General features: G+C 61.6%; 54 protein-coding genes and 1 pseudogene (2 of these 55 only partly in view). 33 read left to right on the top strand and 22 right to left on the bottom strand.

The window, feature by feature from the left end; all coding sequences use genetic code 11:
* Window positions 1-774, top strand: partial view of a DNA-processing protein DprA gene (gene dprA / locus PLAV_RS14385; protein WP_012111755.1) — the 3' portion only. 345 nt of this gene lie to the left of the window's left edge; 774 of the gene's 1,119 nt are visible here — the last part of the coding sequence; its start codon lies beyond the left edge, outside the window; the stop codon is at window positions 772-774.
* 6 nt (window positions 775-780) lie between these two features.
* Here the strand turns inward: dprA and PLAV_RS14380 are convergent, their stop codons facing one another.
* Complete coding sequence (locus PLAV_RS14380) at window positions 781-966, bottom strand: hypothetical protein (protein WP_041536034.1); 186 nt, start codon at window positions 964-966, stop codon at window positions 781-783.
* Between the two features lie 443 nt (window positions 967-1,409).
* Between PLAV_RS14380 and topA the strand changes: the two genes are divergently transcribed.
* The 8 genes from topA (at window position 1,410) to PLAV_RS14340 (ending at window position 11,332) form a co-directional block, all read left to right on the top strand.
* Window positions 1,410-4,094, top strand: a complete 2,685-nt coding sequence (gene topA, locus PLAV_RS14375) for a type I DNA topoisomerase (protein WP_012111753.1) — start codon at window positions 1,410-1,412, stop codon at window positions 4,092-4,094.
* Between the two features lie 3 nt (window positions 4,095-4,097).
* Window positions 4,098-6,446 (top strand): ribonuclease R, encoded by a 2,349-nt coding sequence (gene rnr / locus PLAV_RS14370; protein WP_012111752.1) that lies wholly within the window; start codon window positions 4,098-4,100, stop codon window positions 6,444-6,446.
* Between the two features lie 99 nt (window positions 6,447-6,545).
* A complete protein-coding gene (locus PLAV_RS14365) occupies window positions 6,546-6,971 on the top strand; it encodes a DUF983 domain-containing protein (RefSeq protein ID WP_012111751.1) in 426 nt (141 codons plus the stop codon).
* A gap of 95 nt (window positions 6,972-7,066) precedes the next feature.
* Window positions 7,067-7,834, top strand: a complete 768-nt coding sequence (locus PLAV_RS14360) for an NUDIX hydrolase (protein ID WP_012111750.1) — start codon at window positions 7,067-7,069, stop codon at window positions 7,832-7,834.
* Window positions 7,835-7,838: 4 nt separating this feature from the next.
* On the top strand, window positions 7,839-8,516 hold the full coding sequence (locus tag PLAV_RS14355) for an NUDIX hydrolase (protein WP_012111749.1): 678 nt from the start codon (window positions 7,839-7,841) through the stop codon (window positions 8,514-8,516).
* A 76-nt stretch (window positions 8,517-8,592) separates the two neighbouring features.
* Entirely contained in the window at window positions 8,593-9,231 is a 639-nt protein-coding gene (locus PLAV_RS14350; protein ID WP_012111748.1) for a hypothetical protein, read from the top strand.
* 218 nt (window positions 9,232-9,449) lie between these two features.
* On the top strand, window positions 9,450-10,637 hold the full coding sequence (locus tag PLAV_RS14345; RefSeq protein WP_041536033.1) for an MFS transporter: 1,188 nt from the start codon (window positions 9,450-9,452) through the stop codon (window positions 10,635-10,637).
* A 44-nt stretch (window positions 10,638-10,681) separates the two neighbouring features.
* Window positions 10,682-11,332, top strand: a complete 651-nt coding sequence (locus PLAV_RS14340; RefSeq protein ID WP_012111746.1) for a glutathione S-transferase family protein — start codon at window positions 10,682-10,684, stop codon at window positions 11,330-11,332.
* A 14-nt stretch (window positions 11,333-11,346) separates the two neighbouring features.
* Here the strand turns inward: PLAV_RS14340 and PLAV_RS14335 are convergent, their stop codons facing one another.
* The gene (locus tag PLAV_RS14335; RefSeq protein ID WP_012111745.1) at window positions 11,347-12,150 is read right to left on the bottom strand and encodes an alpha/beta fold hydrolase; all 804 of its coding nucleotides are present in this window, start codon (window positions 12,148-12,150) and stop codon (window positions 11,347-11,349) included.
* A 143-nt stretch (window positions 12,151-12,293) separates the two neighbouring features.
* Between PLAV_RS14335 and PLAV_RS14330 the strand changes: the two genes are divergently transcribed.
* Window positions 12,294-12,770: an Lrp/AsnC family transcriptional regulator gene (locus PLAV_RS14330; protein WP_012111744.1), complete on the top strand. Its 477-nt coding sequence runs from the start codon at window positions 12,294-12,296 to the stop codon at window positions 12,768-12,770.
* A 161-nt stretch (window positions 12,771-12,931) separates the two neighbouring features.
* Here the strand turns inward: PLAV_RS14330 and PLAV_RS14325 are convergent.
* Window positions 12,932-14,304: pseudogene (locus PLAV_RS14325) on the bottom strand (L-serine ammonia-lyase).
* 10 nt (window positions 14,305-14,314) lie between these two features.
* Complete coding sequence (locus tag PLAV_RS14320) at window positions 14,315-14,983, bottom strand: TetR/AcrR family transcriptional regulator (protein ID WP_143710232.1); 669 nt, start codon at window positions 14,981-14,983, stop codon at window positions 14,315-14,317.
* Window positions 14,984-15,052: 69 nt separating this feature from the next.
* Between PLAV_RS14320 and PLAV_RS14315 the strand changes: the two genes are divergently transcribed.
* The 4 genes from PLAV_RS14315 (at window position 15,053) to rpmG (ending at window position 17,807) form a co-directional block, all read left to right on the top strand.
* Entirely contained in the window at window positions 15,053-16,102 is a 1,050-nt protein-coding gene (locus tag PLAV_RS14315) for a threonine aldolase family protein (RefSeq protein ID WP_012111742.1), read from the top strand.
* A 285-nt stretch (window positions 16,103-16,387) separates the two neighbouring features.
* Window positions 16,388-17,068 (top strand): MFS transporter, encoded by a 681-nt coding sequence (locus PLAV_RS14310; protein ID WP_012111741.1) that lies wholly within the window; start codon window positions 16,388-16,390, stop codon window positions 17,066-17,068.
* Between the two features lie 176 nt (window positions 17,069-17,244).
* Window positions 17,245-17,547, top strand: coding sequence for a hypothetical protein (locus PLAV_RS14305; protein WP_012111740.1), 303 nt, complete (start codon window positions 17,245-17,247; stop codon window positions 17,545-17,547).
* Window positions 17,548-17,639: 92 nt separating this feature from the next.
* On the top strand, window positions 17,640-17,807 hold the full coding sequence (gene rpmG, locus PLAV_RS14300) for a 50S ribosomal protein L33 (protein ID WP_012111739.1): 168 nt from the start codon (window positions 17,640-17,642) through the stop codon (window positions 17,805-17,807).
* 468 nt (window positions 17,808-18,275) lie between these two features.
* Here rpmG and PLAV_RS14295 read toward each other — a convergent pair whose 3' ends face one another.
* Both PLAV_RS14295 and PLAV_RS14290 read right to left on the bottom strand, forming a co-directional pair.
* Window positions 18,276-19,649 carry a PleD family two-component system response regulator gene (locus PLAV_RS14295; RefSeq protein ID WP_012111738.1) on the bottom strand — a complete coding sequence of 458 codons (1,374 nt, stop codon included), beginning with the start codon at window positions 19,647-19,649 and terminating at the stop codon, window positions 18,276-18,278.
* A gap of 43 nt (window positions 19,650-19,692) precedes the next feature.
* The gene (locus PLAV_RS14290) at window positions 19,693-20,058 is read right to left on the bottom strand and encodes a response regulator (protein ID WP_041536031.1); all 366 of its coding nucleotides are present in this window, start codon (window positions 20,056-20,058) and stop codon (window positions 19,693-19,695) included.
* A 263-nt stretch (window positions 20,059-20,321) separates the two neighbouring features.
* On the opposite strand from PLAV_RS14290, the gene PLAV_RS14285 reads away from it, so the two are divergent.
* The 3 genes from PLAV_RS14285 (at window position 20,322) to PLAV_RS14275 (ending at window position 22,664) form a co-directional block, all read left to right on the top strand.
* Window positions 20,322-20,600, top strand: a complete 279-nt coding sequence (locus PLAV_RS14285; protein ID WP_041536030.1) for a DUF3572 domain-containing protein — start codon at window positions 20,322-20,324, stop codon at window positions 20,598-20,600.
* Window positions 20,597-21,355 (top strand): hypothetical protein, encoded by a 759-nt coding sequence (locus tag PLAV_RS14280; protein WP_012111735.1) that lies wholly within the window; start codon window positions 20,597-20,599, stop codon window positions 21,353-21,355. The genes PLAV_RS14285 and PLAV_RS14280 overlap by 4 nt, the downstream gene beginning before the upstream one ends.
* A 409-nt stretch (window positions 21,356-21,764) precedes the next feature.
* The gene (locus PLAV_RS14275) at window positions 21,765-22,664 is read left to right on the top strand and encodes an ROK family protein (RefSeq protein ID WP_012111734.1); all 900 of its coding nucleotides are present in this window, start codon (window positions 21,765-21,767) and stop codon (window positions 22,662-22,664) included.
* Window positions 22,665-22,924: 260 nt separating this feature from the next.
* On the opposite strand, the gene PLAV_RS14270 is transcribed toward PLAV_RS14275, so the two are convergent.
* A complete protein-coding gene (locus PLAV_RS14270; protein WP_143710231.1) occupies window positions 22,925-23,830 on the bottom strand; it encodes a hypothetical protein in 906 nt (301 codons plus the stop codon).
* 165 nt (window positions 23,831-23,995) lie between these two features.
* On the opposite strand from PLAV_RS14270, the gene PLAV_RS14265 reads away from it, so the two are divergent.
* Window positions 23,996-25,267, top strand: a complete 1,272-nt coding sequence (locus tag PLAV_RS14265) for a DNA polymerase IV (RefSeq protein WP_012111732.1) — start codon at window positions 23,996-23,998, stop codon at window positions 25,265-25,267.
* A gap of 136 nt (window positions 25,268-25,403) precedes the next feature.
* Here the strand turns inward: PLAV_RS14265 and PLAV_RS14260 are convergent, their stop codons facing one another.
* Window positions 25,404-26,225, bottom strand: a complete 822-nt coding sequence (locus PLAV_RS14260) for a cell envelope integrity EipB family protein (protein ID WP_012111731.1) — start codon at window positions 26,223-26,225, stop codon at window positions 25,404-25,406.
* A gap of 86 nt (window positions 26,226-26,311) precedes the next feature.
* Between PLAV_RS14260 and PLAV_RS14255 the strand changes: the two genes are divergently transcribed.
* The 3 genes from PLAV_RS14255 (at window position 26,312) to PLAV_RS14245 (ending at window position 29,057) form a co-directional block, all read left to right on the top strand.
* Entirely contained in the window at window positions 26,312-27,277 is a 966-nt protein-coding gene (locus PLAV_RS14255) for a 2-hydroxyacid dehydrogenase (protein WP_012111730.1), read from the top strand.
* Window positions 27,274-28,152, top strand: coding sequence for a formylglycine-generating enzyme family protein (locus PLAV_RS14250; RefSeq protein ID WP_012111729.1), 879 nt, complete (start codon window positions 27,274-27,276; stop codon window positions 28,150-28,152). The genes PLAV_RS14255 and PLAV_RS14250 overlap by 4 nt, the downstream gene beginning before the upstream one ends.
* Window positions 28,153-28,325: 173 nt before the next feature.
* Complete coding sequence (locus PLAV_RS14245; RefSeq protein WP_168713205.1) at window positions 28,326-29,057, top strand: GGDEF domain-containing protein; 732 nt, start codon at window positions 28,326-28,328, stop codon at window positions 29,055-29,057.
* Window positions 29,058-29,061: 4 nt separating this feature from the next.
* Here the strand turns inward: PLAV_RS14245 and PLAV_RS14240 are convergent, their stop codons facing one another.
* Window positions 29,062-30,102, bottom strand: coding sequence for an agmatine deiminase family protein (locus PLAV_RS14240; protein ID WP_012111727.1), 1,041 nt, complete (start codon window positions 30,100-30,102; stop codon window positions 29,062-29,064).
* Between the two features lie 93 nt (window positions 30,103-30,195).
* Between PLAV_RS14240 and PLAV_RS14235 the strand changes: the two genes are divergently transcribed.
* From PLAV_RS14235 to PLAV_RS14220, 4 genes are read left to right on the top strand one after another with little or no spacing between them, the layout of a single operon-like run.
* On the top strand, window positions 30,196-30,663 hold the full coding sequence (locus PLAV_RS14235; RefSeq protein ID WP_012111726.1) for a RidA family protein: 468 nt from the start codon (window positions 30,196-30,198) through the stop codon (window positions 30,661-30,663).
* 27 nt (window positions 30,664-30,690) lie between these two features.
* The gene (locus PLAV_RS14230) at window positions 30,691-31,887 is read left to right on the top strand and encodes a GNAT family N-acetyltransferase (protein ID WP_012111725.1); all 1,197 of its coding nucleotides are present in this window, start codon (window positions 30,691-30,693) and stop codon (window positions 31,885-31,887) included.
* Window positions 31,888-31,889: 2 nt separating this feature from the next.
* Entirely contained in the window at window positions 31,890-32,309 is a 420-nt protein-coding gene (locus PLAV_RS14225) for an HIT family protein (protein WP_012111724.1), read from the top strand.
* Window positions 32,310-32,333: 24 nt separating this feature from the next.
* Entirely contained in the window at window positions 32,334-33,950 is a 1,617-nt protein-coding gene (locus tag PLAV_RS14220; protein ID WP_012111723.1) for an outer membrane protein assembly factor BamB family protein, read from the top strand.
* Between the two features lie 79 nt (window positions 33,951-34,029).
* Here the strand turns inward: PLAV_RS14220 and PLAV_RS14215 are convergent, their stop codons facing one another.
* The 3 genes from PLAV_RS14215 to clpS form a co-directional block, all read right to left on the bottom strand.
* Window positions 34,030-34,395 (bottom strand): VOC family protein, encoded by a 366-nt coding sequence (locus PLAV_RS14215; protein WP_012111722.1) that lies wholly within the window; start codon window positions 34,393-34,395, stop codon window positions 34,030-34,032.
* A 109-nt stretch (window positions 34,396-34,504) separates the two neighbouring features.
* The gene (gene clpA / locus PLAV_RS14210) at window positions 34,505-36,889 is read right to left on the bottom strand and encodes an ATP-dependent Clp protease ATP-binding subunit ClpA (protein ID WP_012111721.1); all 2,385 of its coding nucleotides are present in this window, start codon (window positions 36,887-36,889) and stop codon (window positions 34,505-34,507) included.
* A 48-nt stretch (window positions 36,890-36,937) separates the two neighbouring features.
* Entirely contained in the window at window positions 36,938-37,270 is a 333-nt protein-coding gene (gene clpS, locus PLAV_RS14205; RefSeq protein ID WP_012111720.1) for an ATP-dependent Clp protease adapter ClpS, read from the bottom strand.
* A gap of 543 nt (window positions 37,271-37,813) precedes the next feature.
* Between clpS and PLAV_RS14200 the strand changes: the two genes are divergently transcribed.
* Window positions 37,814-39,490, top strand: coding sequence for a serine hydrolase (locus PLAV_RS14200; protein WP_012111719.1), 1,677 nt, complete (start codon window positions 37,814-37,816; stop codon window positions 39,488-39,490).
* On the opposite strand, the gene PLAV_RS14195 is transcribed toward PLAV_RS14200, so the two are convergent.
* Window positions 39,487-40,341 (bottom strand): division plane positioning ATPase MipZ, encoded by an 855-nt coding sequence (locus tag PLAV_RS14195; protein ID WP_012111718.1) that lies wholly within the window; start codon window positions 40,339-40,341, stop codon window positions 39,487-39,489. The two genes, PLAV_RS14200 and PLAV_RS14195, sit on opposite strands and share 4 nt — an antisense overlap.
* Window positions 40,342-40,561: 220 nt before the next feature.
* On the opposite strand from PLAV_RS14195, the gene PLAV_RS14190 reads away from it, so the two are divergent.
* From PLAV_RS14190 to panC, 4 genes are all read left to right on the top strand, one after another.
* Entirely contained in the window at window positions 40,562-41,929 is a 1,368-nt protein-coding gene (locus PLAV_RS14190) for a glutamine synthetase family protein (protein ID WP_012111717.1), read from the top strand.
* A complete protein-coding gene (locus PLAV_RS14185; RefSeq protein ID WP_012111716.1) occupies window positions 41,926-43,320 on the top strand; it encodes an aldehyde dehydrogenase family protein in 1,395 nt (464 codons plus the stop codon). The genes PLAV_RS14190 and PLAV_RS14185 overlap by 4 nt, the downstream gene beginning before the upstream one ends.
* Window positions 43,317-44,495 carry an iron-containing alcohol dehydrogenase gene (locus tag PLAV_RS14180; protein WP_012111715.1) on the top strand — a complete coding sequence of 393 codons (1,179 nt, stop codon included), beginning with the start codon at window positions 43,317-43,319 and terminating at the stop codon, window positions 44,493-44,495. The genes PLAV_RS14185 and PLAV_RS14180 overlap by 4 nt, the downstream gene beginning before the upstream one ends.
* Window positions 44,496-44,893: 398 nt before the next feature.
* Window positions 44,894-45,760: a pantoate--beta-alanine ligase gene (gene panC, locus PLAV_RS14170; RefSeq protein WP_012111714.1), complete on the top strand. Its 867-nt coding sequence runs from the start codon at window positions 44,894-44,896 to the stop codon at window positions 45,758-45,760.
* 8 nt (window positions 45,761-45,768) lie between these two features.
* Here the strand turns inward: panC and PLAV_RS14165 are convergent, their stop codons facing one another.
* The 5 genes from PLAV_RS14165 to PLAV_RS14145 form a co-directional block, all read right to left on the bottom strand.
* Window positions 45,769-46,662: an alpha/beta hydrolase gene (locus tag PLAV_RS14165; protein WP_012111713.1), complete on the bottom strand. Its 894-nt coding sequence runs from the start codon at window positions 46,660-46,662 to the stop codon at window positions 45,769-45,771.
* 71 nt (window positions 46,663-46,733) lie between these two features.
* Window positions 46,734-47,168: a DUF1489 family protein gene (locus tag PLAV_RS14160; protein ID WP_012111712.1), complete on the bottom strand. Its 435-nt coding sequence runs from the start codon at window positions 47,166-47,168 to the stop codon at window positions 46,734-46,736.
* A complete protein-coding gene (locus PLAV_RS14155) occupies window positions 47,165-49,186 on the bottom strand; it encodes an acetyl-CoA carboxylase biotin carboxylase subunit (RefSeq protein WP_012111711.1) in 2,022 nt (673 codons plus the stop codon). Before PLAV_RS14155 ends, PLAV_RS14160 begins: the two co-directional genes overlap by 4 nt.
* 2 nt (window positions 49,187-49,188) lie before the next feature.
* Window positions 49,189-49,995 (bottom strand): hypothetical protein, encoded by an 807-nt coding sequence (locus PLAV_RS14150; RefSeq protein ID WP_012111710.1) that lies wholly within the window; start codon window positions 49,993-49,995, stop codon window positions 49,189-49,191.
* A 7-nt stretch (window positions 49,996-50,002) separates the two neighbouring features.
* The gene (locus PLAV_RS14145; protein ID WP_012111709.1) at window positions 50,003-51,619 is read right to left on the bottom strand and encodes a carboxyl transferase domain-containing protein; all 1,617 of its coding nucleotides are present in this window, start codon (window positions 51,617-51,619) and stop codon (window positions 50,003-50,005) included.
* A gap of 78 nt (window positions 51,620-51,697) precedes the next feature.
* Here PLAV_RS14145 and PLAV_RS14140 point away from each other — a divergent pair, with 78 nt between their 5' ends.
* Together PLAV_RS14140 and PLAV_RS14135 are read left to right on the top strand one after the other, a co-directional pair.
* The gene (locus PLAV_RS14140; RefSeq protein ID WP_012111708.1) at window positions 51,698-52,288 is read left to right on the top strand and encodes a TetR/AcrR family transcriptional regulator; all 591 of its coding nucleotides are present in this window, start codon (window positions 51,698-51,700) and stop codon (window positions 52,286-52,288) included.
* Between the two features lie 16 nt (window positions 52,289-52,304).
* Window positions 52,305-52,700 carry a nuclear transport factor 2 family protein gene (locus tag PLAV_RS14135; RefSeq protein WP_012111707.1) on the top strand — a complete coding sequence of 132 codons (396 nt, stop codon included), beginning with the start codon at window positions 52,305-52,307 and terminating at the stop codon, window positions 52,698-52,700.
* Here the strand turns inward: PLAV_RS14135 and PLAV_RS14130 are convergent.
* On the bottom strand, window positions 52,697-53,896 hold the full coding sequence (locus PLAV_RS14130) for an acetyl-CoA C-acyltransferase (protein WP_012111706.1): 1,200 nt from the start codon (window positions 53,894-53,896) through the stop codon (window positions 52,697-52,699). The genes PLAV_RS14135 and PLAV_RS14130 overlap by 4 nt on opposite strands.
* Before the next feature lie 95 nt (window positions 53,897-53,991).
* Between PLAV_RS14130 and PLAV_RS19070 the strand changes: the two genes are divergently transcribed.
* Window positions 53,992-54,876, top strand: a complete 885-nt coding sequence (locus tag PLAV_RS19070; protein WP_012111705.1) for a phosphatase PAP2 family protein — start codon at window positions 53,992-53,994, stop codon at window positions 54,874-54,876.
* Between the two features lie 3 nt (window positions 54,877-54,879).
* Here the strand turns inward: PLAV_RS19070 and PLAV_RS14120 are convergent, their stop codons facing one another.
* The 3 genes in view from PLAV_RS14120 to PLAV_RS14110 are tightly spaced (at most 18 nt apart) and all read right to left on the bottom strand, a layout consistent with a single transcriptional unit that may run on beyond the window.
* Window positions 54,880-55,476 carry a hypothetical protein gene (locus tag PLAV_RS14120; protein WP_143710229.1) on the bottom strand — a complete coding sequence of 199 codons (597 nt, stop codon included), beginning with the start codon at window positions 55,474-55,476 and terminating at the stop codon, window positions 54,880-54,882.
* 18 nt (window positions 55,477-55,494) lie between these two features.
* Window positions 55,495-56,574 carry a glutathione S-transferase family protein gene (locus tag PLAV_RS14115; protein WP_012111704.1) on the bottom strand — a complete coding sequence of 360 codons (1,080 nt, stop codon included), beginning with the start codon at window positions 56,572-56,574 and terminating at the stop codon, window positions 55,495-55,497.
* Window positions 56,574-56,895 carry the 3' end of an isovaleryl-CoA dehydrogenase gene (locus PLAV_RS14110; RefSeq protein WP_012111703.1) on the bottom strand. The gene runs 851 nt beyond the window's last position, so only the last 322 of its 1,173 coding nucleotides appear in the window; the start codon falls outside the window, past its right edge; it ends in the stop codon at window positions 56,574-56,576. The genes PLAV_RS14115 and PLAV_RS14110 overlap by 1 nt, the downstream gene beginning before the upstream one ends.

The following is a 56,895-nucleotide window of genomic DNA, read 5'->3' as shown; positions in this document are numbered from 1 at the left end:
GCCATCGTCGGCTCGCGAAACGCCTCCGCCGCCGGGCGCCGCATTGCCGCCACCATGGCCGAGACGCTCGGCGCGGAGGGCTATGCCGTCGTCTCCGGTCTCGCGCGCGGCATCGACACATCGGCCCATCGCGCCTCGCTGGCAAGCGGCACCATCGCCGTCCTCGCCGGCGGCCTCGATATCGTCTACCCGGAAGAAAATCGCGAACTGCAAACCGCCATCGCCTCGCAGGGCGCGCTCGTCAGCGAAATGCCGCCCGGCACCAGCCCGCAGGCGCGTCACTTCCCGCGCCGCAACCGGCTCATCTCCGGCCTCTCGCTCGCGGTCGTCGTCGTGGAAGCCGCGCTGCGCTCCGGCTCGCTCATCACCGCGCGTTTCGCGCTGGAGCAGGGTCGCGATGTCTTCGCCGTGCCCGGCTCCCCGCTCGACCCGCGCGCACAGGGCGCCAACCGCCTCATCAAGGACGGCGCACCGCTCGTTGAAAATGCGCAAGATGTGATTGCCGCCTTGGCCGAACCGCTCGGCCGCCGCTTCGGAGAGCCGGACCCGCCCTCTTATGCGCCGCGCGACGCCTCCGCCATTGCCGCCGACTCCGATGCCCGTACGCGCATTCTCTCCGCGCTCGGCCCGACACCAACGCCCCTCGATGAAATCGTCCGCCAGGCATCCGCCTCGGTGCCGCTGGTGCGCGCCGTCCTCCTGGAGCTGGAGCTTGCCGGCCGCCTGCACCGCGATCCGGGAGACCGCGTCAGCCTCCTCCCGGAAGAAGCATGAAGGACGTCAGTATTTCCCGTCTCGGCCCTTCTGGCTCGCCGAACGGCCCAGCGTCAGCAGCCGCGATTCTTCCGCCGCCACGCCGACCAGATAGGCGAGAAAGCTGAAGCCCCGATTGGCCGCAACCCTCCTTGCCGCGATCATCAGGTCGAGCAGATAGGCGGCGACTGCTTCGTCATCGGCCTCGCTCATCGGATCGAACGGCTTCTGGGAATTTCGCAACCGGGGCGGGGAAAGTGGCATGTCCCCGACTTGCGGCACTGTTTCGGCTCTCAATAGCGTTTTCCGCATCTCTACGATCCCGTGTTGGCCTCGGACCAAAGGACTAGATCGTAAGTCTATAGTTAGTTTCGCCAATAGGGCCAGCGATACGCGCCCCCATATTGGTTCACTGCGGACCGAAACCGGCCCGGACCGGAAAACCGCGCATTTCCGCGGAATCCGGGGCGGATTTGACAGGACTTGCCCTTTTCACCATGTTCAGCCGGCGGCTCAGGACGGCCGGACGCGGCGGCGCCTCTTGGCTTTTCCCGGTTTTTCGGCGACAAGCGCGCTCGGCTACTCCGGGCGGCACCGTCATCCGCGTATCGTCGCGGCCGCGCGCAGGCCACATTATAAGAGAGTCAAGCGGTCCGATGGACGTCGTTATTGTCGAGTCGCCGGCCAAGGCGAAAACCATCAACAAATATCTCGGCAAGGGCTTCAAGGTCCTGGCCTCCTACGGCCATGTCCGTGACCTGCCCTCGAAGGATGGCTCCGTCCTCCCCGATCAGGACTTCGCCATGGCCTGGGATGTCGATGCCAAGTCCCAGAAGCGGCTGAACGAAATCGCCACCGCCGTAAAGGGCGCCGATCGTCTGATCCTCGCAACCGACCCGGATCGCGAAGGCGAGGCCATTTCCTGGCATGTGCTCGAGGTCCTGAATAAAAAGAAGGTGCTGAAGGACGTCGAGGTCCAGCGCGTCGTCTTCAACGCCATCACCAAGAAATCCGTCACCGAGGCGATGGAGCATCCGCGCGGCCTCGACAAGGAACTGATCGACGCCTATCTCGCGCGCCGCGCCCTCGACTACCTCGTCGGCTTCACCCTTTCGCCCGTTCTCTGGCGCAAGCTTCCGGGCTCGCGCTCGGCAGGCCGTGTGCAGTCCGTCGCGCTCCGCCTCATCTGCGACCGCGAACTCGAAATCGAAGCCTTCCGCAGCCAGGAATACTGGACCGTCGAAGCAGACATGAAGACTGGCGGCGGTTCTCCTTTCGTCGCCCGCCTCACCGTGCTCGACGGCAAGAAGCTCGACAAGTTCGACATCCCGGACAAGAAATCCGCCGACGACATCGAAGCGCGCATCAAGGCCTCGCGCTTCTCCGTTAAGTCGGTCGAGAGCAAGCCGACGCGGCGCAATCCGAATCCGCCCTTCACCACCTCCACCATCCAGCAGGAAGCCTCGCGCAAGCTCGGCTTCTCGGCGAGCCGCACCATGCAGGTCGCCCAGCGCCTCTATGAGGGCGTGGAGATCGACGGCGAAACGACAGGCCTCATCACCTATATGCGAACCGACGGCGTGCAGATCGCCCCTGAGGCCATCGCGCAGGCACGCACCGTCATCAACAACGAGTTCGGCGAGGCCTATCTGCCGGATGCGCCCCGCGTCTACACCACCAAGGCGAAGAACGCGCAGGAAGCGCATGAGGCGATCCGTCCGACCGATCTCTCGCGTTTGCCGAAACATGCCGCGAAATATCTCGACGACGACCAGCGCCGCCTCTACGAACTCGTCTGGAACCGCACCATCGCCAGCCAGATGGAAAGCGTGCAGCTTGAGCGCACCACCATCGAGATCGAGGCGGACGACGCGCCCATCGGCCTTCGCGCCACCGGTTCCGTCATCGTCTTCGACGGTTTCCTGCGCCTCTACCAGGAAGGCCGCGACGAGCCGGATGATGGCGAGGATGGCGGCCGCCTGCCGAAGGTCGCCCGCGGCGACAAGCTCGGCCTCGAGAAGGTCCGTCCCGAACAGCATTTCACGGAGCCGCCGCCCCGCTTCACCGAGGCGAGCATCGTCAAGCGGATGGAAGAACTCGGCATCGGCCGTCCTTCTACCTACGCCTCGACTCTGCAAACGCTGCGCGACCGCGACTATGTCCACATGGACAAGAACCGCCTCGTGCCGCAGGACAAGGGCCGCCTCGTCACCGCCTTCCTCGAAAACTTCTTCACCCGCTATGTCGAATACGACTTCACGGCGGAACTGGAAGAAAAGCTCGACAAGGTGTCGGCCGGCGAGCTCGACTGGAAAGACCTGCTGCGCGAATTCTGGAAGGAATTCACGGTCAACGTCGCCGAGGCGCTGGAGCTGCGCATCACCGAGGTGCTCGACCGTCTCAATGAGGTTCTTGGCCCGCACGTCTTCCCCGAAAAGGAAGACGGTTCCAACCCGCGTGCCTGCCCGTCATGCGGCAACGGCATCCTCTCGCTCAAGGTCGGCCGCTTCGGCGCCTTTGTCGGCTGCTCGAATTATCCGGACTGCAAATTCACGCGCCAGCTCACTGTCGGCGCCGAAGGCGAAGAACAGGCGGGCGACCGCGTTCTCGGCACCGATCCCGAGACCGGCGCCGAAGTCTCGCTGAAGACCGGCCGCTTCGGTCCCTATGTCGAGCGCGCGCCGCTCGGCGACGATGAAAAGCCGAAGCGCAGCGGCCTGCCCGCGAAAATGTCCGCCGCAGATGTCGATCTCGACACCGCGCTGCGCCTGCTGACGCTGCCGCGGGAAATCGGCATCCATCCCGAAACCGGCAAGAAGATCACCGCCGGCCTCGGCCGCTTCGGTCCCTTCGTGCTGCATGACGGCACCTATGCGAACCTGAAAGACCCGGAAGAGCTTTTCGACATCGGGCTCAATCGCGCCATAGCCGTCCTCGCCGAAAAAGTCATCCGCGCCGAGGAGCGCGCCGGCAAGGTGCTGAAGGAACTGGGCGACCATCCCGACACCGGCAAGCCCGTGCAGGTCCGCGAAGGCAAATACGGCCCCTACATCAAGCACGGCACCACCAACGCGACGCTGCCGAAATCCGCCGATCCTGCCGCCGTGACGCTGGAAGAGGCCCTCGCTCTCGTCGCCGAAAAAGATGCGAAGAGCGGCAAGAAGAAACCTGCCGCAAAGAAGGCGGCGAAAAAGCCTGCCGCCGAAAAGAAACCGGCAGCAAAGAAAGCGCCCGCGAAAAAGCCCGAAAAAAAGAAAGCACCTGCGAAGAAGAAAGCGCCTGCGAAAAAACCCGCGGCGAAAGCAAGGAAGACCGACAAAGCCTCCGAACTGGCGGATTGACCTTTGCCCTCACGCAAGCCCCCGAAAAAGACCGGCGCCGCGAAAAAAGACACCGGCTCGAAAAAGAAAGCCCGGGGCCTTCCCTCGCGTGAGGAGGTGCTTGCCTTCCTCGCCGACAATCCCGGCAAGACCGGCAAGCGCGAGATCGGCCGCGCCTTCGGCGTGAAGGGCGACGACCGCATCGGCCTGAAGCAGATGCTGAAGGCCATGTCGGACGAAGGTCTGATCGCGAAGGATGAGACGAAGAGCCTCCGCCGCGTCGGCGAAATGCCGCCGGTAACGGTCATCGAAATCACCCACACCGATACCGATGGCGAATTGATCGCCCGCCCCGTCTCCTGGCCCGGCGAAGACCTGCCCCCTCTCATCGTCGTCACGCCCGATACGCGGCGCGGCAAGCGCGATGTCGACGAGCCGCCTGCCGGTGTCGGCGACCGCGTCCTCGCTCGCGTCGCGAAGTCGGAAGACGAAACCTACCCCTATGAAGCGCAGGTCATCCGCCGCGTCGGCAAAGGCGCGGAGCGTGTGCTCGGCCTCTTCCGTCTCACGCCCAAAGCCAAAACCGCACGCCTCATCCCCGTCGACAAGAAGATGCGCGTCGAATTCGAGATCGCCATCGAAGATATTGGCGACGCGGAAGACGGCAGCCTCGTCCTCGCCGAAACCATTCCCGGCAAGCGTTACGGCGTCCCCCGCGCCCGTGTCCGCGAAGTCTTCGGCGATATCGCAGACCCGCGCTCGATCAGCCTCATCGCCATCCACACCCACGGCATCCCGGATTCCTTTCCGGATGCCGTCATCGCCGAAGCCGAAGCCGCCAGGCATCAGGGCCTCAAGGGCCGCACGGATCTCCGCGACATCCCCCTCATCACCATCGACCCCGCCGATGCGCGCGACCATGACGACGCGGTCTGGGCCGCCCCCGACACCGATCCGAAAAACGAAGGCGGCATCGTCGCCATCGTCGCCATCGCCGATGTCGCGGCCTATGTCCGTCCCAATTCCGCGATGGACCGCGAGGCGCTGAAGCGCGGCAACTCCACCTACTTCCCGGACCGCGTCGTGCCGATGTTGCCCGAGCGCATCTCGAACGACCTCTGCTCGCTGATCGAAAAGGAAGACCGCGCCTGCCTCGCCGTCCGCATGGTCTTCGACCGCAACGGCAACAAGCGCGGTCATGAGTTCATCCGTGGCCTGATGAAATCCGCCGCCAGCCTCAGCTACCGCCAGGTCCAGCAGGCAATCGACGGAAACCCGGACGATGCCACCGGCCCCCTTCTCGAACCCGTGCTGAAACCTCTATGGGACGCCTACCGCATCCTCGCGAAGGCCCGCGAGGCGCGCGGCCCGCTCGATCTCGATCTCCCCGAATACAAGATCGACATCGACGAGAAAGGCGGCGTCGGCGGCATCCGTATCGGCGAGAAATTCGAATCCATGAAACTCATCGAGGAGTTCATGATTCAGGCGAACGTCTGCGCCGCCGAAACCGCCGAGGCGCAGCATCGTCCCGTCATCTATCGCATCCACGACGCCCCCTCGCGCGAGAAGCTCGTGGCGCTGGCCGAATTCCTTGCCACGCTGAACCTGAGCTTCGCCAAGGGCGAGAACATCCGCCCGGCAAACTTCAACCGCATCCTGAAAGCCGTGGACGGCACCGAGCATGATCAGATGGTGTCGGATGTCGTGCTGCGCTCTCAGGCGCAGGCCGTCTATGCGCCGGACAATATCGGCCATTTCGGCCTCAATCTTCGCCGCTACGCGCATTTCACCTCGCCCATCCGCCGCTATGCCGACCTCACGGTCCACCGTGCGCTGATCGCCGGCCTCGGCCTCGGAAAAGACGGCCAGACGGAGGACGAAACATCCTCCCTCACCGAAATCGCCGAACACATCTCGACAACCGAGCGCCGCTCCATGCTCGCCGAACGCGACTCGAAGGACCGCTTCATCGCCGCATTCCTTGAGGCCCGCATCGGCGCCGAGTTCCGCGGCCGCATCGCCGGCGTCACGCGCTTCGGCCTCTTCGTGAAGCTGAACGACACCGGCGCCGATGGTTTCGTCCCGATCTCGACGCTTGGCGGCGATTTCTACCACCACGACGAAATCCTCCACGCCCTCACCGGCGAGCGCACCGGCAAGACCTACCGCCTCGGTGATGGCGTCCTCGTCCGCCTGGAAGAATGCGTCCCCGTCACCGGCGGCATGCGCTTCACGCTCCTCGAAGGTGGCAGCGAGGGCAAACCCGCCGGGCCCCGCCCCCGTTCCGGCCGCCGCCCCACTGGCAAGGGCGGCTCCCGCCAGGGCGAGAAGAACCGGAAGCCGAAATCCTCCCCTCGAAAGCGCCGCTGACCCGGGACAAACCTGCCGCGCGGCAACCTGCCACATTTCATCCGCCGGCGATTCCAACCATTTTACTCGGACATCACCACATCGCCCGAAGTGATTGCCATGAGTATCCCGATGGACATGTCCGAGCCTCACATCTACGAGACGGCCGAGATCTCTCCCCGCCCGGCCTTCCCGGCGATCCTTCGCGGCTTCGGCGGCCATTGCCCGGCCTGTGGCACCGGCAGCCTCTTCCGCCGTTTCCTGAAAGTGACGGACAGCTGCGCCCATTGCGGCGAGGAACTCCATCACCACGAAGCGGACGACGCCCCGCCCTATTTCACCATCATGATCGTCGGCCACATCGTCGTGCCGCTCATGCTCTGGGTGGAGCTGGCCTATCTCCCGCCGCTCTGGATTCACGCCCTGGTCTGGCCCGCGCTCACCCTCGTCCTTTCGCTCTGGCTCCTGCCCCGCGTCAAGGGCTCCGTCGTCGGCTGGCAATGGGCGCTCCGCATGCACGGCTTCGACGGCGTGACCCGCGACTGACGCTGCGTCCGCCCCGCTTTCCCCTCCGCGCTGGACTTCCCCTCCCGCCAGCGTGCATCCTGTCCCCAACAGAAATTCAAGAACCGGGACAGGAAATGGCTGAGGAACAACGCGCGGCGTTTGACCCGAAGAAATCGCGCGAGCAGGAATATCGCGAGACGACGCAAGGGAAAGCCGTCCGCCCGCGCGATGCTTCCACGCTCATCATCGTCCGCCGCGACGGCGCGCGCCCGCAGGTGCTGATGGGCCAGCGCCACGCCGATCACAAATTCATGCCGAACAAATTCGTCTTCCCCGGCGGCCGCGTCGACCGCGCCGACAGCCGCATCCGTCCCGTCGAGGATCTGCGCGATCCCGTCGCCCGCCGCCTCCTCGCCCGCATGAGCGGCAAGCCGTCGGAGCTGCGCGCCCGCGCGCTTGCCATGGCCGCCATCCGCGAAACCTTCGAGGAGACGGGCCTCATCATCGGCCGTCCCGCCACCGCGCCGCAAAAGAGCAAGCACGCCGACTGGAACGATTACTTCTCGCAAGGCTTCGCGCCCGCGCTCGGCACGCTCGATTTCGTTGCCCGCGCCATCACGCCCCCCTATCGCACGCGCCGCTTCGACACGCGCTTCTTCATCGCCGATGCGGAAACGATCCAGGGCGATCCCGCGAAGGTCGCGGGCTCCGGCGAATTGCAGGGCCTCCACTGGCTCACCATCGCCGATGCGCGCGATCTTGACCTGCCCAATATCACCCGCGTCGTCCTCGACGAACTGGACGAGCGCCTCGCTCTCGCCACCGCCGCGCAGGCCAGCCGTCACGTCCCCTTCATCTATTTCCGCAATGGCAACGCCATCCGCGATGCCATCAAGGATTGACGCAGTGACCGTTCAGCCTCCGGTCGCGCGCGGCATCCGTCCGCGCGACGCCGCCAGCCTCGTCCTGATCGACACCGCGCAGCAAGGCGAGCCTCGCATCCTCATGGGCCGCCGCCACTCGCGCATGAAGTTCATCCCCGACGCTTTCGTCTTCCCGGGCGGCAAGCTCGATGCGGGCGACCTCCTCGCGAAACCCGCCACGCCCTTCACCGGCGAAACCGCAAGGCGGATGGAGCGCGCCGCTTCCGCCCGCGTGAAAGCGCAGGCGCTCGCTATGGCCGCCATCCGCGAAACCTTCGAGGAGACGGGCCTCATCATCGCCGGCCCCGGCCATGTCGGCGCGCAAGCCGGCGCCGGCTGGCAGCCCTTCCTCGAACGCGGCCTCGCGCCCCGTCTCGACCTGCTGGAAATCATCGCCCGCGCCATCACGCCCGCCTCGAGCCCGATCCGCTTCCACGCCCGCTTCTTCGCCGCCGACGCCGCCGCCGCAACCGGCGAGCTGCAAGGCAGCGGCGAACTCGAAGACCTCGGCTGGTACACGCTCACGGAAGCCCTGAAACTTCCCGTGATAGACGTCACCGAATTCGTCCTCAACGAAATCGCCCGCCGCCACACCGGCGAAACCCGCCCCCGCATCCCCCTCTACTGCTACCGCAACGACAAACCCGTCGTGCGGGGATAAGGTTTACACACGTGTTGACATGAGAATTGCAAGATCATGCAATCAGCTAAATGTCTTACTCACGGTGATTTAAAACATGGATGACTCGGCAACCCTTGTTGAGATTCCCGCACTCGCGGCTGAACGAATAAAAGCAATAGAAAGCTACACTCAACTTGAATACGCGCTTTCAATGCTAATTGCGACAACCCTCAATATCGACCACCGTCAAGCCTTCACCATCATTTCTCGAATGGTCAATGCGAGGTCGCGTTGCGCGTTAGTCAGCGATATGATTGCTCTGTCTGACATAGCCGAATGCAGGCCATTCTGGCGGGGAATTGAAAAGATAATTACCGAGATAGATGGTGTTCGAAATAAAATTGTTCATTGGATACAGGCGAGCACTAACGGCCCACTCGATAGCGACGGGAAACAGACCGTAGCAAGCTACTATTTGATGCCGTGGAAAACATTCAACTCAGCTGGTTCAGACAAGCTGACAATTGAGGACATTAGAGAATATTGCGTCAAGGTAGGCACAGCGTCTAACTGGGTTTCAATGCTGTCGGGATATGCGCTTGCAAACTCCGAGATACGCGCCGCCGAACGTGCCGTTTTTACAAAAGCTCCGACGCCTGAAAGTTCGGAGGAACTCCAGAAGATTATTCATAATTTGATTGAGAAGCAGAATGAGAGTCTCCGGAAAAGCGACTCATCTTCTTCTAATTCTTGAGAAACGCTCAAAACCACTGCCCCGCTCTGGATACCCAGACTAAGTCCAGACCTGATTTTTTAGGTTTGGCGATCCCTCCGCACCTCCACATACAAAATCTTCCCACCCTCCCCTGGGGGGAGGGTCGAAAAATTCGCAGAATTTTTCGGGGCGGGGGCGCCGAAGTGCGGCATATTCCAAACGCACGGCAGATTCCACCCCCCAAAAAAGAAGAAACGATGCAAGCCCCCGACGCCCCCCTCACCCCCGCGGAACGCAGACGCAGCCTCGTCGCCGTCATCGCCTGCATCTCCGTCGTCGGCATGGGCCTTGGCGTGTCGATCCCGCTCCTCGCCCTGATGATGGAGCGCAATGGCGTCCCCGCTTCCATCATCGGCCTCAACACGGCCATGCCCGCGCTCGCCACCTTCCTGTTCACGCCCTTCATCGCGGGACTGCTCCGCCGCACCTCGGCCATCTCGTTTCTGCTCGCCTGCATCCTCCTCTCTGCGCTCGCGATGCCCGCTTACTATCTCTTCCCCAATGTCTGGCTCTGGTTCCCGATCCGCTTCCTGAACGGCCTCGCCTTCACCGGCCTCTTCGTCGTCAGCGAATTCTGGATCAACACGCTGGCGGAGGAAAAAAACCGCGGCCGCCTCATCGGCATCTACGGCACCGTCCTCTCTTGCGGTTTCGCGTCGGGGCCCGTCATGCTTTTCCTCGTCGGCACGGAGGGCCTCGCGCCCTTCGCCACCACCGGCGCCCTCATCGCCGCCGCCGCGCTGCCTCTTCTCCTTTTCGGCCGCGGCCTCGCGCCCAGCATCACCGAAAAGCCGAGCCACGCTTTCACGACCTTCCTCGTCGCCGCCCCCGCCGCCACCATGGCGGGCTTCGTCTACGGCGCGACGGAGACCAACATCTTCAACCTGCTGCCGATCTACAGCGTCCGCATCGGCATGACAGAGCAGACCGCCGCCTTCGTGCTGTCGATCTTCGCCGCCGGCAACATCCTCTGCCAGATCCCGATCGGCCTCTGGGCCGACCGTGTGAACCGCCGCTTCGTTCTTCTCTTCTGCGCCACGGTCGGCCTCCTCGGCAGTCTGGCCATCCCTTTCGCCGCCGGCTCGCTCTGGCTCTTCGCGCCGACGCTTTTCATCTTCGGCGGCGTCGTCGCCGGTCTCTACACGGTCGGCCTCACCCTGCTGGGCGAGCGTTTCCGGGGCGCCAACCTCGCCTCCGCCAATGCCGCCTTCGTGATGATGTATTCGACCGGCGCCCTCATCGCCCCGCCGCTCTCCGGCGCCGCCATGGACCTGTGGGACCCTCACGGCCTCATCCTCGCCATGGCCGCCATCTGCGCCCTCTATGTCGCGGTGGCAGGCTGGCGCTATGTCACGGCTCCCCGTCCGGTCCTGCCGGAGGACTAGCGCCCCGGCGCGCCGCCATGCTTGCATGGAGCAGGAGGTATCCAATGACGCCAACCATCACAGCATTCGAAGCGTCGCCGGATCGCGGCCGGGGCCTCGCGCGCGACACGCGCATTCGCTGGGCGCTCGAAGAAGTGGGCCAGCCCTATGAGGTCCGCCTTCTCTCCTTCGCCGCCATGAAGGAGCCCGCGCATCTCGCGCTCCATCCTTTCGGACAGATCCCGACCTACGAGGAAGACGGGCTCGTCCTCTTCGAATCCGGCGCCATCATCCTCCACATCGCAGAGAACCATGCGGGCCTGCTGCCGGAAGACGCACATGCAAGGGCCCGCGCCATCGCATGGATGTTCGCCGCGCTCAACACGGTCGAGCCGCCGATCGTCGAGCGCGAAGCCACCGGCTATGCCGAGCGCGACAAGAGCTGGTACGAAGCGCGCCTCCCCCTCCTCGACGCCCGCATCCATACAAGGCTCGGCGAACTCGCCGCCCGCCTCGGCGATGCGTCCTGGCTCGACGGCCCCTTCAGTGCCGGCGACCTCATGATGGTCTCGGTGCTGCAAAGGCTGAAATCCTCACCCCTCCTCGACAAACACCCCGCCCTCAAATCCTATGTCGCCCGCGCCGAAGCCCGCCCCGCCTTCCAGCGCGCCTTCGCCGCCCAACTGGCGGTGTTCGAGGGACGGAAGGAGGGGTGAGGGGGCAACTCCCGTCAGCGCACTGCGGCTGTGGCCGTAGCCGTGGCGCCTTGGGCGGCCTTGTCTATCGTGTCGGCGACGATCTTCGGCTGGGTCATGAAGACCGCGTGACTGGCTTCAACCTCGGTGACATCGGCGCCGATCCTTTTGGCCATCGTGCGCAGCATGCGCTGGTCGAACGCCTTGTCCTCCGTGGCGATGACGGCCCAGCTCGGCTTCGTCCGCCACGCAGCGTTCTCCAGCCTGCTTTCAAAGGCCGACAAGGCGATGGGAACCTGGGAGTCGCGCAAGAACGCGGCGTCTGCGTCGCTGGCATCGGCGGCGAAGCCGGCTTTGAACAGCTCGAGGTTCAGGAACCCGAATCCATCGCCATGGGCGTCGATGACGAATTCCGGCGGCGTGGTGAAGCCTTCATATTGCTGCGCCGTCGTCTCGCCGGCATCGGGCGACAAGGCCGAGACATAGACCAGCCCCGCGACATTCGAGTGGACGCCCGCTTCCGTGATGACGGTTCCGCCCCAGCTGTGGCCCACCAGAATCGTCGGACCGTCCTGCCGGTCCAGCACACGGACCGTCGCCGCAACATCGTCGGCAAGCGATGTCAGAGGATTCTGCACGATGGAGACGCGATATCCCCGCGCGGTCAGATCGTCATAGACGCCGCGCCATCCCGAGCCATCGGCGAAAGCGCCGTGCACCAGCACGACGTTTCGGACCGTCTGGGCGTCGGGAATGGGCTGCGAAGGCGCTGCCTGTACGTTGCTCATGAGACTGGCGGCGATCGCCAAAGCGGCGGTGGTGCGGATGGTGTTGGCCATGGTGTTGGTCCCTTTGAACTTGCTAAGGAGCCAATTGTAGAAAATTTCGCTCGAAAGGTGCTTTCGAGTTGTTCTTTTGAATTTACATATGAAATTATTTTCCGGAAAAATTTGACCGAAACCGTCTAAAATAGAGTGACTATATGAAAGATTCTTCCAAGGGCGGTCTGGACCGGATCGATATGAAGATTCTGCGCGCTCTCCATGCGGATGGACGGCTGACGAATGCGGAGCTCGCAGCGCGCGTGGACGTCAGCCCCGCCACATGTCACCGGCGGACGCGCCGCCTCTTCGATGAAGGCCACATCACCGGGGTGCGGGCGGAGGTCGCGCCCGCTTCGGTCGGCCTGGGCGCCCTCGTGATGGTCGGCGTCATGCTCGACCTTTCCACGCCTGACAGCCGCTCCGCCTTTGAAAAGGCCGTGCTGAAGATGAAGGAGGTCCTCGATTGCATCCTGGTGGCGGGTGAGTTCGACTATTTCCTGAAAATCCGCGCTCGCGACATGGCCGATTTCAACAAGCTGCAGGGCCAGACCCTGATCGCCCTCCCGGGCGTCCGGAACACCCGGACCTTCTTCGTCATGAGGGAGGTCAAGGAAAACGCCCCACTCCCCTTCTGACCAGCCTGCCCGGCTCCGGCACGCAGACGCGGATGAAACATCCGCTCACCCGTTCGGGTGGGCTGTCGTCCATCGTCCCGGCGCTCGAACCTCACCGACAAACACAGCGTAAGACGTAAACCGAATAAGCCATCCTCAGTTTCGCGAATGGCCGTGCTTCGTCAGCACGCCGGAAGATTGACAGCCAAACCGCCGAGCGATGTCTCCTTGTAGATCTCGTTCATGTCTCGCCCGGTGCGGTTCATGGTGGCGATCACCTTGTCGAGCGAGACCGAGTGCTGGCCGTCGCCGAGAAGCGCGAGACGCGCCGCGTCGATGGCCTTGATCGCGCCCATGGCGTTCCGCTCAATGCAGGGAATCTGCACCAGCCCGCCGATTGGATCGCAGGTGAGGCCAAGATTGTGTTCCATGCCGATCTCGGCTGCGTTTTCGATCTGACAGGGCGTGGCGGCCAGCACGGCCGCCAGGCCCGCCGCCGCCATCGAGCAGGCCACGCCCACTTCGCCCTGACACCCGACTTCGGCACCCGAAATGGAGGCGTTGCGCTTGTAAAGCGCGCCGATGGCGGTGGCCGTGAGAAGAAAGCGTCGCCGGCCTTCCTCCGTTCCCTGGTGGAAGCGGTCATAGTAGCGCAGGACCGCGGGAATGATGCCGGCCGCGCCATTGGTAGGCGCCGTGACGACCTTTCTGCCGCATTCTCTTCATTGACCGCCAGCGCCCAAAGGTTGACCCAGTCCATCGCCGCGAGCGGATCGGTCACGTTATGCTCCGCTCTCGCCGCAATGGCGGCATGCACCTGGCTCGCGCGGCGCTTCACCTTGAGGCCGCCCGGCAGCTCGCCGCTCTCCAAAACGCCGCGATCGATGCAGGCATTCATCGCCGCGAGTATCTGGTCGAGGCCAGCATCGATCTCACTGTCAATTCGCCAGACACGCTCGTTCGCACGGGTCAGCTCGGCAATATCGAGCCCGGTGCGTGAACAAAGGCTGAGCAATTCCGCCGCGCTCGTGAAGGCGTAAGGCATTTCGATGAGCGGGGTGTCGTTGCCCCGGGCATTGCTGCATATCTGGTCCTCGTCGCTGACGAACCCGCCGCCGACCGAGAAATAAGTCCGTGTACATATCACTTCTCCTTCCTCGTCGAAGGCCGAGAATGTCAAGGCATTGGGATGCTGGGGAAGACGCTCGCGTCCGCTCCAGATCAAATCGCGGCGCTCGTCATAGGCGATCTCATATTCGCCGCCGAGTCTGAGTTTGCCGAGCGCCCGCACGTTCGACACGAGCGTGCCTGCCTGATCCGGATCGAAAGTCGCGGGATTGAATCCGGCAAGCCCAAGAAGAACGGCCGTATCCGTGGCGTGACCGCGGCCGGTCAGGGCGAGCGATGCATAAAGCCGCACCTCTACCCGCCGGGTCCTCGGCAAGGCGGGCCCCAGAAACTCCACAAAACGCCCCGCCGCAGTCATCGGCCCCATCGTGTGGGAACTCGACGGACCGACACCCGGTTTGAAGAGATCGAAAACACTGATGTTCATGATCCCGATTTCAGCCCTTCTCAACCGGCCGCGACATCGCGTCGTTGCGGGAAAGACATTCGAAAAGACGGGCCGTCAGAGCCGGCCGGGCGGCATCGGTCGCACAGGCCGCAAGCGGTGCGAGTATCGCGATCTCGGCGGCGCGCAGAAAATCTGCGTCGCCGGAATCGCCGCAGGCCCATTCATAGAGAGCGCCGAGATAGCCCGCATATATCGCCCTTCCGAGCCGCTCCGGATCGACGCCTGCCGAAATCTCGCCGTCAGCCTGGGCCTGGGTCATCGCCAGGATCGGAATCTCGGCAATGTCGCGCCCGAGATGCGTGCCGTCGAACAATACGCGCGGAATCCGCACCAGCAACTGACGGTAGAGTTTCGCGTCCCCCGTATAAAGCTCGGCCGATATACGCGCCGACTCGAGCGCGAGTTCGATGCCGGTGGCCGCGCGCGCATTGAGCGCCTCATCGAGCTGCACCAACGCCCGCTTGATCACCGCGAAGCCGACCGCCTCGAGACCGCCGATCAGGTTGTAGATGGTCTGGGGCGCCACTTCGGCGGCGGCGGCAATCTGGTTCAGCGAGACGTTCTCGATTCCGTGTTCGCGCCAAAGGTCGGCGGCGGCCGCGACGATCTCCGCCTGCCGGCGCGCCTTGCCCCGATCTCGCAGCGCCGTACTTGACATTAGAATTGATTCCATCTTTTTATATGAACCTATTTTTATATTCTACTCTAATATTAGAGCTGGGCAAGCATGACAAGAACCGGGATCGACCTCCGCAGCGACCTGATGACTCCGGGCTCTGCGAAGGTCGCCGCCGCGATGCAAGCTGCCGCCCTGCGGCCGCCGGCGATGGGACATGGAGAAGACCCCGACGAGCGGGCGCTCATGGAGTTGATGGCGGCAGAACTGGGCGTCGAGGCCGTGCTTTTGGTGCCAACCTGCACGATGGCCAACCAGATTGCGATCCGGCTGCACCTGCCCGAAGGCGGCCGGCTTGCCTCCTCGGCGCTCGCCCATGTCGTGACGGTCGAGGATCGCGCCACCGCGCTGACCGGGGTCGCGAGGCAGGTTCTGCCCGACGAGAACGGTCATCCCTCGCCCGCCGCCGTCGCCGGCTTCCTCGCGGAACGCGCACCCGGCGAGGCCACGCTCGTCTGGCTCGAAAACACGCATATGCTGGCGGCGGGCTCGGTCATGCCGACGGGCTGGCAAAGCGACATCGGCGCGACATGCCGCGCGGCGGGCAGCACCCTCCATCTCGACGGATCGCGACTCTGGAATGCGGCCGTAGCGCAGAACGCGCCGCTATCCGTCTTGATGGCTGGCTGCGATACGGCGGCGATCAGCCTCAACAAGGCGATCGGCGCGCCTGTGGGCTCGGTGCTCGCGGGATCGCGCAGCGAGATCGACGAGGCGCTACGCTGGCGGGATGCCATGGGCGGCGGATGGCGTCCGATCGGCGCTATCGCGGCCGCAGCGCGAGCAGCACTCGAAGGCTGGCGTGACCGGCTCGAAACGGACGCGGCCATGGCCAGCACGCTTGCGCGCGCGATCGCCGGCCGGCTTGGCGATCTTGCCGTCCAGCCCGCGCAAACCAACCTCGTCTTCCTGAACAGACCCAGCGGCGACGCAGCGCAATTCGTCGACAGTCTGGCGCGTCACGGCGTGCAGGTGCTCAAGTTGACGCCGGCATTGGTGCGGCTGGCGATCCATGGCGGCGTGCGCGTCCACGAGGTCGAAACAATCGCGACGGCTGTTGCAACGGCCGACACAGAGCTGGCGGCGACGCGCGGCGCGTGAAGCTGAGGGCTCAACACTGATCGGCGTATGAGCTGATCGCCATTGTCCGCTTGGCGCTAAGCGGACCTCCCCCAGCCGATACGACCAGAGACCCGCAAGCGTGATTGAACACCAATCGGGAACCGGCTAGATTTCACCGTCTCCAGCGGAGGATTTCGCGTGATGCCCGGATTTATCGACTGAATTGAGGCCCGTCCGGCCTTGTCAGGAAAGCGTGCCGTCCCGAACGGGATGAGCCGCGGGACAGTCGATTCTTCCGATCCATCCTTCGCGGGGGCTCACCCGATGGCGTATTTCCGCAATCGCACCGTCAACCTTCTCAATCTTCACTACTGGATTCACGCCGTCGCCGCCACCGGCGGCAGTGCTTTCTTCGTCACCTATCTGTTGAAGGCGGGCGTCCCCGCTCCGACGGCGCTCTCCTCCTTCGCGCTCATCCTGCTCGGGCGCTTTCTCATCCGTCCACTGATCGTCCCCCTCACTATGCGCTGGGGCATGCGCACCATGGTCATCGTGGGCACGCTGCTGACCGCCTTCCAGTTTCCCCTCCTCGCCGAGGTCGATGGCGTCGGTTACATGCTCGTGGCGCTCATCGTCGTCTCCTCCGTCGGCGACACGGTCTACTGGTCGACCTACCACGCCTACTTCGCCACCCTTGGCGACGACGAGCGTCGCGGCCACCAGATCGGTGTCCGCGAGGCGGTCACCGCCCTTGTCGGCGTCGTGAGCCCGCTCATGACCGGCCTCCTCCTCGTCACCTGGGGCCCCCGCGCCGCTTTCAGCCTCGCCACGATCTTCTGTATCGCCTCCGCCCTGCCGCTCCTGCGCACGCCGGAAGTTCGCGTCGCGTCCGCCGTCTCCGGTGCCTTCAGGGCATCGATCCCCGGCATGCTGCTCTTCGTCGCCGACGGCTGGATCATGGCGGTTACGTCTTCGTCTGGCAGATCGCGCTCTTCACCTCGCTGAACGAAGACTTCCTTGCCTATGGAGGCGCGCTCGCGCTCGCCGCCATTATCGGCGGCATCGGCAGTCTGACGCTCGGCCGCCACATTGACGCCGGCTACGGCCGTCACGCCGTCATCTACGCCTTCGGCACCTTCGCCCTCATCATCGTCCTGCGCGCTGTCGCCACCGGCGACGCCATGGTCGCCGTGCTGGCGAATGCGCTCGGCGCGCTCGGCGCCTGCCTCTATGTCCCGACGCTGATGACGGCCGTCTATACGCAGGCGAAGCGCGCGCCCTGCCCGCTCCGCTTCCACGTCGCCACCGAGGGTGGCTGGGACATCGGCGGCGCGAGCGGCCTTCTCACCGCCGCGCTCTGCGCCCACATGGGCCTCCCCATCTGGGTAGGTATCCTCATGTCGCTCCTGGGGGTGGCAGCCATGGTGGTCCTGTTGCAGCGCTATTATGCGCCCCGGCCGGGCTTGACTTACCCGTCCCCGTGAGTACTCTCCGCGCCAAATCGCTCGGGCATCCCGCGCGAACCGAATTTCGCGAGCCCTGCCAAGTGCTTGCCTAACCTCAAGGATTTCGCGCTATGGCGAAGCCAGCCTCCATCAAGATCAAGCTCGAGAGCACCGCCGACACGGGCTACTTCTACGTCACGAAGAAGAACAGCCGCACCATGACCGAAAAGATGGTCATCAAGAAATACGATCCCATCGCGCGCAAGCATGTCGAGTTCAAGGAAACCAAGATCAAATAAGGATCTTCGGTCCCGTCGCACATGCGGCCCTGGATACGAAAAGAGCCGGTCCCCTGAATGGAGACCGGCTCTTTTGCGTTCGCCCTCGAATAGTGGCCGGCCAGGGAATCGCGGCTTATCAGAGGAGGCCACTCCACAACCACGGACCCGGCCGGCCGTGCCCCGCGGACTCAGGAGATGCGGCGGACCTGAGCGCCCCACGAGGACACGCTTCGTTGCCCGAATACCGGTTCCAACTTGCCCCCCAGCAAGAAGCGGAACGGCCCAATGGCAACGAAACAAAGTAACCCATTAAATATAGCACGTGTTGCTGTCCCAATAAAGGAATAGCAAAGCCAATACGTGCCCGCCGCCGCGTTCAACTTCGTTAACCATGAATAAACAAGGTTAACGCACACATCGCTCCCAAAAACCAGCGCGAGAACTTTCCTGAAACTTTGGTTTTAGCGCCGGATTATTGGTACGGCCTCAGGCCGCCTCGGCGACCACGCGGTTTCGCCCGTCGCGTTTGGCGCGATAGAGCCCCTGGTCGGCGCGGCCGAGCAGCTTCGCCGCCGTGTCGTTCGGCCCTTCCGTCACCGCGATACCGATGCTCACCGTCACATCGAGCGTCCGCCCCGTCTCGTCGAGCTTGAACGGCCGGAGCGCCACGCCCTGACGCAGGCGTTCGGCCACCGTCATCGCATAAGTGAGGTCCGTATCCGGCATCACCACGACGAATTCCTCGCCGCCCAGCCGGCAGGCAAGGTCGATGCCGCGCACATTGGCCGAAATGCGGTCCGCGAATTCCTTCAGCACCTCGTCGCCCGCCTGGTGGCCATGCGTATCGTTCACGGCCTTGAAGTAATCGATGTCGAAAATCAGCAGCGCCACGGGCTTGCCGGTATTCGCCGCATCGTCGACCAGCGTCGCGAGATGGCCTTCCATGTAGCGCCGGTTATAGAGCCCGGTCAGCCCGTCGGTGATCGCGAGTTCGAGCCCCTGCTGGAACTTGTCGCGCAGATAATCCTGATAGCGTTTGCGGCGAAGCTGGCTGCGCGCCCGCGCGACGAGTTCGTTGCGCTCCACCGGCCGCACCAGATAATCGTTCACACCCATGTCGAGCGCGCGCACCAGGCGCCCCGTATCGCCCTCTTCCACGATCGCGAGAATGGGCGTCTGCCGCGTCGCTTCCAGCGAGCGCAGCTGCGAGCAGAGCCGCAGCCCGTCGAATTCCTGCAGCGTCAGGCTCACGATATGAAGATCGAAATTGCCGCTATTGGCGAGCTGCAGCAGCTCTTCCTGCGTCTCGGCAACCGTCACATTGTGTTCGCTCGCCAGCGTCTCGGTAATGCGCTTCAGCGATGTCGGCCGGTCGTCGATCGCAAGAATGCGCCCCGGCTCCGTCATCAGGAAATCGCCAGTCGTCCCCGCGCCCAGCGCGCCGATGCGCTGCCCCGTCGCCTCGCGCATGCGCAGCTCGTCTGTCACCATTTTCAGGCGGACAAGGCTGCGGACGCGCGCGAACAGCGCCAGATCGTTGAGCGGCTTTGTAAGAAAATCGTCGGCGCCGGCTTCCAGCCCCTGCACCCGGTCTTTCGGCTGGTCGAGCGCCGTCACCATCACGACGGGAATATGTTCCGTCTCCGGCATCGCCTTCAGCCGGCGACAGACCTCGAACCCGTCCATGCCCGGCATCATCACATCGAGAAGAATGATGTCCGGCTGCTGTTCCTTCGCCGCCTCCAGCGCCTCCGGCCCCGACGCGGCCTTGAACACGTCGAAATACTCGGCGGTGAGTTTCGCGTCGAGCAGCTTCAGATTGGCCGGAACGTCGTCGACGATAAGTACGCGCGCAGTCACAGGTTCTCTTTCCTTGTCGAAGAGAGAGCGGTCCGTGCCGGTATCAGCGCAGGAAGCGCTGAACCGTTTCCAGGAACTGTGTCACGGAGATCGGCTTGGAAATGTAGGCCTCGCAGCCACCTTCGCGGATCTTCTCCTCGTCGCCCTTCATGGCGAACGCGGTCACGGCGACAACCGGGATAGAGCGCAGGCTGTCGTCTTCCTTGATCCACTTCGTGACTTCGAGCCCGGAAACTTCCGGCAGTTGGATGTCCATGAGGATGAGGTCGGGCCGGTTCGTCCGCGCGATCTCGAGCGCCTCGATGCCGTCCCGCGTCTGCAGCGTTTCGTATCCATGCGCGTCCAAAAGATCGTGAAAGAGCTTCATGTTAAGCTCATTGTCTTCGACGATCAGGACCTTCTTAGACATTGCGTCCATAGCTCCAGAACTCCACTGCGGGCTAGCCCGTACTCGAAACCGCGAAACCCCGGTTTCTGGGGCCGACTCTCATATCTCTCTGATGGGTCATCTGACCCGAATATCGTTAACTAAGTCTTTAACCCCGGATCGCGGACCTCCCGCTTTCCTTCGGTTTTTCATTAAACTCCGCCTATGATTAAGTTTCTGTGTCCCCCGGCCCCGTTTCGCGCTCCATGTGTGTCGCGTTGCGGGAAAATGACGGAAAATCTCCCATGGAAAGAGACCAGGCCGAGCTTCTGGCCATCCGCGCCCTCGGGCATATCGCGGCCGACGAAGACCTGCTCGGCGATTTCCTCGCCCTGAGCGGCCTCGCGCCGGATGAATTGCGCGCCCGCGCCGGCGATGCCGATTTTCTCGGCGGCGTCCTCGATTACATGCTGGCGGACGAAGCGCGCCTTCTCGCCTTTTGCGAGGCCGAGGAGGTGAAGCCGCAATGGCCCGCCGCCGCCCGCCGCGCCCTTCCCGGCGGCGAGGAGGTCCATTGGGCATGAGCACGACAGACGATCCCGGCGCCACCGCCAGCGAAATCCCCGGCCCCCGCCCGGACATGCGCACCACCGCATCCGCGATGCGCGACCCGCTCGCCATCGACGAAACCGTCATCCCCCAGATCGACGCGCTCGATCTCGTGCGCGGCCGCCCGCTCATCGTCTCGGATGCGGATGAGGTGCTGATCCAGTTCGTCGTCGGCCTGGAGCGTTACCTCGAAACGCAAAAACTCTGGCTCGACCTCAAAAGCTTCGCCCTCACCGGCAATATCCGCCATGTCGGCACCAACGAGCCCTATGACGCTGCCGCCATGCCGGCCCTCCTCGAAGCCTTCTTCGAGGCCAGCACCCACGCCCTCGACATCGTGCCCGGCGCCGCCGAGGCGCTCGCCGCCCTGTCGGAGCGCGCGCAGATCGTCGTCTTGACCAACGTGCCGCTGGAATCCCGCGCCGCCCGCGCCGCCAGCCTCGCCGCGCAAGGCATCGACTATCCGGTCATCGCCAACAAGGGCCTCAAAGGCGGCGCCGTCCGCCGCATGGCCGAGCGCGTCGAGGCCCCCGTCCTCTTCCTCGACGACATCCCGCATAATCTCGCCTCTGTCGCCAAGGCCCACGCCCCCACCCACCTCATCCACTTCATCGCCGACCCCCGCCTCGCCAAACTCCTCGGCCCCGCCAAGGACAGCCACTTCCACACCGGCCACTGGCCGGACGCGCGGGCATTCATCGAGCAAAAGCTGACGGAAGAAGGTTTCTGACGAATAGCTTCTGAGCAAACCCAAAATAAAAGTGTCACCCCGGCGAAAGCCGGGGCCCATGGGCTTGTCCGCGTTCTCGAATTCTCGTTTCCCCTCTCCCCCATCCCGTCATTGCCGGGCTTGACCCGGCAATCCAGAAGCCGCGAAGCGGCGTCAGAAAAAGACTCTTCCACTTGAGGCACAACAAAACCCAAAAATAAAACTGTCATCCCAACTTCCCACCCTCCCCCTGCGGGAGTGTCAAACGGTCGAAGACCGTTTGGGGAGGGGTCGCGAAAGAATCCCGATCCACCCGCGAAAACCGGAATGACACCGCGTCTTTGATTTCCCCTCTCTTCGCCTCTGTGCCTCTGCGTGCCATCCCTCCCTTCAAACCTGCTATCCTCCGCGCAAAAAAGAGAGTCCCCCCATGCGCATCGGCATAGACCTCGGCGGCACAAAAATAGAAGCCCTCGCCCTCGACCACGCGGGCCATGAGCTTGCCCGCCGCCGCATCCCCGCCCCGCGCGGCGACTACGCCGCCACTATCGCCGCCATCCGCGATCTCGTCGCCGCCCTCGAATCCGAAACGGGAAAGACAGGCACCATCGGCATCGGTATGCCCGGCGCAATATCCCCCGCCACCGGCCTCGTGAAAAACGCCAACAGCACCTGGCTCATCGGCCATCCCTTCGGCTCCGATCTCGAAGCCGCCCTCGCCCGCCCCGTCCGCCTCGCGAATGACGCCGACTGCTTCGCCCTCTCCGAAGCCTCGGATGGCGCGGGGGCCGGCGCGCGCTCCGTTTTCGGCGTCATCCTCGGCACAGGCGTCGGCGGCGGCATCGTCATCAACGGCGCGCTTCTCTCAGGGCCAAATGCTATCGCCGGCGAATGGGGCCACAATCCGCTCCCCTGGATGCTCCCCGATGAATATCCGGGTACGGATTGTTATTGCGGCAAGAAGGGCTGCATCGAAACATGGGTGTCCGGCCCCGCCTTCGCCCGCGAATACGCGGCCGAAAATACCGACGCCCTGACACCGGAAGAAATCGCCGCCGCCGCGCTCGAAGGCGCCCGCCCCGCCCGCCTCGCCATCCGCCGCTATTCGGACCGCCTCGCCCGCACGCTGGCGCATATCGTCAACATCCTCGACCCTGAAGTCGTGGTCCTCGGCGGCGGCATGTCCAACATCGCCGCCCTCTACGAAGAAATCCCCGCCCGCTGGGGCGCCTACGTCTTCTCCGACAAGGTCGCCACAAACCTGCGCCCCCACCGCCACGGCGACAGCAGCGGCGTCCGCGGCGCCGCCTGGCTCTGGCCGGCAGACTGAAGAAACGGATACACGGAAGTTACCAAAAAGAAATTGTCATCCCGGCGAAAGCCGGGACCCATTGGTTCCCTCAGCAAGCGCGGCTACGCCCGGCCTCAACCGCGAAAAAGACAAACTTCCTTCAGCAACTCTCAAACTCGGCACCGCGAGTGGGTCCCGGCTTTCGCCGGGATGACACTGTTTATTTCTACACAGAATAAATATCCGTCATTGTGAGGAGCGAAGCGACGAAGCAATCCAGAAGCGGTAATCACCACCCCTCACTTCGGATCGAAAAAGATCGCCCTCTCCTTCACGCGCTTCACCTGCACGCGCTCCTCCGGCACCACGCGGATGCCCGTCGTCTCGTCGTCGAGCCAGATCGCAAGCCGCTCATTCGCCACCCCCGGAATGGAGCCTGAATCCGCGACGAAGCCGACCTTGTAGGTATGTCCCGCCTCCAAATTCACCAGCACCGGAAATTCCGCCACATCGCCGCTCCGATAGGTGAGAAGCAGCGCCCGCAATCCCGGCGCTACCTTGATCGGCGTTCCGGCCCGCCGCACGTCCTTGTCCGTATAGGCCCCGTCGATGGCCGAAACATGCGCCGTCGCCACGTCGAAGCCGAGTTCCGCTTCCGATCCCTTGATGAAAGCCGCCGCACTGTCCGGCAGCGATGGCGCTTCATATGGGGCGACAACCATGTCCGCGCCCCAAAGATGCCGCTTCGGCATCGCGATCTCGCCGCTCGCCTCATCCTCGATCCACGCGACAAGCATTCCCTGATGATCGCTCTCCGCCGGCAGGCGCTCCCACTTCGCCACGTAATGCGCGCCGTCCTTCGCCTCGAGCCGCGTATGCAGCGTCGTATAGCCCGTGATGCTGAAACCGATCAGCACCGAGTGAGGCCCGGGCGCAATCGGAATGGGCACATCGTAAAGCCGCGTCGACTGGCGGATCATCTCTCCGTCGAGCCCGGACACATATATGCCGTAGCTCGCAAGGCCGATCTTGTCGCGCCCGCCGCGAATGGATGCCGTCAGCGTCTCCGGCGCGGGCGCCGCCCGCTCCGGCGCGGCAGCGGCCGCGACAGGCGGCTGTGGCGGCGCCTTTGCCTGACATGCGGAAAGAAGCAGCGCGCCCGCCACAAGCGCGACACCGGAAAACCCGACCGAAAAAACTTTCAAGAAACCCCCCAACACCAAATCACCAACCCGCACCAATCCTAGCGGGAAAATCCTGCGCAGACACCCTTTCCACCCTCAACTTGGTGGAGGGTTGGAAGAGAGTCGTCCGCCCCGCCAACGCCACAAGTGATATACTGAAAACAATCAGTCCAACCCGGCGCCCGAATGACCACCACCACCCCCCAAGGCTTCTGCCGCGACTGCTTCGCCTCTGTGCCGCCGGAAGCGACCCGCTGCCCTGCCTGCAAGCGCCCGCGCCTGAAATTCCATCCCGAGCTTCACACCCTCACCATCGCGCACATGGATTGCGACGCCTTCTACGCCGCCGTCGAAAAGCGCGACAACCCGGAGCTGCGCGACAAGCCGCTCATCATCGGCGGCGGCACGCGCGGCGTCGTCTCCACCTGCTGCTACATCGCGCGAATTCGCGGCGTCCGCTCCGCCATGCCCATGTTCAAGGCGCTCGCCGCCTGCCCCGAAGCCGTCGTGATAAAGCCCGACATGACGAAATATGCGCGCGTCGCCCGCGACGTCCGCGCCCTGATGCGCGACCTGACGCCGCTCGTCGAGCCCGTCTCCATTGACGAGGCTTTTCTCGACCTCTCCGGCACCGAGCGCCTGCATCACGCGAGCGCGGCGATCAGCATGGCGCGCCTCGCCAAACGCATCGAGGACGAAATCGGTATCACCGTTTCCGTCGGCCTCAGCCACAACAAGTTCCTGGCGAAAATCGCCTCCGATCTCGACAAGCCGCGCGGCTTCGCCATCATCGGCCGCGAGGAAACATTGTCCTTCCTCGCCGAAAAACCCGTTTCCATGATCTGGGGCGTCGGCAAGGCGCTCGAAACCAAACTCGCCCGCGACGGCATCACGCGCATCGCCCATCTCCAGCGTATGGAGGAAAACGATCTCATGGCGCGCTACGGCTCGATGGGCCGCCGCCTTTCGCGTCTCTCGCGCGGCCTCGATACGCGCGGCGTCGAACCCGTCCATGAGGCAAAGAGCATTTCGTCCGAAACCACCTTCATGCGCGACATCGCGGATGCAGCCGAGCTCGACCGCAAGCTCTGGCCGCTCTGCGAAAAAGTCTCCGCCCGCGCCAAGGCCGCCGGCCTTTCCGGTTCGACCATCGTCCTGAAACTGAAGACCGCCGACTTCAAGACCCGCACCCGCAACCAGACGCTGCCGGATCCGACTCAGCTCGCGGAAGTCATCTACCGCATTGCCGCGCCCATGCTCGCGCGCGAGGCCACGGGGACAAGTTTTCGTCTTCTCGGGGTGGGGATTTCCGGTCTCGCCGATGGCGACCTCGCCGACCCGAACGACCTGCTCGACCCCGCCGCAACACGCCGCGCCGCCGCCGAGCGCGCCATGGACAAGCTGCGCGCAAAATTCGGGGATAAGTCCATCGTCAAGGGTCGCGGCCTGCGCCGGTGACGGCCGGGGATAAATCCGTCGCCGGGAATATAATCAGTACACGGATATTATTTGTGACGGTATGATGACGGTTCGATGACAGTCGAAAGCCGCTTGCGGAAAATGGCCGGAAACCGCCGGAAACGAATTGTGACAGTCAGCAGGAATCCGGCGCGAAATAAGTCAGCTCGCTGAGCCGGCCCTTGAGCTGCACATCGAGGTAATCAAGCGTCAGCTCGGCGGCTATCCCATTGGGAAACAAGACATATCCCATCTCGAAGCTCGGCACGCCTTCCCGGTCCGCCGGGTCGAAATAGCTGATGCGCACCGGCCAGGGCCGCATTGCCGAAAGCGATTTCCCTTCGCCTTCCACCTCCACACCCTCGCCAACCCATTGTTTCGACAAGGGTTTCCCGATGAAAGCCGTGGTCGGATTCTCTCCCGGCTCTGTCCCGTCAAACAGCGCCCTGCTGAAAACACGCTGTCCTGCTTGCGCTTTTTCGATCAGCGCGAGGTTGTAGGCGATGGGGAAGAGGACATCGCCCGGCATCGCCAGCGGCTCATCTCCCTCACGGAAAACCCGCACGCTTCCGCCATTTTTGTCGCGTTCGGCGCTTCCCTCTTCCTGTCCGGTCAGTTGCCCGTTGGTATATTCCGTCCGCGTGAACGTGAACTGGTCGCCATCCGCTGCCTCCCAGTAACTCAGCCGCACGTCATTGCTGACGCTGTCATCATCGACACCCGTTACATGCGTGACCACGCGCTGCAGCGACGTATAGCCCCCACATTTGGGGCCGCCGCGCCATTCGACCACCATCCGTCCACGGATGCCGGTAATATCGCTCACCGGCTGTGTCCGTCCGAGCGTGAGGTCATAGACCGCGCGATGCATCTGCAATGTCGGCGCCGCCTCCGCCGCCATGCTGCCGGCAATGATAAAAATGGCGGAAAACCGGGCTATTCTCAGGCTTCGCGTCAATTCAACCTCTTCCATACCTGCCCATGGGGCTTCTACGAGCTTACACCATCGGATAAACCATTGAGCCCACTCAAGGAAAGCCTTCCATGCCACGCCCGCGCATTCTCGTCACCCGCAAGCTTCCCCCGGCCGTCGAAGCCCGCGCCCAGCGGGACTACGAAGCCCTGCTAAATACCGATGATTGCTTGCTGAATCGCGATGAGCTCGTCGCCCGCGCGCAAGGGGCCGAGGGGCTTCTGGCTACGGTGACGGACCGTCTCGACGCAGCCCTCGTCGCGGCGCTACCCGTCAGTATACGGATCATTTCCACTTTCTCCGTCGGCTACGACCACATAGATATCCCCGCCGCTACCGCTCGTGGCATCGCCGTCACCAACACACCCGATGTACTCACGGACGCCACCGCCGAGATCGCCTTGCTGCTGATGCTCGGCGCCGCGCGCGGCGCAACACCCGCCATTTCCGCGCTCCGCGAAGGCCGCTGGAACAACTGGGCACCCACTGGAATGCTGGGGATCGAACTCGCGGGCAAGCGCCTAGGCATTCTCGGCCTCGGCCGCATCGGCCGCGCAACAGCGGCCCGCGCCCGCGCCTTCGGCATGGAAATCCACTATCACAGCCGCCGCCGCGTCTCGCCGGAACTGGAGGCGGGCGCGACCTATCACGCTGATCCCGCTGCGCTTTTTCGTGTTTCCGATGTCCTGTCCATCCATTGCGCCTCGACGCCGGAGACGCGCTGCCTCGTCAATCGCGACACCCTCGCCCTCCTCCCGCCGAACGCGATCGTCGTCAATACGGCGCGCGGCGACATCGTGAATGACGACGCCCTGATCGAAGCCCTGTCGTCCGGACGCATTGCAGCAGCGGGGCTCGACGTCTTCAACAACGAGCCGAACTTCCATCCCGGATATCTGGCTCTTTCCAACGCTTTTCTGCTTCCCCATCTCGGCAGCGCCACGCTCGAAACGCGCAACGCCATGGGCTTCCGCGCACTCGACAACCTCGATGCCTTCTTCGCCGGCCGTCCTCCATCGGACCTGGTGGCCGGATGATCCGCATCGCGCTGGCCGCCGCTCTTTTTGCGCTTTCCGCCTGCGATTCCAAGCCCTTGCGCGATTGCGAAGACTGCCCGGCGCTCGTTTTGCTTAAGCCCGGAAGCTTCATGCGCGGCAGCCTCGAAAGCGATCCGGCTGCGGACGAAGCCGAGTTCCCGCGCCATGAAGTCCGCATCCTCCGTCCTTTCGCCATGGCCGCCACCGCCGTAACCGTCGCCGAATTCGCGGCCTTCATCGCCGCGACGAGCCACACCCCGGAAAACGGCTGTCACACCCTCACCGCCGACGGCTGGCGCCTCGATCCCGAGGCAAACTGGCGCAATCCGGGCTTTCCTCAAGGCCCGTCGCACCCCGTCGTCTGCCTCTCCTGGCACGACGCCACGGCCTACGCCGCCTGGATGTCTGAAAAAACCGGGAAAAACTACCGCCTGCCAAACGAAGCCGAATGGGAATACGCCGCCCGCGGCGGCACCGCCGGCACGAATTTCTGGGGCGAAGACGACCGCCTCGCTTGCGACTACGCCAACGTCAACGACCTCACCGCCAAGAACAAGGTCGCAAAAGTCGCGGAGCCCTGCACCGACGGCTTCCTGCACACGAGCCCCGTCGCAAGTTTCCGGCCCAATCCTGCGGGCCTTTACGACATGGTGGGCAACGCTTGGGTATGGCTTTCCGATTGCTGGCTCGGCGACTACAAGCTCGGTCCGCGCGACGGCACGCCGGCCACCGCCGTAAACTGCCAGATCCGCGCCCTTCGCGGCGGTTCATGGACAGATACGCCAGGGCCGGTCCGCATCGCGGCTCGCGAAAGCCGGCTTGCGGGGGAGCGTCTGGCGATAGCCGGTTTCCGCCTCGCCAGAGATGCCGACTAGGCCTCAACTTGCCCGGCCAGCACCGCTCACCCGGCATATTTTACCCAGTTATCAGGCGAGCCTTCCGGCACAACCCATTGATTTATAATGGTTTCCAGTGTGGCCAAGCCCTTGCATCGCACAGGCTGATACACACGGCTTTGAAGGGGTCGCAGTCAGCTGCGAATGGAGCAATGGCCTACGTGAAAAGAGCGATGGGAACAGGAACCGGCGATGGCGCGGGATCATCCGCCTTCAACGACGCCAGATTTCCCTCCGATCCGCAGACGGAACGTTTCCGCCAGAGTCTCGCCGCCGCACAGCGCAACCCGACCACCAGGCATCTTCTGTCGCGCGCCCTCGCCTATGCCGATGAAAGCGAAACCCGCATCGTCGAGCTCACCGCGCGCATCCGGCAGCTGGAAGCTCTCGCCCATACAGATGAACTGACGGGCCTTCTCAATCGCCGCGGTTTCGACGATGTCCTGCGCCGCAACCTGCTGAGCGCCGCGCGTTATGAAGAAGCGGGACTTTTTGCCTATATCGATCTCAACGACTTCAAGTCGATCAATGATCGCTACGGCCATACGGCCGGCGACGAGGTTCTCCGCGCCGTCGGCTCATTCCTCAGCCGCAGCATCCGCGCCACGGACTATGCGGCCCGCCTCGGCGGCGACGAATTTGCCATCCTCTTCGTCCGCGCGGACCACAAACGCGCCCGCGAACGGGCCCGCGAAATGCTGCGGGGCATCGCCGACCTTGAGATATCCTGCAAATCGCACCGAATTTCCGTCACGGCCAGCCTGGGTCTTGCCAGTTACAATGGCGAAACCTGCCAGGCGGACCTGATCGAACGGGCCGACCGCGCCATGTATGCGGATAAAAAAAGCGGTGGCCGCGCCATGCGTTTGACGACGCACGGCTGACGGATCATTTCAGCGCCTGCCCCTTGGGTTGCTGCTGCGTGATGCAATGGATCGAGCCGCCGCCCCGCGCTATCTCAAGTGCTGGCACGGACACGATTTTTCGCCCCGGAAACGCTTCAGCCATGACAGCTGCAGCCTTCTGGTCGTTCGGATCTTCATAGGTCGGCATCACGACCCCTCCATTGGCGATATAGGCATTTACGTAGGATGTGCAGAGGCGGCGCCCATCCTCGCGCTTGAGATTCCGCTTCGGCTGCGGAATTTCGATGACTTCCAGCTTCTGCCCCCTTGCGTCCCGGACCGCCTCAAGCCGCGCCCTGTTTTCCTGCATGCGCGCGTAGTTGGGATCACTTTTATCCTCGGGCATGTGAAGCAACACACGCCCCGCCCCGGCAAAAGACGCAACCATGTCGACATGACCGCTCGTTTCGTCGTCCTCCAGCCCCTGATCGAGCCAGATGATCCGGGCCACCCCCAGATTCAGAGCCAGGGCTTCCTCGATCTGCTGGCGGGTGAGCCCAGGATTGCGGTTATCGTTGAGCAGGCACTCCTCTGTCGTCAGCAGAGTCCCATAGCCATCGACCGAGATTGAACCTCCCTCGAAAACCATCCCGCCCTGATATTTCCTCATGCCAAGCCGCTCGAGAATGACCCCGCCCACCGCCGCGTCAGCATCGTAATTGTGATAGGCATTGCCCCATGCATTGAAGCGCCAATGCGTACCAGCCACATGTCCCTTGCCGTCGATGACGAAGATCGGCCCCGAATCACGAGCCCAGCTGTCATCAATCGGAAGAGCGACAGTCTCGACATTGCGCCCGCATGCAAGCCGCACCTGAGCCTCATCTTCCGGCTTGCACACCATACTGACGGGCTCAAATGATGAAATCGCCCGAGCCACCTGTGCATAAGCCGCATAGGCCTGCGGCAGACGCTCGCCCCACACCTCGGTTCGACAAGGCCACTGCATCCAGCAACGCTCATGCGGCTCCCATTCGGCAGGCATGAACAGCCCCTCATCGGCCGGTGTCCGCGTTTCATTCATCTGGTGTCTTTCCCGGGGTTTCGTGCCTGCGCATTAGACGCTAGGTATAACGTCCATAACCAATGCGGCAACAGCGGTATGAGGAGATAAGCCATGGCCGGAAAAACAGACGCGCGCCTTGCGGAACTCGGTATTGAACTGCCCGCCCCCGCCGCACCTGCGGGAACCTATGTTCCCTACGTTGTCACCGGCAATCTCGTCTTCATCTCCGGCCAGGGGCCCATGGGGCCGAAGGGCATCGAGTTTCAGGGCAAGGTGGGGAAAGATCACGACGCCGAAGCGGGCAAAGCTGCGGCACGCCTGACCATGATAAATGTCCTCGCCCAATTGAAGGCCGCCTGCGGCGGCGATCTGGACCGCGTGACCCGATGCGTGAAGCTGCTGGGTTTCGTGAACGCAACGCCCGATTTCGATCAACAGCCGGCGGTCATCAACGGAGCATCGGATCTTCTGGTCGAGGTTTTCGGGGATAAAGGCAGGCATGCGCGTTCGGCCGTTGCGGCACCCTCTCTCCCTTTCCAGATTACCGTCGAAATCGAGGCCATTTTCGAGATCGCCTAGGCCTTTCCTCTAATCTAGACTCCCGGCATGGGTGACAGCGAACAAGCCATTATCCGCATTGTCGACAGCATCGGTGCAGTTGCCCCCGAAAGATGGGATGCATGCGCCAACCCGCCTGGTGCGCCGGCCAACCCCTTCGTTTCACATGCCTTTCTCGCGTCTCTCGAGGAAAGCGGCTCCGCCACACGTCGCACCGGCTGGCTACCACAGCACTCCTTACTGGAGGACGACCAAGGCAACCTCGCCGGCTGCATGCCGCTCTATTTGAAAAATCATAGCCGCGGCGAATATGTTTTTGATCACGGCTGGGCAAACGCCTTCGAAAACGCAGGCGGCCGCTACTATCCGAAGCTGCAATGCTCCGTCCCTTTCACCCCTGCAAGCGGGCCTCGCCTACTGGTGCCGCAGGGACCCGGACGCGAAGCTGCAGAAGAAGCGCTGATTGCCGGAGCGGTCGAATATGGCAACCGCCTTGGCGTCTCCTCATTACACCTCACATTTCTGCCGGAGCGGCAGTGGGCACATCTCGGCAAGATCGGGCTGTTGCAACGAACCGACCAGCAATTTCACTGGCATAATCGAGGCTATAGCTCTTTCGACGATTTCCTCGCCGACCTTTCCTCGCGAAAACGCAAGATGATCCGCAAGGAACGTGAGCGGGCCCTTGAAAACGGTGTAACCGTCGAATGGATCACCGGCGGCGACCTGACAGAAGACCACTGGGACGCTTTCTTCGCGTTCTATATGGATACCGGCGCGCGCAAATGGGGTACGCCCTACCTTACCCGCGAGTTCTTCAGCTTGATCGGCGAACGGATGGCGGCGCAAACACTCCTCATAATGACGAAGCGAAATGGCCGTTATATTGCCGGTGCATTGAACTTCATTGGCGGCGACGCCCTCTACGGCAGAAACTGGGGCTGTCTCGAGCACCACCCCTTCCTGCATTTTGAATGTTGCTACTACCAGGCAATAGACTTCGCCATCAATCATGGCTTGGCACGCGTCGAAGCCGGCGCACAAGGCGAGCACAAGCTGGCGCGTGGCTATATGCCGTCCCGTACATACAGCGCGCACTGGATCGCCAACGCTTCTTTCCGGGATGCCGTCGACGAGTATCTGTCCCGCGAGCGCCAGCATGTTGACCGGGATATTGCAGTACTTGGCGAATACGCACCCTTCCGGCACGATGACAGCGACGAACACAAAGAGGATGATTTCTGACAGTGGCTTACGATCAAAACAACATTTTTGCGAAGATTCTCCGGGGCGAAGCCCCGTGCTTCAAAGTCTATGAAGACGACATGACTCTTTCTTTCATGGATGTGATGCCACAAGCCGAAGGACACACTCTTGTCATTCCGAAATACCCGGCCGAGAACATCTACGACCTGGACGCAGAATATGCCGGCGCTATGGCGAAGACGGTGAAAAAGATTGCCGCTGCGGTCAAATTGGCCTTCAACGCACCGGGTATCCTTGTTGCACAACTCAACGGAGCTGCGGCCGGGCAGACCGTCTTTCACATTCACACCCATATTATTCCGCGCTCTCAAGGTATTGACCTGAAGCTGCATGCGCGCGAGATAGCGGATTTCGAAGAACTCAAGAAAAATGCTGAAAAAATAAGAGCCGCAATTCAGTAAGAAAAATGTTGGGGGGAGAAGATCATGAAATGCCTGAACGGGGCGGCGATTGCCGCAGTAATATTGTTTACGGCTGCTTGTTCCGAAAACGATGAGTACACGCAAAGCGCCGTGACTCCGCCTTCGCCGTTTCATGGCATTCACGGCATCACGGTCACAAAGGAAGGCAAGATTCTGGCGGGCAGCGTCTTCGGGCGCGCTATCTACGAGATCGACGGAGAAACCGGGGAAACAAGCATATATGAAGCGCCACCCGAGGGGATGGCCGATGATCTTGAGCAAGGCCCTGACGGTACACTCGCGTGGACTGCGTTTCTCGACGGTAAGGTATATGCACGACGGACAGATGGCACGTTGCTGACGCTCGCCGAGGGCTTGCCGGGTCTCAACTCCCTCGCATGGACCGACGATGGCCGGCTATTCGCTACCCAGGTATTTCTCGGCGACGCACTTTACGAACTCGACCCGTCAGGAGAAGCAGCGCCGCGAAAAATCATGGAGGGCATGGGCGGGCTGAACGGTTTTGACTTCGGGCCCGACAGAAAACTTTACGGCCCCCTCTGGTTCAAAAAGCAGATCGTGCGCGTAGACGTCGATGCAGGAACGCTCGAAATCGTTGCCGAGGGCTTCAAAACGCCAGCCGCGGCAAACTTCAATACGAAAGGCGAACTCTTCGTTGTCGATACCGAAGCCGGTCACGTCTATACCGTGGAAACGGCCACTGGAGAAAAGACGCTGATATCCGAGGTGGCGCCAGCGATCGACAATCTTGCTTTCGACAATGAAGACAACCTCTATATCACCAACATGGCGGATAATGCCGTCATTGAAATCGACACATCGACCGGCGAAGCCCGCACAATCGTTTCCGGCACACTCGCCGTCGCTGGTGGCATCGCATTCGGAAACACAGATGCTGATGCCGGCCTTTATGTCGCCGATCTTTTCGCATTACGAAAAGTTGCCCCGGAAGATGGCTCCGTCACGGAAATGGCCCGCGTTTGGTCTTCGGAGATCGATTATCCGCTCAGCGTAACTGTTGCCAACGGAACAATTGCGGTCGCGGCGTTGACGGCCGGCGCTGTACAGGTGTTCGACCAGGAAAGCGGTGAGTCGTTAGGCCTCCATCATGGCTTCACGACACCGGCCGACGCCATTGCCCTTCCCGATGGCGATGTTCTCGTCTCGGAATATGCGCGCGGCGCTGTTGTCCGCGTCGATGGCAACGATTGGTCCAAACGAAATGACCTAGCCACCGGCCTTGGCGGTCCCGCAATGATGAAGCTCGATGGCAGTGGTCATCTTTATGTAAGCGAACATCAGGGCGGCAGCATCGCCCGCATCGACATCGAAAGCGGAGAGCGCACCGTCGTGGCCGAAGGACTGTCGGCGCCGGAGGGCTTCGACGTCACCCCGGATGGCCGTCTGGTCGTAGCTGAGGTCGGCGCGAAACGCATCGTTATCATCGATATCAAGAGCGGAGAAAAGGTAACGGTGAAAGAAAATCTCCCTATCGGCTTTGAAGGGCCGGAATCCGCTCCGGCGATCTTCATTCCTACCGGCGTCGCCGTCGCACCGAACGGAGATATTTATTACTCGTCCGACATCGACGTGGCGATTTATAGACTGAAGAAAGGCTGACCCTGCCGTTGGGTTGTCCCTCAAACAAAAGGCCGCCATGGCGACATGGCGGCCTCATCATTCACGTGCCAACCAACCGCTACATGTGGAAGGCGACGAACTTGTTACCATCGAGATCGCGGAAGTAACCGCCATAGAAGGTGCCGCCACGCAAACCGGGAGCCCCTTCATCAGAACCTCCCAAGCTCAGCGCCTTCGCATGAATTTTATTCACAGCCTCCTGCGAGCCCGCGGCTAGCGCGACCATGACGCCGTTGCCGAAGTTTGCCTTGTTGCCATCGTAAGGCTTGGTGATCGCCAACATAGGGCCCGCACCGTTGCTCCACCCTATGAAGCGGCCCGGATCGGACATGGCACGCTTGGCACCCAGATCCTCGAGCAATGCGTCATAGAAGTTTGCGGCCCGGTCGAGATCATTCGTGCCGAGCATCACATAGCCGATCATTTGTCGCCTCCCATTTAATTTGTGTACGTAGATAAGCAGAAAAAAAGGCGGGCACGAAATCAAACTTTCGTGCCCGCCCTGAATTTTCAATTTGGTTCTTCTGCCGTCCTCAATCCACCAGCAAAGGAACCTTGGGTACGGTACCGCCGCCCGACCCAGGCCCGCCCGAGCCGTCACCCGGCTTGCGCGCACCCGGCTTCTTGGGACCTCCGCTCTGACTCTTCGGAACGACCGCCTCGATATCGAAAGCGAGAGCATCGTCCTTCACAGTCACGATCACATGCCCGCCCTTGACGAGCCGTCCAAAGAGCACTTCATCAGCAAGCGGCTTCTTGATGTTCTCCTGAATAACGCGAGCAAGCGGGCGCGCGCCCATCTGCTCGTCATAGCCGCGCTCTGCGAGCCAGCTATTCGCCTCAGGCGTGAGTTCGATCGTGACATTGCGATCCGCCAGTTGCACTTCCAACTGCAGAACAAACTTTTCCACCACCTGAGCGATGACTTCCTGCGGCAGATGCCCAAAAGGAATCACTGCATCGAGACGATTGCGAAACTCCGGTGTGAAGAGCCGTTTGATTGCATCCTCGTCGTCACCCGTACGCTTTTTCTGGGCAAAGCCTATGGTCGGCTTCGCCATATCCGCAGCGCCCGCATTCGTCGTCATGATAAGGACGACATTGCGGAAATCGATCTTCTTGCCGTTGTGATCCGTAAGTTTGCCGTGATCCATCACCTGCAAAAGAATATTGAAAAGATCCGGATGCGCCTTTTCAATTTCGTCGAGCAACAGCACGCAATGAGGATGCTGATCGACGCCGTCCGTCAAGAGACCGCCCTGGTCAAAACCAACATAGCCGGGCGGCGCACCTATGAGGCGCGACACTGTGTGTCGCTCCATGTACTCCGACATATCGAAGCGAAGCATTTCCACGCCAAGCACCGATGCGAGCTGACGCGCCACTTCGGTCTTTCCCACACCGGTCGGGCCTGAGAAGAGGTAGCAGCCGATAGGCTTTTCCGCTTCGCGCAGACCAGCGCGGGCCAGCTTGATTGAAGCTGCCAGCGCATCGATTGCGGCATTCTGCCCAAAGACCACTCGCTTCAGTTCGGTGTCCAGATCCTTCAGCTTTTCAGTGTCGCTCTTGGATACAGATTTCGGCGGAATTCGCGCCATCGTGGCGATAACGGCTTCAATCTCGGCGACACCAATCGTTTTCTTCCGGCGAGACTCCGGCAAGAGCATCTGCGAAGCGCCCGCTTCGTCGATAACATCAATCGCCTTATCCGGCAGCTTGCGGTCGTGCATATACTTTGCGGACAGGTCTACGGCCGCCTTTACGGCATCGTTCGTGTAGCGGACCTTGTGGAACTCCTCGAAATAAGGCTTCAGCCCCTTCAGTATTTTGATCGTGTCTGGCACGGACGGCTCTGCCACGTCGATCTTCTGGAACCGCCGCACCAGCGCACGGTCCTTCTCGAAGTGCTGCCTGTACTCCTTGTAGGTAGTCGACCCGATACAACGCACTGAGCCGCTCGCCAGCGCGGGCTTGAGCAGATTCGAAGCATCCATGGCCCCGCCGCTCGTCGCCCCCGCTCCGATCACGGTATGGATTTCATCGATGAACATGATGGCCCCTGGATAGGCCTCAATCTCCTTGATGACCGCCTTGATGCGCTCCTCGAAATCACCCCGATACCGCGTTCCGGCAAGCAAGGTCCCCATGTCGAGCGAGAAGATCGTCGCATTGCGCAGCACCTCCGGCACTTCGCCCTTCACGATGCGGCGCGCCAGCCCCTCCGCAATGGCCGTCTTGCCCACCCCCGGATCGCCTACGAAAAGCGGATTGTTTTTCGAGCGGCGGCAAAGGATCTGGATAGTCCGCTCCACCTCTCGCTCGCGGCCAATCAGCGGATCGATTTTACCCTGCTTCGCCTTGTCGTTGAGATTGACGCAGTAATTGTCGAGAGCTTCCGTCGTGCGCTCCTTGCGTGTCCGCTCTCCAGTCTCCGGCTCTTCCTGCGCACCACGCACGGGACGCGTTTCGCTCATATCGCCGCGTTTCGCGATACCGTGACTGATATAGTTCACCGCGTCGTAGCGGGTCATATCCTGCTCCTGCAGGAAGTAGGCCGCATGGCTCTCCCGTTCGGCGAACATGGCGACGAGTACGTTTGCTCCCGTCACTTCCTCACGCCCGGAAGATTGCACATGAATGACGGCACGCTGAATCACGCGCTGGAAACCTGCCGTGGGCTTTGAGTCCTCGCCGTTCTCGACCACGAGGCTGGACAGTTCGTTGTCGACATAATTGGTGAGTTGCTGCCGCAACATGTCCATATCGACATTGCAGGCGCGCATTACAGCCGCGGCATCCTGATCATCCATCAGCGAAAGCAGAAGATGTTCCAGGGTTGCGTATTCATGATCCCGCTCATTAGCAAGGGCGAGCGCGCGGTGAAGGCCCTCTTCTAGGCTGCGTGAAAACGTCGGCACTTCCGGACCTTCCCTTCTGCTGAACCAAAGAACAGCTATAACGCGCTACTACTCTCTCTCCATCGTACACTGGAGCGGGTGCTGATGCTGCTGCGCAAAATCCATCACCTGCGTCACCTTCGTCTCCGCCACCTCATAGGTATAGAGGCCGCAAATGCCGACTCCGTGCTGATGAACATGAAGCATGATGACCGTCGCCTCATCCCGTCCCTTGTTAAAAAAACGCTCCAGAACGTGAACGACGAATTCCATTGGTGTGTAGTCGTCGTTTAGCAGCAGCACCTTGTAAAGCGATGGCTTTTTGGTTTTCGGCTTCGTCTTCGTGATGACGCCGGTACCTGCGCCTCCGTCTTCATCACCGCGCCGCCTATCGTCAGACATCCCCGTTCCTGCCGAAATCTCCTGCAATGTCGGAACGCCGAATTGCCCGTGCGTTCCGTCACCACGTCTTTTCCACCAACCCATTAGATAGTCGAACATTGGCAAATTCAAAGCCCATCCTGATCTATAACGGCGCCTCTCGGCGATTTTGCGGCGCTTTCGGGCCGGCGGTTCGGCTCTGATCACAATCATGCGACCGTCGCCGCGAGGACAAGGTCTCGCACGGCCTCCGAGAGGGATGGCCTAGTTTCCAGCTGCTCTTAAAACCAGGTCAAAGACATGCTGGCGCCCCCAGCTACGCCTATGCCGATTCCAGCGCGGCCTTCCAGCCGAATTAGCATTTTGTTAACCTTGTTAACAAATTGGTAATACCTACAAAATATCGTCACCCCATGCTGCCAAGCGCTTAGGACCACTACGATTTTCACGATTTTTGGTGTCGGGGGCCTTCGCAATTAGTGGTTCTCGCAGTACAGTTTTGTCGGGACAGGTTTGAGTGGCACGCACAGGCAGGGCGGGCCCAATAAGAGGGGTTAGAGTGATATGCAGGGGTCTGCGCCCACGAGTTTTGCGCGCATTTCCTTAGGCCGAAGCAAGTCTTCGGGTGGATTTTGCCTGATTTGCTTGTTTTTACTCTTCGGCCTTTTGGTCGCCGCGCCGGTACAGGCAGCAGCTCCCAAAGAAGCAGCGCTCGTAATCGATGCCTATTCAGGCAAGGTCCTCTACGCCCGTAGCGCCGACGAATATCGCTACCCCGCCTCCCTCACCAAGGTGATGACCCTGTATCTTCTGTTCGAGAAGCTGCAGGCCGGTGAAGTTACCCTGAAATCCCGCATAACAATGACGCCCCGCGGCGCCGGAATGCCCCCGTCCAAGCTTGGTTTGCGGGCCGGCCAGACACTCAGTGTCGAAGACGCCATTCTTGCTCTCGTAACGCGCTCGGCAAACGACGTCGCGTCGGCCACTGGCGCCTTTATCGCCGGCACGGAAGACGACTTTGCAGCCTTGATGACGAAGAAGGCGCGTGCGCTGGGCATGACGCGCACCACATATAAAAACGCTTCCGGCCTTCCAAACAGCGCCCAAAAGACGACGGCACGAGACCAGGCAACGCTTGCCAAACGCATTCGGGAAGATTTTCCACAGTATTATCACTATTTCAGCACTGAATACTTCGCCTGGGGCAAGGCCCGTATCCGCAACCACAACCGGCTGCTGGGCGAGTACAAGGGCACTACCGGCCTGAAAACTGGCTATACAAACGCTTCCGGCTTCAACCTCACAGCCACTGTGGAACGAGACAATAAGTTCCTGATCGGTGTTGTGATGGGAGGCAAGCAGGCGAAGCTGCGCGACGCGCACATGATCGAAATTCTGGATCGCGCCATGCCCAGCGCCATCGCGATGAAGAACGGCAGCACTCTCATGGCTGCAAATACCGGCCCGGCGCCGAAGCCCGTTCTTCGTCCGCTCGGTCTCGCACCTGAAGAAGACCGCGCCGCGCTTCTTCAACTGGCTTCCTCCATCGAGGATCAGAGCGACACAATACCGGCTCAAGACAATTTGTCCGCTGACCTGCCCGCCCCTGTACAGACGGTGCTTCTGGCTCCGGCCCCGCAGCAGCCAGCGACGCCGGCCCAGCCCGTGGTCCTGCCGGTTGCCGCCCCCGAACAGCAAGCCGCACCGGCGGCTCCCGTCGATACTGTCACCGCATATGCGGTCGCAGCCCTTCGATCGGCGGAGGGACCGGTCCGGCAGGCCGGCCGCGAGATTGGCAACTTCCTGGTAGCGCCCGCCAATGCGAGCGTTAGCCCTGAAGCCGCGGCAAACCCTCTGCTCCGGACCGCAGCAAACGACCCGACTCGGCGCGAGCCTGCCTCCGCTCAGTCATGGCGTGACGGAGATCCGCTTATCCCTGAGGGAACCTGGATCATCCAGATAGGCGCTTATGCCGAGCAATCGGATGCGGTCGACAGCATCCGCAAAGCGATGCGCGCTGCCCCGGCAGAACTTGGCGAAGCGGTGCCAGTTACCATTCCGGTAAAAACCGCCAACAACCGCACTCTCTATCGCTCGCGATTTGGGGGCTTCGATGGCGAAAATGCGGCTCGCAACGCCTGCGGACGCCTTGCCCGTCAAGCCATTCAGTGCATTCCCATCCCGCCTTCGAACTGGAGCCTGCCACAAACGGCCGATGACGCGGAAAGACGGCGCGGCTAAAGAATCTGCGCGGCCTGTCGCCTTTCCTCGATCGGAAGCTGCAATGCGTCCACCAAAGCTCGCACCTCCGCCCGCGCGGCCACGTGTGACATGGACATTTGGGTATCGACCCCCTCTTCCCGCAAGTCCAACAGCGTGAGGCCCGAGGGAAACATTTCTCGAAAGATGACCCTTTCGCCAAAACCCGGGCCACTACGAAAGCCGATCCGGTCAGCAAGCGCTCCAAGCACAGCTTCGACACGCCGCTTGTTTTTGGCATCGAGATGGGAGAGGCGGTTCCGGATGACAACCCAGTCTATCTCTCCCCCATCGCGCACAGCACGACGCTTGCGGCTCTCCCACACCATTTCACTATAAACGCTCGGCCCCTTTATTCGATAAGTCTGCGGGTCGACGCGACCCAACAAATCGAAATCGACAAAGCTGTCGTTCATGGGCGTGAGCAGTGTATCGGCACGCGCATGTCCCAGCCGCGAAAGATAGCTGTCGCTTCCAGGACAATCGATGACGATGAAGTCATTGACCGCTGCCAGCCGGGCCATGGCTGCATCCAGCTCCGCTTCCTCAGCGGCGTTGGCCTCGCTCACATTTCCGAGAGCAGATCGCGAAATCACGATGTGGTCCGGCATGACGAGATTCACGCCAGCCGCATCCGCCCATGCCTTTCGGTTTTCCACATATCGCGTCAACGATCGCTGACGTCCATCCAGGTCAATGGACCCAACTCGCAAGCCTTCATGAAGAAGAAGCGCGATGACATGCATCGCAGTCGTCGTCTTACCGGACCCGCCCTTTTCGTTGCCCAGAACAACAACATGAGCGGGCACGCGCTCTCGCAAGCCGACTGTCATAAGCCCCCGCCAATTCCGCCGCAATGAAAACGAATCGCGCGGAGTTTGGGTTCTAAGTGGAGGAGCGTCAACCGCACCGGCTTGATATCGGCATGCCCCGCAAAACGGCCCCTTGCGGTCTCCCCCATCTCTGCGGCTAAACTTCACAGGCTTATGCGGCGGCCTGAGGGCACAGCCGTTGCTCCGCGCTGTGGCGGCATCTTCTTGGGGGTTTTCGCGAATGAATGGCATGCTCACTCTCGACCAGCTTTCCGATCTTGCCGAGGCAGGCGACATCGACACTGTTGTCATGGCCATGCCCGACATGCAGGGGCGGCTGGTGGGGAAACGCATGGCTGTGGCCTATTTCCTGGACACCGCCGTTCATGAAACCCATGCCTGTAACTACCTCCTCGCTGTCGACACGGATATGGAGCCTGTCCCGGGCTACAAGGCGACAAGTTGGGAGAAAGGCTATGGCGATTTCGCATTGAAGCCGGACCTCTCGACGCTTCGGCGAATTCCCTGGTTGCCCGGCACTGCCCTTGTGATCTGCGACACCGTCGATCATCACGGCGAAGATGTACCGCATGCGCCGCGCTCAATTCTCAAGAAGCAGCTCAAGCGCATCGCCGCAATGAAGATGAAGGCGTACACCGCGTCGGAACTCGAATTCTATCTCTTTGACGAGACATACGAAGGGGCGCACGAAAAGAATTACCGGGGACTGAAACATCCCAATTGGTACATCGAGGATTACCACATCTTCGCCACCACGAAAGAAGAAGGGATCATGCGGGCCATCCGCAACGGCCTCGAGAATGCAGGCATCCCGGTGGAAAATTCCAAAGGCGAATGGGGCCCCGGTCAGGAAGAAATCAATATTCGCTATGCCGAAGCCCTGGAAATGGCCGACAGGCACACAATCCTGAAGAACGGTATCAAGGAGATCGCCTGGCTCCACGGCAAGGCCGTCACCTTTATGGCAAAGTGGAATTACGAGCTTGCTGGTTCGTCCTGTCATATCCACATGTCGCTCTGGGACGAGAAAGCAAAGAGCGCGCATTTTTACGACAAGGATGCGGAGCCGCACGGCATGTCCGCCTTGTGCCAGCAGTTTCTGGCCGGCCAGCTGCGCCACGCACGTGAATTGACTTACTTCCTTGCGCCACAGGTCAACTCCTACAAGAGGTTTGTGAACGGCTCCTTTGCTCCAACCAGCATCGTCTGGTCAAACGACAACCGGACGGCAGGTTTCCGTATGTGTGGTGCGGGGAAAAGCCTTCGGATCGAGTGCCGGATCGGCGGCGCCGACCTCAACCCCTATTTGGCTTATGCAGCGCTGCTTGCGGCAGGCCTGCAAGGAATTGAGCAAAATCTGGTGCTCGAGCCGGAGTTTACGGGCGATGCTTATGGAAGAAGCGGCATTCCGTCGCTGCCGAAGACCTTGCGGGATGCACTTACTGAGCTCGAAAAGTCAGATACTCTCCGCACCGCCCTCGGAGACGAGGTGGTAGAACACTATCTCCACACCGGCCGCTGGGAACAGATGGAATATGAACGCCGGATCACGGATTGGGAATTGATGCGAGGCTTCGAGCGCGGATGACAGAGACGCTGAAAGTAATCTCCCCCGTTGACGGGAGCGTGTATGCCGAAAGGCCCCTCGCAGATTGGGCGGAAGTTGACGGAGCGCTTGGCACCGCCAAGGCGGCTCAAGCCGCATGGAAGCTGGTGCCGATAGCGGAACGCGCATCTCTATGCCTGCGCTTCATCGAAGCATTTCTCGCCATGAAAGACGAGATCGTGCCTGAACTCGCCTGGCAAATGGGACGGCCCATCGCTTACGGAGCGGGTGAACTGCGTGGCTTTGAAGAGCGAGCCCGCTACATGATTGCGATAGCTGGCGATGCCCTGGCAGACATCGACGCAGGTCCCAAGGAAGGCTTTCGCCGCTGGGTCCGACGCGAGCCCATCGGCACTGTTCTCGCAATAGCGGCGTGGAACTACCCCTATCTGATTGCGGTCAATTCGGTTGTGCCCGCGCTGATGGCCGGCAATTCGGTGATCTTGAAACATTCGGGCCAAACGCCGCTCTGCGCCGAACGTTTTGCCATGGCATTCGAGAAAGCAGGCGCCCCCGATGGGCTGTTTCAAGTTCTCCATATGAGCCACGATATGACCGAGAAGGCGATTGCCGACCCCCGGGTCGACTTCGTCAACTTCACGGGTTCCGTATCGGGCGGACATGCGGTGGTTCACGCTGCAAAGGATCGCTTTATCGGCATCGGGCTGGAATTGGGTGGAAAAGATCCAGCCTATGTACGGGCGGACGCAAACCTGCCCTTCGCTATCGAGAACCTGGTCGACGGCGCTTATTTCAACTCCGGCCAGTCCTGCTGCGGCAAGGAACGGCTATATGTTCATGCCGACGTCTACGACGATTTTGTCGAAGGATTCGTTGATCTTACAAAGAAGTACAAGCTCGGCAGTCCGCTCGACGCGGATACGACGATCGGCCCCATGGTGCGCGCTTCCTCGGCAGCCTTCGTACGGGGCCAAATCGAACAGGCAAAGCGCGCCGGTGCACGCGCCCTTGTCGGCGAAGCGCATTTTCCCGCTTCGAAGCCCGGCACCCCATATCTCGGTCCGGAAGTGCTGGTAGACGTGAACCATCAGATGGACGTGATGCGGGAAGAGACATTCGGTCCTGTGATCGGCATCATGAAGGTGACTTCGGACGAAGAAGCCATCGGCCTCATGAACGACAGCCCCTACGGGCTGACAGCTTCGGTCTGGACTGAAGACGAAGAGGCGGGTGAGAAAATCGGTGAGCGCGTCGAGACGGGCACCTTCTTCCTCAATCGCTGTGACTATCTTGATCCAGCCCTAGCCTGGACCGGCGTAAAAGACACGGGACGCGGTGCGACGCTTTCCCGTGTTGGCTATGAATATTTGACGCGTCCCAAAAGCTATCACCTGAGAACCAGAACAAAATGATCGACACCTATCCAAGTCTCGCCGGCAACTGGAACTTTCCAACCAAGATGCGCTTCGGCGCCGGACGCATAAAGGAGTTGGCGGAGGCTTGCGGAACGGCGGGGATCGAACGCCCCCTGCTGGTCACGGATCCCGGCCTGAAGCCCATGCCGATGATCGCCGAAGCGCTGGCACTGCTGGAGAAAAACGGCCTCGCCGCCGCCCTTTTTGCCGACGTGCACCCAAACCCCGTCAGCGCCGATGTCGATGCAGGCCTCAAGGCATTCAGCCGCGGCAAGCATGACGGCGTCATCGTCTTTGGCGGCGGCAGCGCCATGGACGCGGGCAAGGCGGTGGCCTTCATGTCCGGGCAGACGCGACCCATGTGGGACTATGAAGACCGGGAGGACTGGTGGACTCGCGCAGACCCGAAAGGCATCGCGCCGGTCATTGCCGTTCCGACTACGGCCGGCACCGGCTCCGAAGTCGGCCGCGCGGCCGTTATCACGGATGAAAGCGATCATACAAAGAAGATCATTTTTCACCCGAAAATGATGCCGGTGGACGTTATCTGCGACCCGGAACTGACCCTTGGCCTGCCGCCGCACATTACGGCGGCCACAGGCATGGACGCGCTCTCCCACAATCTGGAGGCCTGGTGCTCGTCCTTCTGGCATCCGCTGGCTCAAGGTGTAGCGCTGGAGGGAATGCGGCTCTGCAAGGAATGGCTACCCGAGGCAACGAAGCACGGCAGCAACGTCGAGGCGCGCGCCTTCATGATGGCCGCGTCTTCCATGGGCGCCACGGCATTCCAGAAGGGCCTCGGCTCCATGCATGCCATGAGCCACCCCTGCTCTTCCCTTCGCAGCACTCATCACGGCCTGACCAATGCCGTCGTCATGCCTTATGTGTTGATGCACAACCGCGAGGCCATCGAAGAGAAGATCGTTGCCGCTGCAAATTATCTCGCGCTCAAGGATCGCAGCTTCAACGGCTTCATCGATTGGGTGCTAGCGCTCCGTGAGGAAGTGGGCATCCCGCACACGCTGAAGCAGATCGGCGTCGATATTGATGTTATCCCCGAGGCAGCTGCCATGGCACTCGAAGACCCCTGCACTGGCGGCAATCCGCTGCCGATGAGCGTGCCGATCTACGAGACACTCTATGCGAACGCCATTGAAGGCCGTCTCGCTTAGCAAAATTCTACTGAGGATGGCCCGGTACCCAGGCGCCGTCAGCGTCGTGGTGGCCGGGCATATACCCTTGCGATTTCTCTCCCGGTCCCGGTAGTGGGACAGCACCCCCTTCGCGCGTATAGGGCTGCACCCAGCCGCCATACTGGCTCTTGTGCCCGGGAACAAAGGTTTTCAGGGGCTCAGGCTTCGGCTGGGCATTGCCGATCGTCTCAAGAGGAGGAGCCTCCGGAGAGGTCGGGCCTTTTGCCCATGCAGGTGAGGCCAAGGCGAACAGGATAGCGGCAAATGCCAGTTCTCTTTTCATAACAAGGATATAGGAACTGCGGACGCAAAAACCAGCGCAATTGAAGTCCTGCTCCCCTGCCGCTATCTTCCGCCCGCATTTCATGAGGCCGTTCATGCCGCTCGATACAACCAGCTACAGAATTCCTGTCGCACGCACAGCGGCCGATCTGCGTGAGGCCGTCGCCGCCTGGCGGAGAGAGGGCGAGACCGTCGCTCTTGTTCCCACCATGGGCGCTCTACACGCCGGCCATCTTTCCCTGGTCGATCTGGCGCGCGGGAAGGCTGACCGCGTCATCGTTTCCATCTTCGTCAACCCGACTCAGTTTGCCCCGAATGAGGATTTTGGCGCTTATCCCCGGACCGAGGCAGACGACGCCGCGAAACTGGCGGAGCGCGCGCATCTGGTTTACGCGCCGGACGCCGCCGACATGTATCCAGAGGGCTTCTCCACCACCATTTCGCTCACTGGCGTTACCGAACCCCTCGAGGGCACGTTCCGCCCCACGCATTTTGCGGGCGTGGCGACCGTCGTTGCGAAACTTGTCCTCCGCGTCCTGCCGGATATCGCCATCTTCGGCGAAAAGGACTGGCAGCAATTGATGGTCATTCGTCGCATGGTCGCCGATCTCGACATTCCGGTGGAAATTCTGGGTGGCCCGATCATGCGCGAAGCCGACGGCCTCGCCATGTCGTCCCGAAACGTCTACCTCTCGCCGGATGAAAGGAAAGCCGCAGGTCAGCTCAATGTCATCCTGAAGGAGACTGCCGCGAAAGTTTCAGGCGGGGCACCCATAGCGGAAGCGACGAAGGAAGGCGCAACCAGAATCCTGGCGCTAGGCTTCGACAAGGTGGATTATCTCGACATTCGGGATGCCGCCTCGCTGGCGCCATTCCCCTCGGATCGCCCAACCGGTCCCGCACGGATTCTCGTTGCCGCGAAAATCGGCAAGACGCGGCTCATCGACAACATGCCGGTCTGACACATCTCTCAGAGATGCGTCTTGAACCAGTCGCGCTGCACGGGCGCGGACATCTTGAACATGTCTCCGGTATAAGCCTCGAAATGCGCGCAGGGCAGCGCCAGAAACTTCTTCGGCTCCAGCGCCGTTTCATAGGCGGCAGCGGTCATGTCGAAAGGCGTCAGGTGATCTTCGAGAGCGGCGATCAACAGTAACGGCGTCGGAGAAATCCGCGACACATATATCCCCGGCTCATACTCGGTGAACAATTCGACCGAGTGAAGCGTCACCTCGTTCTGCCAGGGCGTCTCGTTCGAACGGCTGAATTCGGTGAAAAATTCATAGGTATCTGCGGTCGGCAAGGCACTCGGTTCGCCTTCAGGCGCCGTCACCGGCATCCGGGCGCCGGTCTCGCCGCGCATACGCGCCGCCCGGTCGGCCGCAAAGGCAGCCCTCAATCCCTTCCAGTGATCCCCGCGGATAAGCCGCCGCGCCGTCTCCAGTCCACCGACCAGAGGCACTTGCGACACCACGCATTTGACGCGCCGGTCTATGGCCGCGACGACGAGCACATGCCCGCCAGAATAACTCGATCCCCAGATGCCGATACGCTCCGGATCGACCTCCGGCATCGACTGCGCATGAGTAATCGCATCGCGATAGCCGTCGATCTGCGCGCGCGGATCAAGATGACCGCGCGGTGTTCCGTCGCTCGCGCCGCAATTGCGATGGTCATAGACGAGAGCCGCGATTCCTTCCTCCGCAAAGAAGGCGGCGAAATCGCCGAGATACATCTCCTTGACGGCAGAAAAGCCATGCGCGATCACCACGGTCGGCGCCGGTCCCTTGACGCCCTTGGCCGGATAGAACCAGCCCCGCAAGGTAACGCCGTCTTCCGTCTTGAATTCGATATCGCGCCGCATGTTCCCCTCCCGGTGGTTTTCTCTAGCCGACCATCAGGGAAGCCTTCTGTCACCTGCCCATTTGGGCGGGTCTACAAAAGCCCGAGCTCTTCCAGCTCGCGCCGCATTTCGTCGGGCATATCGTCCTCGGGATCGCCCTTTTTCACGTCACGCGGCGCGTCCTTCGCGGCGAGATACCTCCAGCCCTGAAAAGGCCGCCTGTCCTGCCTGCGGGTCGGGATAATTTCATTGTCCAGCACAAGGCGGCAGCGCCCGATGCCATCCGCATCCGTGAACGGCTCGATGCCGATCAGCTTCTGCCGGCAGCGGATAACGCCTTTCATGACCCAATAGAGTGAACCGCCATCGAGAAGCTCGTCCGCTCGCTTCGGCGTCATACGCGTCACATGGGCGAGCACCTGCGGCTGTTTCAGTTTTTTCTTCTCGGCCAGCCGTGCCGCCTGCCATGCGGCGAGGTCGGCGATATCGTCGGCGCCGACACATAGCTTGATGAGATGAACCGTCACCCCGGCTTCTCCTCGAAAGCGACAAGCGTTGCACCCGCTTCGACCTGATCGCCAATGCCGACATGGACGGCCGCCACGACCGAGTCGACCGCCGCCGTCAGCGTCTGTTCCATTTTCATGGCTTCCATCACGACGAGCGCGGCACCTTTGCGGATTCTGGCGCCCGGCTCCACCAATACCTGCACGATTTTGCCCGGCATCGGCGACTTCAGCGAGCCTGTATCCGCGTCCGATACGATATCGACATCGAGCGGATCCACTATCGAAAAATCGGTCGATATCCCTTCATGGACAAGAATAAATCCGCGCCCGCTCGGCACACAGGCAGCCTTCAGCCTGACGCCGTCGACCGTGGCGCTGATGGTTCCATCCCCGTCCATTATGGCGCTGACGGCGATATTCGCACCGACCATTTCGCCCGAGAGCCGCCAGCCATTTCCTTCCGGAGCAACAGTCAGCGACACATTTTCGCCGCCCACGATGAATCGCAGCGTTTCGGCACGGTGCCCCCCCAGCACCCAACCGTCCGCTTCGGCCCACGGAGAATGCGGCTCGTCGCTTCCGGCCTGCGCGGCACGCAAGACAGCACTTCGCCCGATGAGATGTGCCGCCGCCCCCACCGCAAGCACACACGGCTCCACCGGACCTTTCGGCACCAACTGGTCCAGATGCCTGTCGATGAAACCCGTGTCGATATCACCGGCAATGAAGGATTCATGCGCCATCGCGGCCGCGAGAAACGCGAGGTTGGTCTTCGGCCCCGCCACTTCCATGCGCGAAAGAAATCCCCGGAGCGTTCTGAGCGCAATCCGCCGCGTCTCGCCATGCGCGATGATCTTGCCGATCATCGGGTCGTAGAACATGCTGACTTCATCGCCCTCGCGCACGCCCATATCCGTGCGGACATGCGGCATGTTCTCCGGCGCGCGAAGCCGCAGCAGCCGGCCCGTGGATGGGAAGAATTTCTTCGCCGGGTCTTCCGCGTAGAGACGCACCTCCACCGCATGTCCCTTCAGCGGTATCTTGTCTTGCGTCAGCGGCAGATGCTCGCCGCCTGCGACGCGGAGCTGCCATTCCACGAGGTCGAGCCCCGTGATCGCTTCCGTCACGGGATGTTCGACCTGCAGCCGCGTGTTCATCTCCATGAACCAGAAGCCGTCGGGCTTCAGCCCATCCGAAGCATCGGCGATGAATTCCACCGTTCCCGCGCCGCGATAGCCAATGGCCTTCGCGGCAGCGACCGCCGCTTCGCCCATCGCCTTGCGCATTTCGGGCGGCATGCCGGGGGCCGGCGCTTCCTCGATCACCTTCTGGTGCCGCCGCTGCAACGAGCAGTCCCGCTCATGGAGCGATACCGCCTGCCCGTGGCTGTCGGCAAAGACCTGAATTTCGATATGACGCGGACGGGCTACATATTTCTCGACCAGCACGCGCTCGTCGCCGAAGGCAGAACCGGCTTCCCGCTGCGCGCTCTTGAGTTCTTTGGCAAAGGAGGCCGGATCGTCGACGCGGCGCATCCCCTTGCCACCACCGCCGGCTACGGCTTTGATGAGAACGGGATAGCCGATCTTCTCCGCCTGCTCGCCGAGGAAATCCGCGTCCTGGTTATCCCCGTGATAACCGGGGACAATGGGCACATCGGCCTTTTCCATCAACGCCTTGGCGGCGTCCTTCAATCCCATCGCGCGGATCGCGCTGGCAGGCGGCCCTACAAATATCAGCCCCGCCTTCTCGCAGGCTTCGGCAAAACCCGCATTCTCGGAGAGAAAACCATAGCCCGGATGCACCGCTTCCGCGCTGGAGCGCGCGCAGGCATCGAGAATGGCGTCGATACGCAGATAGCTCTCCGCAGCAGGCGCCGGTCCGATCCGATAGGCCTCGTCGGCCTCCGCCACATGATAGGCATTGGCATCGGCATCCGAATAGACGGCGATGGTCTTGAGGCCCATGCGCCGTGCGGTGCGGATGATACGAACGGCAATTTCGCCGCGATTGGCGATCAGGAGGGATTTGAACATCTTTATTCTTCCCTACGCAACCAATGCATGATGTCACTCCAACTCTTGGAGATTGACGGATACTGAGCAGGATTTAATGCTTCATCAACATCCCCACTACGTCGAGAGATCGACGAAACAATATCCAACCGCACCAGGCTCACGGTTTTTTCTTCCTTGTCAAAGACGATCAAACCAGCACTAGCCGCCCGTAAAATTCCCAAAGAGCGAGTGGAGCCATCGTCCATGAGAAAGCGGCTGGCGCTATGTGAGCTCCGCTCGAAATCCTTCTCAGCCCAATAGCGGCCCAGCGTGAACAGCATTAAGCCGAACATGACTACGGTCGCCATCAAAACTGGAACCAAGGGCAACTCAAAACCGATTCTGATTTTGTCGATAAGCCATCGCACAACAAGCGCTGCCACAAAAGCGCTAGATAAGAATAGAATGATATTGAAGTCTTGAACGCCATAAGCTCCTGTCGAAATTGAAGCGGCCACGGTCAGAGATATCGAACCGAGAAAAATTGGAGCAGTTCGAAATACAGCCATCGCCCAACGTTGCAGTCTTCCGATTTCTTTAGTTGGAAAACGGAAAACCATTCTTGCGGAAATGCTGTTTGAAAAACCTGAGAAATATATTCCGATAGCTGAGAAAAGGAGTGTTGGAACCCAAAGTATCGCAGCGATCACATGGTCAGAAATTGACAAGAAATGTATGTACTCAAATCCTAAAAACGAAAAATAGCCAATATTGAAGACAACGCTAGAGAGTAAGGACACGGTGGAAATAGCCGTGATTATCGATGCCGCGTATTCAATCTTAAACATGCCCTCCTCACATCCGGAAGACGCCGAAGGGCGTCTCCGGTATCGGTGCGTTCAGGGCGGCGGAAAAAGCGAGCGCCAGCACGCGCCGCGTTTCGCCGGGCGCGATGATGCCGTCGTCCCATAGACGCGCGGTCGCGAAATAGGGATGCCCCTCCTCATCGTAGCGCGCCCGGATCGGCGCCTTGAACTCGGCCTCCTCCTCCATGCTCCACTTATCCCCGCGCGCTTCCATGCCTTCGCGCTTCACCGTCGCGAGAACGCTCGCCGCCTGTTCGCCACCCATCACGGAAATCCGCGCATTGGGCCAGGTGAACAGGAAACGAGGACTGTAGGCGCGGCCGCACATGCCGTAATTGCCGGCGCCATAGGAACCACCGATGATCAAGGTGACCTTCGGCACGTTCGCCGACGCCACCGCCGTCACCATCTTCGCGCCGTCCTTGGCAATGCCGCCCGTCTCGTATTCGCGGCCGACCATGAAGCCAGCGATATTTTGCAGGAAGAGCAACGGCACCTTGCGCTGACAGCACAGCTCGATGAAATGCGCCGCCTTGAGCGCGGATTCCGAAAAGAGAATGCCGTTATTGGCGATGATGCCGACCGGCAGCCCGTGAATATGGGCGAAACCGCAAACAAGCGTGGTGCCGTAAAGCTTCTTGAATTCGTCGAACTCGGAGCCGTCTACCAAGCGCGCTATTACTTCATGCACGTCGTACTGGACCGACAGCGAGGACGGTACGATACCATCGAGTTCGGCAATGTCGTAAAGCGGCGCTTTCGGCTCGCGGAGGGGGATATCCACCCGTTTCTTGCGATTGAGCGTACCGGCGATCTGCCGCGCGATGGCGAGCGCATGCGTGTCGTCCAGCGCATAGTGATCGGTCACGCCTGACTTCCGCGAGTGGACGTCCGCGCCGCCGAGATCTTCCGCCGTCACGATTTCCCCGGTCGCCGCCTTCACGAGCGGCGGACCGCCGAGGAAAATCGTGCCCTGCTTGCGGACGATCACCGTCTCGTCCGACATGGCGGGCACATAGGCGCCACCCGCCGTACACGACCCCATGACAACGGCGACTTGTGGAATGCCCTTCGCGGACATGCGCGCTTGATTGTAGAAAATGCGGCCGAAATGCTCGCGGTCAGGAAAGATTTCCGCCTGGTTCGGCAGGTTCGCGCCGCCGCTGTCGACGAGATAGAAGCACGGCAGATTGTTTTCGAGCGCCACTTCCTGCGCCCGGAGATGTTTCTTCACAGTGACCGGATAGTAGGTGCCGCCCTTGATCGTCGCATCGTTGCAGACGATCACGCATTCCTGCCCCGCGATCCGCCCTATGCCTGTGATGATGCCGGCGGCGTTGATGTCTTCGCCATACATGCCATGTGCCGCCATCGGGGATAACTCCAGGAATGGCGTACCCGGATCGATGAGGCCGTGAACCCGCTCGCGTGGCAGGAGCTTGCCGCGCGCCACATGCCGCTCGCGCGACCTCTGGTCGCCCCCCGTCGCGGCCTTGGCCCTCTCCTGCGCGAGATTGGCCACGAGACCGGCCATCGCCTCGGCATTTTCCTTGAACCGCGCATCCCGCGCATTGACGCTTGTTTTGAGAACCGACACGACAATCATCCCCGGGCTGGATTCTTTATAAAAACGATCATACGTTCGTATCCTGGACAGGGCAAGGTCCCGGCAAGGACGACTTTATTGAGCAGAACCGCTGGTTCATCGGGCAAGAAGACGCAGGCCGCCATCAGGGAAGCAGGCCTCGACCTCATTTACGCCCAAGGCTTCGACGCCATGAGCCTTCGCCAGCTCGCGGCCCGCGTCGGCCTGCAGCCGGGCTCCCTCTATAACCACATCGCCACCAAACAGGACCTGCTCTACGACCTGATCCACAACCACATGGTGACGCTGCTCGAACGGATCGACGCGGAGCTGGAAGGCATCGAGCCCCCGCTGGACCGCCTCAAGGCATTCATCGCCTTTCATCTCACCTACCACATCGAGCGCAAGCGCGAGGTCTTCATCGGCTCGGCGGAACTGCGGAGCCTCGAACCGCGAAACCGGAAGAAGATCGTTGCTCTTCGCCGCGCCTACGAAGACCGCCTCAGCGGTATTCTCGAAACGGGTGCGGCACGCAAGCTGTTCAAAATTGACGATGTAGCTGTGAGCGCCTACGCCATCCTCGCCATGTTGACGGGTATCTGCACATGGTACGATCCCAAAGGTCGCATTGGCCGCAAGGAACTGATCGACATTCACACACGCCTGATCCTGCAAGGCGTGCTGAAATAATCCCCGGGAGGGAAACATGTCCAACAAAGCGAGAGAGTTTCTCACGCGCTGGTACGCCTTCGTGGAAAAGCACGATCCCGCGCTGCTCGGTGCGCTGGTCGCCGAAGATGCGATGATTTCCTCACCCGCCTTCTACACGCCCAAGCAGTCGAAACCTTATGTGACGGCGATCCTGAACGCCGTAATTCAGGGCGTTGAGGATTTCACCTACACCAAGGAATGGGTCGACGGGAACGAAATCATCCTCGAATTCGAAACCCGCATCGGCGACAAGAAACTGAAGGGCATCGACCGCATCACCGTGAACGACAAGGGCGAAATGGCCCATATCGAAGTGCTGATCCGCCCACTGAATGGCCTCATTGCCCTCGCCGAGCATGTGAAGAACACACTCGGAAAGGCCGCCGCCTAGTTCAACCGCTCGATAGCGACCGCCGTCGCCTCGCCGCCACCGATGCAGAGCGAGGCGATGCCGCGCTTGCCGCCGGTCTGTTTCAGACCGTTGAGCAAGGTCACGAGAATGCGTGCGCCGGACGCGCCGATCGGATGGCCGAGCGCGCAGGCGCCGCCATAGATGTTCATGTTGTCGTGGCTGAGATTGAGTTCCTTGATCGCGGCCATGGCGACGACGGCGAAGGCCTCGTTCACTTCCCAGAGATCGATATCCCCGGCCGTCCAACCCGTGCGCTCCATGAGCTTGGAAATCGCACCGACAGGGGCGGTGGAAAACCACGCAGGCGCCTGCGCATGCATGGTCTGCCCGCGAATGGCGGCAAGCGGTGTCAGTCCGCGCCGTTCGGCTTCCGAAAGCTTCATCAGCACCAGTGCGGCTGCGCCGTCCGAAATGGAACTGGAATTGGCGGCCGTCACGCTCCCGTCTTTCGCAAAGGCCGGCTTCAGGGTGGGGATTTTCGCCGGGTCCGCCGTCAGCGGCTGCTCGTCGTTGACAACCTCGACAGCGCCCTTCCTGGTCTGAACCTCAACCGGCACGATTTCATGGGAGAACGTGCCGCCCTCCACCGCCCGCTTTGCCCGCGCCAGCGACTCCAGCGCATAGGCGTCCTGCGCGCCGCGGGTGAACTGGTAGTGCTTCGCGGTCTCCTCGGCATAGGCACCCATCAGACGGCCCTCATAGGCGTCCTCCAGCCCGTCCAGGAACATGTGGTCCTTGACCTCGCCATGGCCGAGCCGCATGCCGCCTCGCGCCTTGGGCAGCAGGTAGGGCGCATTGCTCATGCTTTCGAGGCCGCCAGCGACGATCACCTCGCCATGCCCTGCCATGAGCGCGTCATGCGCCATCATCACCGCCTTCATGCCCGAGCCGCACATCTTGTTGACGGTCGTGCACGGCGTACCCTCGTCGAGCCCCGCGCCCAGTGCCGCCTGCCGCGCCGGCGCCTGCTTGAGGCCTGCGGACAACACGCATCCCATCAGAACCTCGTCCACCGCCGTCGGCGACAGCCCTGCCCGCTCCACGGCACCCTTGACCGCAATCGCGCCAAGCTCCGGCCCCGTCTTGGTCGAAAGCGCGCCCTGAAAACCACCCATGGGCGTGCGGGCGGCACTGACGATCACCACCGGATCTGCTTCGTTACTGTTCTGTGACATGAGCTGGTTTCCACGGATAGACTGGCCGCAAGGGCTGGGATTCGGGCTGAACCTAACCCAAAACGATATAACGCCAAAGGAACGGGGGGATAGGCATGGAAAAATTCCTGCACGATCTGAGCTGGGTGATACCGCTGCGCAGCGATGCAGCCACGGTCGTCTTCAATGGGTTCACATGGCTTGGCTATGCCCCCTTCTTCCTCATATTCCTGCCGATCGGCTACTGGCTCTGGAATCGGGCGCTCTTCACACGGCTCGCCGTGCTGATCGCGGTAACGGCGGTCCTGAACGGCTGGCTCAAGGATTTCTGGCAGGATGCGCGGCCTGACCCCGCATTCCAGCTTGACGCTGAGCGCGTCTCCGATTCCTACGGCCTGCCGTCCGGCCACGCACAGGTCGCGATCGCCATGTGGTTCTGGCTGGCCTATGAAATCCGCCGGCCATGGGCCTGGGCGGTGGCGGTTTTCCTTGCTGCCGGGGTCTGCTTCAGCCGCCTTTATCTCGGCGTACACGATGTCGAGGATGTGCTGGTCGGCATCGGGCTTGGCCTTGCCAGCATCGCCGTGTTCGCGGTTCTTGTGCATGAAAACATCGTTGCCCGCTGGCGCCTCCTTCCCGCCTGGATGGATTTCGCGGTTATTATCGCCGCAATTCCTCTGCTCTGGGTGATCTGGCCGAACGAGCGAGAACCGGATCAGATAGCAGCTATCCTCTTCCTGTTGCTGGGCTGGTTTGCCGGCGCGGCAATGGACCGAAAGGCTTCGCCGCAGGATCCTGTTTTGCCTGCATGGTGGCTGCAGATCTTCATGGCGGTGGGTGGCATCGCCTGCGGCATCGTCGTCCGTGAAGTTCTAGGCCGCACAGGCGTTGCGATCGGGCTGCCTGACGCGATAACCGCCTACACCGTCTTCGCCTGTCTCGGCTTGTACGCAACTTATGTCGCGCCGACGATCTTCCGGGCGCTGAAGCTTATGAAGTAGCTCTCATTCGTCGTCTGCCAAGGTTTCAAGATCGATTCCCAACTTCCAACAATGGTCGATCACTTCATCCAAGCAGTCAGAAAATCTATCAACCAATTCAGAGAGTCTAACAAAGCGATAGGGCTCTCTATCCGTCCGCAGCAAGATAATGGGAGAGACTCTTCCAAAATCCTTTTGCGCTATTTGACTAATGGCAATCTCGGAGGGAACTTTATGCCCAGCGAGCGCCAGAACATGAAGCTCATAGGTCGATATCTCCAACGTGTCGCTGTGGACGATCATATTCAGCACAAGTCGGAGCGAGACGTTTTTCAAGTGCTCCAAAGCCAAATGCCATTGGCTCATCTGCGGCCTGAGTTCCATAATTTTGGAAGATTGGCTCAGCGTAACCAGACCAGCGGCATCGAAAAGTCGCCGAGCAGAAATAGCAAACACAATTAGATCATCGTGTGCCAGCTTCTCCGCTCGATCAGAAATCTCGGCTCCAAAGCTGTGCGGTGGCGCTAACGAAAAGGCGGCCAACCTAGCAGCACGTTCGACGGCCACATCAAATGACCGCCGAATTATTCGTTTGTTCGGTGGTCTTTTCGTTGCTGCCACGGTCTCTTTCCCCCGAACCTATGCCATTCCGTAACGTGGCGTCTTCTCTGCCTCGCCATCGCGGAACGAAAGCCACGGAAGGCAACCGCTCTCTGCAAGCGCCGGTTCGATGCGGGCCCGCACGCCGACATCGAGCTCGGCGTAACGCTGCTTGAGCCAGAGCAGCGTATGGGCCTGATAAGGGCGCGCAATGGTCTTGAAACCGTGCCCCCGGATTTCCGCCACCATCGGATGGAAATCCTTGCCCGCCAGATGCGCATCCACCGCAGCCTGCAACATCGGCAGCGCCACTTCGCCCGTGAGTTTCAGTAATCCCCGCACGCCGGCTGAAAGAGGCGCATCGGGTGCGCTCCATTCGCCGTCGATGCCGGAGGCATCGTCCATGAGCTGCACCCACTGGAACAGGCGCACGGCCTTTTTCTTCATCAGCTCGGATGTCGTCGGGTCCACGGCATACTGGCTGAGCTGACCGTAAAGGCCGAAATCCGCGATGGACGGGCGCGAGCCGAAGAGGAAGAGCTGCGTCGCGAGATGCGCTTCCATGTAGCCGAGCAATTCGTCATAGGTCGATTGCAGCAGCGGCCGGTTTTCCGCTGTGCCACCCAGTATTTCGCGTAGCGTTTCCTGCCGGGAAAGGAAAGCGGCGGCGGCCTCGCCGAGTTCCGCCTCCGGCACCGCACCAAGCCAGCCCGCCATCTGGCGGCGCGGACAAAAGGCGCGATCCGCTTCCTCATTCCACCGGTAGTCGAACATCGGCAAAGGAAGCCACTCGTCCGCTGCTTCCTCGATCAGCCGCGCGAGGAAAGCCATCCCCGTATCCTCGGGTACGACCGGGCGTTGGCCCGCATGACGCTTTTCCAGTTCGTCGATGATCGGTGTGGAATCGGAATGATAGGAACCCTCGGGAAACTGGATCACCGGCACCTGCCGCTTGCCGGCCCCGGCGATCTCGGTCCCCTCCCCGAGCGCGCCCGTGCCTCGAAAGGCGCCAAGCGGAACGATCCAGCGATGTGGCAGATGCCGGTAGCGCAGCACCGCCCTCACCTTGTGCGAGTAAGGAGAACCGGGCCCGCCGAGCAGCCTGTAAACTTCCGGCATCAGGCCGTCTCGTTGAAGAGTTCGCGGCCAATCAGCATGCGGCGTATCTCACTTGTCCCCGCCCCGATCTCGTAGAGCTTGGCGTCGCGCAACAGGCGGCCTGTCGAATAGTCGTTGATGTAGCCGTTGCCGCCCAAGGCCTGAATGGCTTCCAGCGCCATCCACGTTGCCTTTTCCGCGGCATAAAGGATCGCACCCGCCGCGTCCTTGCGCGTGGTTTGTCCCCGGTCGCAGGCTTTCGCCACCGCATAGACATAAGCGCGGCAGGCATTCATCGTCGAATACATGTCCGCAAGCTTGCCCTGCATGAGCTGGAACGTG

Origin of the sequence: Parvibaculum lavamentivorans DS-1 (genome assembly GCF_000017565.1) — a bacterium.
Classification (GTDB): domain Bacteria; phylum Pseudomonadota; class Alphaproteobacteria; order Parvibaculales; family Parvibaculaceae; genus Parvibaculum; species Parvibaculum lavamentivorans.
Note: the sequence above shows the minus strand (reverse complement) of the source record. Positions and strands in the feature narration are given on the sequence as shown.

Coding starts and splice junctions, on each gene's coding strand:
- panC (WP_012111714.1), top strand. CDS start 44,894: ATGCCGCTCGATACAACCAGCTACAGAATTCCTGTCGCACGCACAGCG.
- PLAV_RS14165 (WP_012111713.1), bottom strand. CDS start 46,662: ATGCGGCGCGATATCGAATTCAAGACGGAAGACGGCGTTACCTTGCGG.
- PLAV_RS14255 (WP_012111730.1), top strand. CDS start 26,312: ATGCCACGCCCGCGCATTCTCGTCACCCGCAAGCTTCCCCCGGCCGTC.
- PLAV_RS14115 (WP_012111704.1), bottom strand. CDS start 56,574: ATGCCGGAAGTTTACAGGCTGCTCGGCGGGCCCGGTTCTCCTTACTCG.
- PLAV_RS14310 (WP_012111741.1), top strand. CDS start 16,388: ATGGCGTATTTCCGCAATCGCACCGTCAACCTTCTCAATCTTCACTAC.
- PLAV_RS14280 (WP_012111735.1), top strand. CDS start 20,597: ATGAGCACGACAGACGATCCCGGCGCCACCGCCAGCGAAATCCCCGGC.
- PLAV_RS14350 (WP_012111748.1), top strand. CDS start 8,593: ATGGATGACTCGGCAACCCTTGTTGAGATTCCCGCACTCGCGGCTGAA.
- PLAV_RS14245 (WP_168713205.1), top strand. CDS start 28,326: ATGGCCTACGTGAAAAGAGCGATGGGAACAGGAACCGGCGATGGCGCG.
- PLAV_RS14340 (WP_012111746.1), top strand. CDS start 10,682: ATGACGCCAACCATCACAGCATTCGAAGCGTCGCCGGATCGCGGCCGG.
- PLAV_RS14195 (WP_012111718.1), bottom strand. CDS start 40,341: ATGACAGTCGGCTTGCGAGAGCGCGTGCCCGCTCATGTTGTTGTTCTG.
- clpS (WP_012111720.1), bottom strand. CDS start 37,270: ATGTCTGACGATAGGCGGCGCGGTGATGAAGACGGAGGCGCAGGTACC.
- rpmG (WP_012111739.1), top strand. CDS start 17,640: ATGGCGAAGCCAGCCTCCATCAAGATCAAGCTCGAGAGCACCGCCGAC.
- PLAV_RS14235 (WP_012111726.1), top strand. CDS start 30,196: ATGGCCGGAAAAACAGACGCGCGCCTTGCGGAACTCGGTATTGAACTG.
- PLAV_RS14335 (WP_012111745.1), bottom strand. CDS start 12,150: ATGGCCAACACCATCCGCACCACCGCCGCTTTGGCGATCGCCGCCAGT.
- PLAV_RS14360 (WP_012111750.1), top strand. CDS start 7,067: ATGGCTGAGGAACAACGCGCGGCGTTTGACCCGAAGAAATCGCGCGAG.
- PLAV_RS14190 (WP_012111717.1), top strand. CDS start 40,562: ATGAATGGCATGCTCACTCTCGACCAGCTTTCCGATCTTGCCGAGGCA.
- PLAV_RS14315 (WP_012111742.1), top strand. CDS start 15,053: ATGACAAGAACCGGGATCGACCTCCGCAGCGACCTGATGACTCCGGGC.
- PLAV_RS14290 (WP_041536031.1), bottom strand. CDS start 20,058: ATGTCTAAGAAGGTCCTGATCGTCGAAGACAATGAGCTTAACATGAAG.
- PLAV_RS14180 (WP_012111715.1), top strand. CDS start 43,317: ATGATCGACACCTATCCAAGTCTCGCCGGCAACTGGAACTTTCCAACC.
- PLAV_RS14380 (WP_041536034.1), bottom strand. CDS start 966: ATGAGCGAGGCCGATGACGAAGCAGTCGCCGCCTATCTGCTCGACCTG.
- PLAV_RS14155 (WP_012111711.1), bottom strand. CDS start 49,186: ATGTTCAAATCCCTCCTGATCGCCAATCGCGGCGAAATTGCCGTTCGT.
- PLAV_RS14330 (WP_012111744.1), top strand. CDS start 12,294: ATGAAAGATTCTTCCAAGGGCGGTCTGGACCGGATCGATATGAAGATT.
- PLAV_RS14320 (WP_143710232.1), bottom strand. CDS start 14,983: ATGTCAAGTACGGCGCTGCGAGATCGGGGCAAGGCGCGCCGGCAGGCG.
- PLAV_RS19070 (WP_012111705.1), top strand. CDS start 53,992: ATGGAAAAATTCCTGCACGATCTGAGCTGGGTGATACCGCTGCGCAGC.
- PLAV_RS14215 (WP_012111722.1), bottom strand. CDS start 34,395: ATGATCGGCTATGTGATGCTCGGCACGAATGATCTCGACCGGGCCGCA.
- topA (WP_012111753.1), top strand. CDS start 1,410: ATGGACGTCGTTATTGTCGAGTCGCCGGCCAAGGCGAAAACCATCAAC.
- PLAV_RS14230 (WP_012111725.1), top strand. CDS start 30,691: ATGGGTGACAGCGAACAAGCCATTATCCGCATTGTCGACAGCATCGGT.
- PLAV_RS14275 (WP_012111734.1), top strand. CDS start 21,765: ATGCGCATCGGCATAGACCTCGGCGGCACAAAAATAGAAGCCCTCGCC.
- PLAV_RS14265 (WP_012111732.1), top strand. CDS start 23,996: ATGACCACCACCACCCCCCAAGGCTTCTGCCGCGACTGCTTCGCCTCT.
- PLAV_RS14305 (WP_012111740.1), top strand. CDS start 17,245: ATGGTCGCCGTGCTGGCGAATGCGCTCGGCGCGCTCGGCGCCTGCCTC.
- PLAV_RS14185 (WP_012111716.1), top strand. CDS start 41,926: ATGACAGAGACGCTGAAAGTAATCTCCCCCGTTGACGGGAGCGTGTAT.
- PLAV_RS14250 (WP_012111729.1), top strand. CDS start 27,274: ATGATCCGCATCGCGCTGGCCGCCGCTCTTTTTGCGCTTTCCGCCTGC.
- PLAV_RS14285 (WP_041536030.1), top strand. CDS start 20,322: ATGGAAAGAGACCAGGCCGAGCTTCTGGCCATCCGCGCCCTCGGGCAT.
- PLAV_RS14145 (WP_012111709.1), bottom strand. CDS start 51,619: ATGATTGTCGTGTCGGTTCTCAAAACAAGCGTCAATGCGCGGGATGCG.
- PLAV_RS14130 (WP_012111706.1), bottom strand. CDS start 53,896: ATGTCACAGAACAGTAACGAAGCAGATCCGGTGGTGATCGTCAGTGCC.
- PLAV_RS14135 (WP_012111707.1), top strand. CDS start 52,305: ATGTCCAACAAAGCGAGAGAGTTTCTCACGCGCTGGTACGCCTTCGTG.
- PLAV_RS14150 (WP_012111710.1), bottom strand. CDS start 49,995: ATGTTTAAGATTGAATACGCGGCATCGATAATCACGGCTATTTCCACC.
- PLAV_RS14240 (WP_012111727.1), bottom strand. CDS start 30,102: ATGAATGAAACGCGGACACCGGCCGATGAGGGGCTGTTCATGCCTGCC.
- PLAV_RS14200 (WP_012111719.1), top strand. CDS start 37,814: ATGCAGGGGTCTGCGCCCACGAGTTTTGCGCGCATTTCCTTAGGCCGA.
- PLAV_RS14220 (WP_012111723.1), top strand. CDS start 32,334: ATGAAATGCCTGAACGGGGCGGCGATTGCCGCAGTAATATTGTTTACG.
- PLAV_RS14345 (WP_041536033.1), top strand. CDS start 9,450: ATGCAAGCCCCCGACGCCCCCCTCACCCCCGCGGAACGCAGACGCAGC.
- PLAV_RS14365 (WP_012111751.1), top strand. CDS start 6,546: ATGAGTATCCCGATGGACATGTCCGAGCCTCACATCTACGAGACGGCC.